Source organism: Ruegeria sp. CL3, assembly GCF_056536505.1.
Genome location: NZ_JBQFPT010000001.1, coordinates 279,349 through 335,650, shown reverse-complemented (window position 1 = coordinate 335,650; position 56,302 = coordinate 279,349). Strand labels below are relative to the sequence as shown.

Genomic DNA, 56,302 nt, shown 5'->3' with positions numbered 1-56,302 from the left:
TGCAGACGCATGATCGCTGCTGGCCGATCGCGGCGCGGCACGGACGAGATGTCGATCCACACCAGCTCGGTCGAGCCGCCGCCAATATCCACGACCAGCAATTGCTCGGTCTTGGTCGACACCAGCGGCGCGCAGGAGATGACGGCCAGACGGGCCTCTTCCTCGGGCTGGATGATCTCAAGGTTCAAGCCGGTTTCACGCCGTACTTGCCGGATGAAATCGCGTGAGTTCTTGGCGCGCCGACATGCCTCGGTTGCGACCAGACGCATCCGTTTGACCTTGTTGCGCTTCAGCTTTTGCTGGCAGATCCGCAGCGCCTGAACGGTGCGTGACATCGACGCCCGGGATAGCCGTCCCGTGCGTTCCAACCCCGCACCCAACTGCACGGATTTGGAGAAACTGTCGACCACATGGAACCCGCTCCCCTTGGGTTGGGCTATCAACATGCGGCAGCTATTTGTCCCCAGATCCAACGCCGCATAGAGTGCATCTGGATCGGGTCTTGCCGGCGCGGGGCTTTCGACCGCCTTCGGGAACGCGCCCGCACCTTTGGGACGCTTGGGCGCCATTCGTAACGCCCTCCGATTTTCGTGTTAAGTTGACCCTAGGCGGGGTCTCGCCGACGCGCAAGTGATTTCAATTTTGAATTTAACGTGAGTGTCACACAGCGTTCATACTGAAATGCAATTCCCGTGCCGATCCCCATTTCGGGATTCTCTACAAGCTTACAGCCAGATACGGAGACTGCCATGAAAGATGAGCGCACCCTGTCCTTCGATGAATTTGATGAAGTCGTAAATCCGCGCCCCGAGGAATGTGAATTCGACCGCGTGGTCGAGCGCGCCTTGTCGCGACGTGGCTTTCTGGGGGGCGTTTTGGCCATGGGCAGCTTTACCGCAGTAGGCGGCTCGCTTCTGCCCACAGGCGCGCGCGCGTCAGCTGATCGGTTCTCGTTCGAGGCGATTCCGGTCTCCACCGCCGATGAGGTGGTCGTGCCCGCAGGCTACAAGGCCGAAGTCATGGTACGCTGGGGCGATCCGTTGTGGTCCGACGCACCTGAATTCGATCCTGCGACTCGTGGCACCGCCGCCAGCCAGGAACGCGCCTTTGGCGACAACACCGACGGTCAGGACGTTTTCTTCCATGACGGTCACGTTCTGCTGGTCGTGAACAACGAATACACCAACCGTGACATTCTGTGGGGCAACAATCCGGACGCCAAGCCGGCCTCGGATGACGATGTCGCCAAGGGCATGATGGCCCATGGTGTGACGGTGGTCGAGATTGCCAATACCGACGGCAAATGGGGCATCGTCAAGGACAGCCCGTATAACCGCCGTATCACGCCGCAGACCGACATGACCATCACCGGACCGGCTGCGGGCCATGACCTGATGAAAACCGCCGCTGATCCAACCGGCACGACCTCTAAGGGGACGTGGAACAACTGCGGCAACGGCATGACGCCTTGGGGCACCTATCTGGCCTGTGAAGAGAACTTTAACGGCTACTTCTCGGCAGAAGACGAAGCGCACGAAGTCAGCGCCGAGCTGAAGCGCTATGGCGTCTCGTCCAAGGATTGGGGCTATGGCTGGGCCAAGATCGACGACCGCTTTGACGTCTCGAAGAACCCCAATGAACCGAACCGCGCCGGTTACGTGGTTGAGATTGACCCGACCGACCCAACCTCGACCCCGCGCAAGCTGACCGCTCTGGGACGTTTCAAGCATGAAAATGCCGAGTCTGTGGTCAATAATGACGGTCGCGTTGTCGTCTATATGGGCGATGATGAGCGCGGCGAGTTCCTGTACCGTTTCGTTTCGGACGGCGTTTATGCGGCGGGGGTCGATACCAACGCGCTGCTGGAAAACGGCACGCTGTCGGTTGCCAAGTTCAACGATGACGGTACCGGTGAATGGCTGGACCTGACGCCCGAGACAACCGGATTGGCCTCGCAGGCTGAGGTCAGCATCCACACCCGTCAGGGCGCGTCTGCTGTGGGCGCGACTACCATGGACCGCCCCGAATGGGTTGCTGCCAACCCGAACGTGGCCGAGGTTTATTGCTGTCTGACCAACAACAAGAACCGGGGCGTCAAGCCGAATGCCGGTGGGGATGACACCTCGGTCAACGGTCCGAACCCTCGCGAGGCCAACAACTATGGCCAGATCGTACGCTGGCGCCCCGAAGGTGGCGATCATACCGCGTCCGGTTTTGCCTGGGATCTCTATGTGCTGGCGGGCAACCCGAATGTCCATCAGGACACCTATGGCGGGTCGGACAACGTCAATGCCGAGAACATGTTCAACTCACCCGATGGTCTGAAATTCGACAGCAACGGCCTGCTGTGGATCCAGACCGACGGCAACTATGGCAACGAAGGTGATTTCGAAGGTCAGGGCAACAACCAGATGCTGGCAGGTGACCCGGTCACCGGTGAAATCCGCCGCTTCCTGGTCGGCCCGAATGAGTGCGAGATCACCGGCCTCAGCTGGTCGCCGGATCGCCGCACCATGTTCGTGGGCGTCCAGCACCCCGGTGAGGACGGCAACAGCCACTGGCCCGAAGGCGGCGATGCCGTGCCGCGCTCGGCCATCATCGCGGTCACGCGCGACGATGGTGGTTTGGTCGGCTAAGGCCGAAAACGCCCTTAAAAACAAGCCCCGGACGGTATTGCCGCCCGGGGTTTTTGCTTGTGTTGAGCCATCCTCATACAAGCGTTGAAAGTTTTGATATCTGGTTTTCTGTGAAACCCGGCTAAAACCACTGTACACCGTCATAGGCAAAAAGGTCGCTTGGAAGGCGCTGGGTGTCGAAAACCGACCTCCTTAGCCCAATATAGACGTTTAGAACCGCCCCATTGGTTAGGAGGAATCACAGCTATGCCTGACGTCACCATCGTGTACTGGCGCGACATTCCCGCTCAGGTCATCGTCGGCAAAGGCCGTCGTGGCGCAAAGCGGCAGTTGGAAGAACGGTTTGAACAGGCCATCGACCGCGCCGCAATGAAGGTGAATGCCAAGGACAGCGATGCCTACCTGGCCGAATGGCGCAAGGCCGAGCCTTTCGCGGTTGAGGGCGACCCGTCCGAGATTGCCGAAGCGCAGGCTGTGCGTCTGGAAACGGAATACGATCAGGACCGCATCAAGGCACTGATCGCGAATGACGGTTGGGCATGAGCCCGAAATCTATATGGGAGGCCGCAATGGCTTTGCTGAACTTCAAGAAACGTGATGCCGCCGAAAACGGCCCTGTAAATCCGACCGTCGAAGCCTTTCTGCAGGGCTACTCGATCGAGGTAATGCCGCGCACCGCCGAAAAGGTCGAAGATTTCCGCGCGTTGCTGCCCGAAGGCACCCGTGTCTACATCGCCCATATCGAGGGCACGCCGATCGAAGATATGGTGAAAACCGCCAAGCGCATCGCCGCCGAAGGTTACCCGGTCATGCCGCACTTCCCGGCACGCATCATCAAGGATGCCGCGACGCTGGAGAACTGGATCTCGATGTATCAGGGCGAAGCGGGCGTTGATCAGGCGCTACTGCTGGCCGGTGGTGTGGCGAAGCCGCATGGTGATTTCGACAGCTCGATGCAACTGTTGGAGTCCGGCCTGTTCGACAAAGCCGGTTTCAAGCGCCTGCACGTTGCCGGTCACCCCGAAGGCAACAAGGACATCGACCCGGACGGCTCGACCAAGAACGTTGACGACGCGCTGCGCTGGAAGCAGAAATTCAGCGAAACCACCGACGCCGAGATGGCGCTGGCCACTCAGTTTGCATTCGACGCAAAGCCGATCATCGAATGGGCGAACGGTCTGAAAGAGGCGGGGATCGATATCCCGGTTCATATCGGTATCGCAGGTCCTGCCAAGCTGCAGACCCTGATCAAGTTCGCCATCGCTTGTGGCGTTGGCCCGTCGCTGAAAGTTCTGCAAAAGCGCGCCATGGATGTCTCCAAGCTGCTGCTGCCTTATGAGCCGAATGATGTGATCACCGAGCTGGCCGAATACAAAGCGGCGAACCCGGATTTCAACATCACCAACGTACACTTCTTCCCCCTTGGCGGTATCAAGACCAACGCCAACTGGGCTATCAACAACGGCGGCGCTTCGGCGAAGCCGGTTAACGCTTAAGGAACGGACATGACCCGTACAGTCGTAGAATCAAAAACAAAAACCGCCGTTCTGGGCTTTGACGAACCGTTCTGCGTGATTGGTGAGCGGATCAACCCAACGGGCCGCAAAAAGCTGGCTGCTGAACTGGAAGCGGGCGACTTCTCGACCGTTGAAAAAGACGCGCTGGCGCAGGTCGCTGCAGGCGCGACCGTTCTGGATATCAACGCAGGCGTTGTCTACAACTCGAACCCCAACCCGAACGAGACCGAGCCGCCGCTGATGCGCCAGATCGTAGAGCTGGTTCAGGGCCTGGTTGACGTCCCTCTCTGCATTGACTCGTCGGTTCCCGGCGCGCTGGAGGCCGGTCTTGAGGCGGCTGAGGGCCGTCCGCTGCTGAATTCGGTTACCGGCGAAGAAGAGCGCCTGGAGCTGGTTCTGCCGCTGGTCAAGAAATACAACGTTCCGGTTGTTGCGATCTCGAACGACGATACCGGCATCTCGGAAGACCCCGATGTGCGGTTCGACGTGGCCAAGAAGATCGTTGAGCGCGCTGCCGATTTCGGCATTCCGGCGCATGACATCGTGGTTGACCCGCTGGTTATGCCGATCGGTGCGATGGCAACCGCTGGCCAGCAGGTCTTCGCTCTGGTCCGTCGTCTGCGCGAAGAGCTGGGCGTGAACACCACCTGTGGTGCGTCCAACATCTCGTTCGGTCTGCCGAACCGCCACGGCATCAACAACGCGTTCCTGCCGATGGCGATGGGTGCTGGCATGACCTCCGCGATCATGAACCCCGTTGCTCTGCCGACGACGCAGAAGAAAATCGCCGAGAAGAAAGAGGCCGTTGCCGCCGCCGGTATCATTCTGCCCGAAGGCATGGATGACGAGGCCTTCGTTCAGATGTTCGGTCTGGGCTCGACTCAGCCCCGTGCTGGCAAGGAAATGGAGGCCATCCGTGCCGCCAACCTGCTGACCAACAACGACCCGCACGGCGGCGCCTGGATCAAGTTCAACAAATCGCCTGAAGAAGCGGCTGCGGCCGGTGGAGCAGGCGGTCGTCGCGGCGGTGGCCGTCGCCGTCGCGCTTGATTTTCTGAACTATCAGATCAAAGGCCGGGCCCTGCGTCCGGCCTTATTCGTTTGACCCTGATCAATGCAGCAAGCTTGATATCGTAGAGACTGGGGCGGTCCTTTCCGCAACGATCAGGTGCTTTCATGTCCAAACATCACCCTCCAAAACTGGCCGACGCAGACCTGAGTGAGAAGTTGGGTAAGAAGGAATATTTCGACAAGCTGATCGATCTGCAGGCGAAACTGGCGCGTATTCAGCAAGCTTTTCTCTTCCATGGAACCAAGGGCGTAATCGTCTTTGAAGGCTGGGATGCCGCTGGCAAAGGTGGCACGATCCGCCGTATCAGCCAGGCGCTTGATCCGCGCAGTTTCAAAGTCTGGCCGATCGGCGCGCCGCGAAACTACTATCTCAACCGCCACTATCTGCTGCGGTTTTGGGAACGCTTGCCGCCAGAAGGTGCAATCTCGGCCTTTGACCGCAGTTGGTACGGGCGTGTTCTGGTGGAACGGATCGAGAAGTTCACACCTGAGAAACGGTGGCGCGCGGGATATCGAGAGATCAACGATTTCGAGCGTATGCTTGTTGATGACGGCACACGGATCGTAAAGCTGTTCTTTCATATCTCACAAGACGAACAGATGGCGCGTTTCACCGAACGCCTGCGCAACCCATTGAAGCGCTGGAAGCTGACTTATGAGGATTTCCGCAATCGCGAGCGTTGGGACGAGGCCGGGATCGCCGTCGATGAGATGCTGGCGCGTACATCAACGGAGATTGCCCCGTGGCACGTTATTCCAGCTAACAACAAAAAATCTTCGAGAATCAAAGCAATGCAAGCCATCGTTGACGCATTCTCAAAGGACATAGATCTAAACCCACAGCATTTGGACAAACGGACTTTGGACGCGGCGTGCGAGGCATTGGATGTTGACCAATCATTGATCGACTCTCTGCGGGCGAGGACAGAGTAATCCATAAACCTCACCGAAAGGCGCTTGCAGTTCCTCAGGTGGCGATGGTATCTCAAATTTCGCGGCGGGTATGATGTAATGGTAGCCTGTCAGCTTCCCAAGCTGAACGCGCGGGTTCGATTCCCGCTACCCGCTCCAACTTCAATGTCTATTGTGAACGGCGTGCTTGCAGCAGGTTAATAGCGGCCGGGACACGCGTTCCTTCCGAAGTGAGGTACTCCTCGAACTGTAGCACAACAGTATCGACGATCGCGCGCACATCCTCTTCGGTGCCGTTGAAATGCGCGATCACACGCGCAGCAGGTCCCACACGGGTGCAGAGCAGGGCTGCGTCTTCGACCGATAGTGGTCCATTTAGCACCAGCGAAACCGTCGTGACCTGAACATCAACCAGCCCCGCATCGCGCATCAGGCCAGCGACTCTGTCCTTGTCATGGAAGGCGAGCGGCCCAGGGGCATTCCGGTCAACTTTAGGCGGCTGACCCAACCGCGCTGTGGCAGCGATATGCGGGGTTTTGAACCAAGGGTTGTCAGACAGACCGCCCCAAGCGGCAAAGGTCATCTGCGCACGGGGCTTCAGGGCGCGAGCCATGTTGGCGAAGGCGACGGTCGGGTCGGCAAAGAACATGACGCCGAACCTTGAGATCATCGCGTCAATATCGCCCCGCGAAAGCTCTGTGGTCTGAGCGTCGGCGTATTGAAACGAAAGATTGCACAGACCAGCATTGCTGGCCCGCTGGCGCGCGCGCTCTAGAAACTGTTCCGATATGTCGATGCCGCGCACCGCACCCTCAGCCCCAACAAGCTGCGCAGCGGCCAACGCAGATGCGCCAGTGCCACAACCGATATCAAGAATCCGCATGCCCCGTGACAGGCCAGATCGTTTCAGGACCAGTTCCAGGACGGGCTGAAACAAGGTGTCCAGCTGATCTTCAAAGGTCAGCCAGCGGGCACCCATTTCAGACTTGCCCCAGAACTCTTCCTGATCACCGTTGATGTTCCGCATCGCAGCCCCCTTTTGAGGGGAACTATGACCTCCGGCGGCGACGGCGGCCAGTCTTTTCCTCATCGCCGCCACCGGTGTTGAAGGACGGTGCGGGCAGGGTGACGACCTGTGAGAGTTCCGGGAATGGGTCGGTTTTGTGCGGGATCGCGTTGGCGGCGACGAAGTGATCCTGGAACTTCGGCTCGATGGCGGTTTCGATCTTAGTGATCTCGCGCACGACACGCTCGATCTCGGCGCGCGATCCGATGTTACACAGTGCTATCCGGGCGCCGGTACCAGCCGCGTTGCCCGCGCTTGAGACCTTTTCGAGCGGCGCATCCGGGATCATGCCCAGAACCATCGCGTGCTTGGTCGAGATATGCGCACCGAAGGCCCCGGCCAGAACCACGCGATCCACGCGGTCGACCTCCATCTCGTCCATCAATAGGCGCGCACCCGCATAAAGTGCCGATTTCGCCAGCTGGATGGCCCGGATATCGCCTTGGGTGACCGTGATCCGAGGGCCACCTTCCGCGCTGGAATCATGGATCAGATAGGCGTGTGTGCGCCCTTCAGGAACGCAGCGGGGCGTGCCGGTTTGCTCGGCCGATCCGATCAGGCCGCTTTCGTCCAGCAGGCCAGCGATGCGCATCTCGGCCACCGCCTCGATGATGCCAGAGCCGCAGATGCCGGTGATGCCAGTGGTGGCGATGTCCTGATCAAAGCCATCCTCATCGGACCATTTCTCGGATCCGATCACGCGGAAGCGGGGTTCCTTGGTGACGGGGTCAATCTCGATCCGCTCAATCGCGCCGGGGGCAGCGCGTTGGCCGGAACTGATCTGCGCGCCTTCGAAGGCAGGGCCTGTGGGCGACGAGCAGGCCAGAACGCGGCTGGTGTTGCCCAGCAGGATTTCGGCATTGGTGCCCACGTCCACGATCAGCACCAGATCTTCGGATTTGCCGGGCTCTTCCGACAGGGCAACGGCGGCACAGTCGGCACCCACGTGACCGGCGATACAGGGCAGGATGTAGATCTGCGCGCGCGGGTTCATCGTGGTCAGGTCCATCTCACGCGCGGGCAGGGACATGCTCTCCGATGTCGCCAGCGCAAACGGAGCTTGCCCCAGTTCGACCGGGTCCAGACCCAGCAGCAGATGGTGCATGACCGGGTTACAAACGAACACCGTCTCAACGATCAGGCTGGCGTCAATGCCCGCTTCTTCAGCGATCGAGGTGGTCAGGTCATTGATCGCCTCACGCACGGCCTTGGTCATCTCCTGATCTCCGCCGGGGTTCATCATGGCGTAGGAAACGCGGCTCATGAGGTCTTCGCCGAAGCGGATCTGGGGGTTCATCAGGCCCGAGGATGCCTTGACCTCACCTGTCTCCAGATCGGTCAGATGCGCCGCAACCGTGGTCGAGCCGAGGTCGATGGCCAAACCATAGAGGCCCCCTTCGTGCAGGCCGGGCCAGATTTCGACGATGCGTGCCACCGGGTCCTTATGACCTTTGTGAACGGCGACAGTGACTTCCCATTTACCTTTGCGCAGAACCGGTTGCAGCTTCGACATCAGGGACAGATCTGCGGTGACGGCCTCGATCTTCCACTGCTCGCGCAGGGCACGTTCCAGACGCTCCAGATCGCCGGTGGGCGAGTGCATGTCGGGTTCCTCGACTACGACGAAATAAAGCCGCGTGGCCGGGTCCATGGTGATGGCGCGCGCCGCTGCGGCCTTTCGGACCACCTGACGGTGAACCTGGCTTTCGGGCGGCACGTCGATCACCACATCGCCCTGAACCGAAGCCTGACAGCCCAAACGACGGCCGGGCTTCAGGCCACGTTTGTCGTCATAGCGCTGCTCGACCGCGTTCCATTCGCTCAGCGCGTCTTCAGAGACGGTCACGCCGTGCTTGGGGAACTCGCCATAGCTGGGCGTAATCTGACATTTCGAGCAGATGCCGCGCCCACCGCAAACCGAATCCAGATCGACGCCCAGCTGTCGAGCGGCGGTCAGAATCGGGGTGCCAACGGGAAAGTGCCCGCGTTTGCCCGAGGGGGTAAAGACGACAAGGGGGTCGGTGGTCATGGTCGGCCTGCCTAAATTGTGTTCGCGCGTATGCCGGGGAAGATATGAGTTTATTCACAAAGGGAAAGCCCTGACTGCGGCACGTTTTGTACAACGAGCGTCGTTTTAGGACGTGCTATTCCCACCCAAGGGCAAACAACTTGGGTTCTGGGGCTTTTCCTTCGGGTCAATCCATGCAATAGGGTCACCGCCAAACGGGCTTTTGCATGGGGTTTGATGATGCAGATTCGTGAGGCACTTACCTTTGACGACGTACTTCTTGTTCCGGGCGCATCTTCAGTGCTGCCGGCAACGGCGGATACGACGACGCGCGTGACGCGGCAGATTTCTATGAACATCCCGCTGCTCAGCTCGGCCATGGACACTGTGACCGAGGCGCGTATGGCCATCGCCATGGCGCAGGCCGGTGGGATCGGTGTGATCCACAAGAACCTGTCGGTTGAGGAACAGGCCCGCGAGGTACGCCGGGTGAAACGGTTCGAGTCGGGCATCGTCTACAACCCGGTGACGTTGCGCGCCGATCAGACGCTTGCAGACGCGCAGGCGTTGGTGCAGCGTTACAACTTCACCGGCTTTCCGGTTGTGGATGAGAAGGGCCGCGTTGTCGGCATCGTGACCAACCGGGATATGCGCTTTGCCACGTCGGATGACACGCCGATCAAGGCCATGATGACCTCGGACAATTTGGCGATGCTGCAAGAGCCCGCCGATCTGGAAGAGGCCAAATCCCTGATGCGCGCCCGCCGGATCGAAAAACTGCTGGTCGTTGATGGCGAAGGCAAGCTGACCGGTCTTTTGACCCTGAAAGACACGGAACAAGCCGTTCTGAACCCGACAGCCTGCAAGGACCACCTTGGCCGTTTGCGCGTTGCCGCCGCGACCTCGGTCGGGGATGCAGGGTTTGAGCGTTCGGAACTACTGGTCGACTCCGGTGTCGATATCATCGTCGTCGATACCGCTCACGGCCATTCCGAAGGTGTTCTTGAGGCGGTCAAACGCGCCAAAACGCTGTCGAACGAAGTTCAGATCATTGCAGGTAACGTCGCAACGGCTGACGCCACCAAAGCGCTGATTGATGCGGGCGCGGATGCGATCAAGGTTGGCATTGGGCCGGGCTCGATCTGTACCACGCGGATGGTGGCCGGTGTCGGGGTGCCTCAGCTGACGGCGATCATGGACTGCGCCTCAGCCGCCGGAGATGTGCCGGTGATTGCCGATGGTGGTATCAAGTTCTCGGGTGATTTCGCCAAGGCCATCGCGGCGGGTGCGTCCTGCGCCATGGTCGGCTCGATGATCGCGGGTACGGATGAAAGCCCGGGTGAGGTGATCCTGTATCAGGGCCGCTCTTTCAAATCCTATCGCGGCATGGGCAGCTTGGGTGCAATGGCGCGCGGTTCGGCGGATCGCTATTTTCAGAAGGATGCCGCCAATGACAAGCTGGTGCCGGAGGGGATCGAAGGTCAGGTGCCCTATAAAGGCTCTGCAGGAGCGGTTGTTCACCAGCTGGTCGGCGGTTTGCGCGCGGCCATGGGCTATACCGGCTGTGCCACAGTCGAAGAGATGCGCAAGAACTGCAATTTCGTCAAAATCACCGGGGCTGGTCTGAAGGAAAGCCACGTGCATGACGTGCAGATCACGCGCGAAAGCCCGAACTACCGGATCATGTGATCTGGTGATCTGTTGTAGGCGGCGCCCCGACGCGGGCGCCGTTTTGCGTTCTTGGAAAACCCGACGGAGGGAAAGATGACCCCGGCAGCCCGTGTTCAGGCCTCAATCGAGATCCTTGACCAAATTCTGGACGGCGCGCCCGTTGAAAAAGCCCTGACTGGGTGGGCACGGCGCAACCGGTTCGCAGGTTCCAAGGATCGCGCAGCGGTGCGGGATCACGTTTTTACGGCCTTGCGCTGCAAGCGCTCATTCGCGGCACTTGGGGGTGCTGAGACCGGTCGGGGACTGATGATCGGAGCGCTGCGTGCTGCAGGGCAGGCGCCTGGCACTCTGTTCACCGGCGAACGCCACGCGCCTGTGCCAATTGAAGCGTCTGAGCAGGGTCGGGATTTCCTGTCACTGGCCGAGCAGTTTGATATTCCAGACTGGCTCTGGCCCCGGTTTTCCGTGTCTTTGGCGGATGCGGCGACTGAGGCCGCAGCGGCCCTGCAAAGCCGCGCTCCGGTGCATCTTCGGGTCAATTTGCTCAAAACAGACGTGGAAGGCGCGGCCCGTGCTTTGGCGGCTGACGGGGTTCAAACTGACCCCCATCCCGCCTGCGAGACGGCTCTGACCGTGGTTGAAGGCGCACGCAAGGTTGCGCAAAGTCAGGCTTACCTGGACGGTCTGGTCGAGCTACAGGATGCGGCCAGTCAGGCGGTTGTGGCAGCTTTGCCCCTCAAGCCTGGTTTGCGTGTACTTGACTATTGCGCCGGTGGTGGTGGGAAATCGCTGGCCCTTGCGGCTCATCAAGGAGTCGAGGTGTTTGCGTATGACATCAACCCGAAGCGCATGCAGGACCTGCCGAACCGCGCTGACCGCGCGGGCGTAAGAGTAAACTGCGTTGAGACCGCGGAACTAGCCGGTTTTGCGCCCTTTGACATCGTACTGGTCGATGCACCTTGCTCGGGCAGTGGCTCTTGGAGGCGCGCTCCGGCCGGAAAATGGGCCCTGACCGAAGAGCGTTTGATCGAATTGACCAAGCTGCAACGTGCGATTCTGGGTGAGGTCGCGCCACTGGTTCATCCCGAGGGCCTTCTCGCGTATGCAACCTGTTCGATGCTTCAGGACGAAAACGCGCGGGTTGTCGAAAGCTTTGTGTCGGAGAACCCCGAATGGACGGCGACGCTGCAACGGAATTGGCGTGTCACGGATGGCGTTGACGGGTTTTTCACTGCGCATCTGACAAAGTAGCCACTCAAAACAACCTAAGGTAGTTTTCGTAGCCCCTTAACTCTGTTAAGCGGGCATTAACCATTTTGGATCGTTATTGCTCTCAAAAAAGCTAGCCGGGTCGTTCATGTCCGATACTACATATTCGTTTTTCGATCGCCGCTCGCGTAGAACGCCGTCTGCTGCGCGTGTTTTGGCGCTGGTTGGACTGGCCGGGCTTTTATACGTGGCGCCATATACGGGCCGGGTGCCTGCGGACTGGACGCAGGGCATGATCGTCGTAGGAGTCTCGGTCCTGTTTGCGTCTCTCTGGATTCTGATCGGGGGCCTCTTTGCCGACAAAGCTGCTTATCAAACCCTTGATGTGCTGGCTGCTTTTGTAGATCACGACGATTGCGCAAGCGTTATTGCCGATGAAGAGGGCACTGTTCTGGTCGCCAACCCAACTGCGCGCGAACAGTTGAGAGCCAGCCCGGAGGCGACGCTGCCCGAGGTGCTGCGCTCAGTCTTCGCCAACCCGTCGAGCCTGCTTTTGAGACTGCAGACACTGGCCCAAGCAAATGGCTCAGCGGATGAGGACATCATCACCGTTGGCGAGAACGTCCCGGTTTCGGTTGTTCGATTGGGTGACCATCTGTTCTGCTGGCGGTTCAAACTTGGTCGCCAAGGGCAGTGGGATAAAATCACCCTTCCCGTACTGACCATCGGTCGGGGTGGGCGCCTATTACACCTCAATACCGCCGCAAGGGCCTTTTTCGGCACGGTACCGGGTTCGATTGACAATATCTTTCCGAACGAATTGCCACATGATGGTCAAATCTGCTCGGTCCCTGCTTATGAGGGGGAAACACGCGTCGCAGTCACTGGCGTATCGGCGTCGGGGGCTGAACGGCACCTTCTTTTGATGCCGGTTTCTCAACCTGTTCATCCGGAGCATGGATCCTCACTCGCAGAACTGCCCGTGCCGATCATTTGCATGACGCCCGAGGGGACCATACTGCAGGCAAACCAGATGGCGTTGGCTCTCTTGGGTGATCTCTGCCTAAACGAGACCAATATCGACCAGATCCTGCAGGGGCTGAACCATCCGATTCTGGAGTGGCTGGCGCAAACGGCATCGGGCGAAGAAGTTGCTCGATCTGAATTCCAGCGACTAACTCGCGATGACAAAGAGCTGTTCGTTCAGGTCACTCTGGACCGGGTTCAGATCGACGGGAAATCCCACCTTATCGCGGTTCTAAACGACGCCACGGAGTTAAAAACACTTGAGGCGCAATTTGTTCAGGGACAGAAGATGCAGGCTGTCGGCCAGTTGGCTGGAGGTATTGCACATGATTTCAATAACCTTCTGACCGCGATATCAGGTCATTGCGATCTGCTGCTGCTGCGTCATGATCAAAACGACCCTAACTATGGTGACCTGGTTCAGATTAATCAGAATGCCAATCGCGCGGCGGCTCTGGTCAGCCAGCTTCTGGCCTTTTCGCGCAAACAGACCTTACGGCCCGAAGTGCTGGACGTGCGCGACACCATCTCGGACCTCATCCATCTGCTGAACCGGTTGGTCGGTGAGAAAGTTCAATTGACGCTCAGCCATGATCCTGTCCTTAAGCCTGTGCGCGCGGACAAGCGGCAGTTGGAGCAGGTGTTGATGAATCTCGTCGTTAATGCGCGCGATGCAATGCCTGAAGGCGGTGAGATTCGCATCGAAACCGAGGTGTTGAGCCTGACCGAGCCCTTACGCCAAGACCGGGCCACGGTTCCGCCCGGCGACTACATGACCGTCAAGGTGATCGACAGTGGGGTCGGTATTCCCGCCGACAAACTGCAAAAAGTATTCGAGCCGTTCTACACGACCAAGCGCACGGGCGAGGGTACGGGGCTTGGCCTTTCCACTGTTTACGGGATCGTTAAACAAACGGGTGGCTTCATTTTCGTCGACAGCGCTGTCGGACGCGGCACCGAGTTTTCATTGCTCCTGCCGGTTTGTGTCAAAGCTAAACCCGTCGAAATCCAGCCCGAAGATGTGCCGGACTCTAAAACGGCGCGTCAGGGTGAGGGCGTCGTGCTTCTGGTCGAGGACGAAGCACCGGTACGCGCCTTCGCAACCCGTGCGTTGCGCCTGAAAGGCTATACGGTGCTCGAGGCCGAATCCGCCGAGGACGCCCTGACTTTGCTGGAAGATGCCGACCTGAACGTGGACGTGTTCGTAACGGATGTCGTCATGCCCGGAATGGACGGCCCGACCTGGGTTGCCAAGGCCATCGAGACAAGACCGGATGTCCGGGTCGTGTTCGTCTCGGGCTATACCGAGGGCGCGTTCGGCGACTCGGGTCCTCAGGTTCCGAACTCGACCTTTTTGCCAAAGCCCTTCTCTTTGACCCAACTGACCGAGGCGGTGTTTCAGCAGATGAATTGACGGCTATTGCGCCGCCTCATAGACCGCAAAATCGGCCTTTGAGTGTTTTCGGAGCGCTGCCTCGGTTTCAGAAGACAGAGTTGTTTCTGCGGGTGGTGAGACGTTCTCGCGCTGCAATGAGAATTCGTAGTTCAACCTGTTTTGCAGGAAGTCGACGATTCTGTCCTGATGGTCGTATTTGAAAACATGACTAGCCCCGACACCGTTGTTGCGGGTGCGGAAGAACTCGCTCTGACTGCCGACATCCGCAAATTCGGGCCGAGGGGTCTGCATATAGGCCTGCACAAACGCATCAAAGCTGAGATCCCGTGTCGAATGCGGATGCCCGATGCGATCCTCGCGCCGACGAAACCTGTACCAGCTGCCCAACCAGTCGATGGGTTCTCGGACAACGGCCATGATCTCCATCTCGGTGTCGTACATTTTGCGGAACATGTTTTGAATAAAACGGTCATATCGGCGTACCGGCGCGTGTTTCAGCTCGGGCGGGTGGGTGATCAAAAGGTCAGCGCGGGCCCGCAAGGCCGAGTGATATGCGGTGCTGCCGGTTTTGGGGACCGATAAAAACGCAAGACGTTCCTTATAGAAAACAAGCATTTAGTGGCCCCATGTCGTTCGTCGCTAAGATGGCAGATTGGCGTAAACGGATCTTTAACACAATTGCCCAAGAGTAAGTTCTGTAAGTTTTAGTTGAAATGTTCCCTTTTTGGTCCCATAAGGAACAAGAGGCGAACAAAGCAGCGATTGCCGCCCGGCAAAGGGTGTGACAAAAGGGAAGGCGACAGGACAATGGCGGATCTTCTGACGATGAGCGACAAGAAAAACGCGGACAAGCAAAAGGCGCTCGATAGCGCGCTGGCCCAGATCGAACGGCAGTTTGGCAAAGGCTCGATCATGAAGCTGGGCGAAGATGCCAAGCAGGATATCGAGGCGAGCTCGACCGGGTCTCTCGGTCTGGATATCGCGCTGGGAATCGGCGGTCTGCCGATGGGCCGGATTGTCGAGATTTATGGGCCTGAAAGCTCAGGTAAAACAACGCTGACTCTGCATTGTATTGCCGAACAGCAAAAGCGCGGCGGTGTCTGTGCGTTTGTCGACGCAGAACATGCGCTGGACCCGCAATATGCCCGAAAGCTGGGCGTTGATCTGGATGAGTTGCTGATCTCGCAGCCTGACACTGGCGAACAGGCGCTGGAAATCACCGACACGCTGGTCCGGTCTGGCGCGGTGAACATGGTCGTGGTCGACTCGGTGGCGGCGCTGACGCCGAAATCCGAATTGGAAGGCGACATGGGCGACAGCAACGTCGGCGTTCAGGCCCGTCTGATGAGTCAGGCGATGCGCAAACTGACCGGCTCGATCAGCCGTTCGAACTGCATGGTAATCTTCATCAACCAGATTCGGATGAAGATTGGCGTGATGTTTGGCAGCCCGGAAACTACAACGGGTGGTAACGCGCTGAAATTCTACAGCTCGGTTCGTCTGGACATTCGCCGTATCGGCGCGATCAAGGATCGGGATGAGGTGGTCGGCAACCAGACCCGTGTCAAAGTCGTTAAGAACAAGGTGGCCCCTCCGTTCAAACAGGTGGAATTCGACATTATGTATGGCGAAGGCATCTCGAAAATGGGAGAGCTGCTGGATCTGGGCGTCAAAGCCGGTGTGGTCGAGAAGTCGGGTTCGTGGTTCAGCTACGGGGATGAGCGGATCGGGCAGGGTCGTGAGAATGCAAAGCAGTATCTGCGCGATCACTCTCGGATCGCTTTGGATATCGAGGACAAGATCCGCGCGGCCCATGGTCTGGACTTCGACATGCCGCCCGGAGCGGCCGAGGATGACGATATCCTCGAGGCCTAAGGAACGCGCGAGAGGGAACACCAGAAATCTCCCGGCGCTCCGACAGTGCTGAGAATAACTTAAACAGGGCGGTCCATCGGGCCGCCTTGTTTCGTTTGGAAGGTCAATGCTGTGGACACTCTGCGGGCACGGCGATAAACCTGCGCAGACCATTCTGATTGCGCGCTGAGAGAGCCCCATGCCAACGTTGAACGACATCCGATCGACCTTTTTGAACTACTTTGACAAGCAGGGGCATGAAGTGGTGGCGTCCAGCCCTCTGGTGCCGCGCAATGATCCGACTTTGATGTTCGTGAACTCGGGCATGGTGCAGTTCAAGAACCTGTTCACCGGTGTGGAAACGCGCGACTATCAGCGCGCAACCACCGCGCAGAAATGTGTACGAGCGGGCGGCAAGCACAATGACCTCGACAATGTTGGCTATACCGCGCGCCACCATACTTTCTTTGAGATGCTGGGGAACTTCTCCTTCGGTGACTATTTCAAGCACGACGCGATTCCCTTCGCATGGGAGTTGATCACCAAGGAATTCGGCATCGACAAAAACCGTCTGCTGACCACGGTCTATCACACCGACGACGAAGCCTTTGAAATCTGGAAGAAAGTCGGCGTTCCCGAGGATCGCATCATCCGTATCGCGACCAGCGACAATTTCTGGCAGATGGGGCCGACCGGACCCTGCGGTCCCTGCACCGAGATTTTTTATGACCACGGCGATCACATCTGGGGCGGCCCTCCGGGATCGGCTGAGGAAGATGGCGACCGGTTCATCGAAATTTGGAACATCGTTTTCATGCAGAACGAGCAGTTCGAGGACGGCTCGATGGTGGAGCTTGACATGCAGTCGATCGACACTGGCATGGGGCTGGAGCGGATCGGCGCGCTGCTGCAAGGTAGCCATGACAACTACGACACCGACCTGTTCAAGACACTGATCGAGACTTCGGCGGAGGCGACCGGCGTTGATCCTTATGGCGATCAGAACGTTCACCACCGCGTGATCGCGGACCACCTGCGCTCAACCTCGTTCCTGATTGCTGACGGCGTGATGCCCAGCAATGACGGACGTGGCTATGTTCTGCGCCGAATCATGCGCCGCGCCATGCGTCACGCACACCTTTTGGGCGCCAAGGATCCGGTGATGCACCGGCTGGTGCCCTCGCTCGTACAACTGATGGGCGCGCAATACTCGGAACTGGGGCAGGCGCAGGCGTTGATCGAAGAGACTCTGCTGCTGGAAGAAACACGGTTCAAGCAAACGCTGGATCGCGGCCTGAAGCTGCTGGATGACGAGGTCGCGGGCCTGCCCGACGGTGCTGCTTTGTCCGGTGATGCGGCGTTCAAGCTCTATGACACCTATGGGTTCCCACTCGATTTGACCCAGGATGCCCTGCGGGAAAAAGGCCGGACCGTCGATACTGACGGGTTCGATGCGGCCATGGCAGAGCAGAAAGCCAAAGCCCGCGCGGCATGGGCCGGTTCCGGCGAGGCTGCGGATCAGGCGGTTTGGTTTGACGTGGCCGACAGCGCTGGCGCGACCGATTTCCTGGGCTATGACACCGAAAAAGCCGAGGCTCAGGTCGCGGCGCTGATCGTCGATGGCGCTCTGGTCGACAAGATCGAACAGGGTGGCAGTTGCTGGGTCGTCGTGAACCAAACCCCGTTCTATGGCGAGGCCGGTGGTCAGGTCGGCGACAGTGGTGAGCTGCGCCGCCTTGATGCGCGCGAAGATATTTCCCGCGTTGAAGACACCAAGAAATTCGCTGATGGCAAAGTCTATGCACACAAGGTGACCGTGGACCATGGCACCCTGTCCAAGGGAGACGCGGTTGAGCTGGAGGTGGATCATACGCGCCGTTCGGCCATTCGTGCCAACCACTCGGCCACACACCTTTTGCACGAAGCCCTGCGCGAAACGCTTGGCGACCACGTGGCGCAGCGGGGTTCGTTAAATGCCTCGGATCGTTTACGGTTCGATTTCAGCCATTCCAAAGCCTTGACGCTGGAGGAAATCCAAAAGGTCGAGCGTGAGGTGAATGACTTCATCCGCCAGAACTCGAGCGTTGAAACCCGGATCATGACGCCGGATGACGCGCGTAAGCTGGGCGCTCAGGCTTTGTTTGGTGAGAAATATGGCGACGAGGTTCGCGTTGTTTCGATGGGCAAGGCGCCGACTGGCAAGGGCCAGGATGGTGAGACCTGGTCCGTTGAACTTTGCGGTGGCACGCATGTCCGCCAGACCGGCGATATCGGAACGTTCGTTGTGCTGGGCGACAGTGCAAGCAGTGCGGGTGTCCGGCGAATTGAGGCGCTGACGGGCGATGAAGCCTTCCGCTATCTGTCCGCGCAGGATCACCGATTGGCACAGGTCGCGTTAGAGCTGAAAGCGCAGCCGGATGACGTTGTGTCCCGTGTGAAATCTCTGCTTGATGAGCGGAAAGCCTTGCAAAACGAAGTCGCGCAGCTGCGCCGGGATCTCGCTATGGCCGGAGGGGCTGGACAGGGCGGCGGCGCGGAAGCGACCGAGGTCAATGGCGTCAAGTTTCTGGCCCAGGCACTCAGCGGTGTGTCCGGCAAGGATCTTCCGGCCTTGATTGACGAGCACAAAAGCCGACTAGGATCTGGCGCGGTTCTGTTGATCGCGGATACAGGCGGCAAAGCGGCCGTCGCGGCTGGGGTCACGGCGGACCTGACAGACACGGTTTCTGCCGTTGATCTGGTCAAAGCCGCAGTGGTGGAACTGGGTGGCAAGGGCGGCGGTGGTCGCCCGGACATGGCTCAAGGTGGCGGCAAAGACGCGGCCAACGCAGATGCGGCGATCAAAGCCGCCGAACAGGTATTGGAGGGATAAATGGCTGCTCTTTGGATCGCACATGTCACGGTGACTGACACTGAGGCCTATGGAAAATACGCCGAGCTGGCGGGGCCCGCTATCGCTCAACATGGCGGAGAATTCATCGCGCGTGCCGCGCGTTATGTTCAGCTCGAGGGGAAGGAACGTCCGCGCAATGTGGTTGCACGTTTCCCTTCGGTTGAGGCCGCGGTCGAGTGCTATAACTCCGCCGCCTACCAAGAAGCGCTCGATCACGCCCGCGGGGCAAGTGAGCGCGAATTGGTCGTTGTTGAAATCACCGATTGAGAATCAGCTGTTTCAGCCGGGTCGAATTGACGGTTTCGGCGAAAACCAGCACATGAAATTCTGCGCGGCTTCCAGTTCTTTCTTGGAGGCCGTATTGCTTTCAAAAGCAGCATAAAAACAATTAGTTGCGGCGTTTCCGCATTCTGACCCAGTCATAAATGTGGCGGATTGCCCTCAATTCTTGCCCGAAATTGCCGCGGAATGTTACGAATTTCCGCCTTTTTTACCCCTGATCCTCAACATTGATTGCGTCACCAGAGCCACTTGCGGTTAAAGTCGGAAAACTTCGACACCCTGATTGGCCGGACTCACGCGGGCAACATGGATTGAGGAACGGGTATGAAATATTCGGCAGTAGGTTTTTCGGCGGGTCTTCGGTCGGTCGCCAGATTTTCAGGGCGCTCCGTTGGGATTTGCGCTTTGGTCCTGACGTCGTTTTTCACCGCCTCTGTGGCGCAGGCGTCAGAGGGCGCGTTCATCACTGCGATTTCAGCCTCTCCACCACCGTCCGGAGCGCAGCAGCTTTGCCGTCAGTACAGTTGGGCCTGTTCAGGCCAAAGAGCGGCCTCGTTGACGAGCAAGCAGGAAATGCAGATCGTCAAGAGAGTGAACTTGCAAGTCAACGCGTCCACCCGTGCAATTACAGACCAATCGCAATACAGACAGCGTGAGTTTTGGGCCTTGCCGACGACACGCGGCGGTGATTGCGAAGACTTTGCGTTGTTGAAAAAGCGGAACCTGATCAAAGCAGGAATTGATCCGAGCAAGCTTTTGATTGCGACTGTTCTGGATACGCGTCGGAACGCGCATGCTGTGTTGGTCTATCGATCAGCTCAGGGAGATCTGGTTCTGGACAACCTGACAAACAGCATCAAACCGTGGAAAGCGACCCGGTATCTGTTTCTGAGGATGCAAGACCCAAAGCGGCCGCGCCGTTGGGTTGGGGTTTACGGGAATAGTTGACCAAATCTACAGTCTGATGAGGTAAGGGCGCCTGCTTGGGCGCCCTTTTGGATTCTCGCAGTGCACAACAAACCTGCAGTTGGAATTGTGTTCTAAGCAGGATCAGAAACCTCAGAATTTGTTATGTGACGTCGCCACCTTTGCCGTCGTCGCCACCTTTGCCGTCGTCGCCACCTTTGCCGTCGTCGCCACCTTTGCCGTCGTCGCCACCTTTGCCGTCGTCGCCACCTTTGCCGTCGTCGCCGCCTTTGCCGTCGTCGCCACCTTTGCCGTCGTCGCCACCTTTGCCGTCGTCGCCACCCTTGCCGTCGTCGCCACCTTTGCCGTCGTCGCCGCCTTTGTCATCGGGACCGCCATCGTCACCCGGAGGATTTCCAGACGGACCACCCGTAGTACCGGGATTTCCATCAGGTTTGCCATCCCCGGATCTTTGATCAGCGAACCCTGTGGATGCGGTCGGCAAGTCCGAAAGCAGCGCGGCCAGTTGCGGGCATTCCGCGCCGGTACGGGCCAGGAAGTTGCCGAAATCGGCGCGACGCTGAATGTAGCGGATCATACCCGATGTGACGGCGTCACATTCGCAGAGGATCTCGGGCGAGCTTGCTGCCTGACGTGCCGTTGAGACGGTACATGCGGCTTGTGCGGCTGTAACGCCTACCATTTGAACGGCAACAGCTGCGGCGATTACTTTTAGTTTGCTGGAATGGATGCCCATGATGGAACTCCTCGGTACTCGTTAATCTCTGCGTCGAACTTATGCACCAAAACCAAATGGGCTTGTATGAACGACGTCACACTTTGAACAAGATTACACCTTTTTAAGGTCGAACTTGCAAGTTGGCGCCCACTTGGCGAGATTGCCAAAGGACCGAAAAAAACGCAAAAATCATGAAAAACCAACAAGAAAGGCCAGCCGAGGGCTGACCTTTCCTAGAATACCATTTTTCAGGATTGAGGAAATAATGTCACAAAAATGGCATTGTTTCCCAATCGAGAACGGCGTTTTATCCGGCTTTCGCCATCCGTTTCCGCTCATGCGGGTCAAGGAATCGCTTGCGAAGACGGATTGCGTTAGGCGTCACCTCGACCAGTTCGTCGTCATCAATATAGGCGATGGCTTCTTCAAGCGAGAACTGTATGTGGGGTGTCAGGCGCACCGCGTCGTCCGAGCCGCTGGCCCGCACGTTGGTCAGTTTCTTGCCTTTCAGCGGGTTCACTTCCAAATCGTTGTCGCGGGAATGTTCACCAATCACCATGCCCTGATAGACATCAGTCTGAGGGCCAACGAACATGCGGCCACGCTCTTCGAGGTTCCACAGGGCGTAAGCGACGGCCTGGCCATTCTCCATCGAGATCAAAACGCCAGCACGACGGCCCGGGATCTGCCCTTTATGCGCAGCCCAGCCATGGAACACGCGGTTCAGAACACCAGTGCCGCGGGTGTCCGTCAGGAACTCTCCGTGATAGCCGATCAGGCCACGGGACGGCACATGCGCTATGATCCGGGTTTTTCCGGCACCGGCAGGGCGCATCTCGACCAGTTCGCCCTTACGCGCACCGGTGATCTTTTCGATGACCGCACCGGAATATTCGTCATCCACGTCGATCGTGACTTCTTCGACAGGCTCCAGCCGTTGACCGTCTTCCTCGCGGAACAAAACCTGCGGACGAGAGATGCTGAGCTCGAACCCTTCGCGGCGCATGTTCTCGATCAGAACGCCCATCTGCAATTCGCCACGACCGGCCACTTCGAACGCCTCGCCGCCCGGGGTGTCGGTGATACGGATCGCAACGTTGGATTCCGCCTCTTTCATCAGACGGTCACGGATAACGCGAGATTGCACCTTTTTGCCGTCACGACCAGCCAGAGGCGAGTCGTTGATGCCAAAGGTCACGGTAATGGTCGGCGGGTCGATGGGCTGAGCGGGCAGGGCCTCTTCAACCTGCGGCGCCACTAGCGAGTCTGCGACGGTGGCTTTGCTCATACCTGCGATGGTCACGATGTCACCGGCCTCGGCCACATCGATCGGCTGTTGGGCCAGACCGCGGAAGGCCAGAATTTTCGACGCGCGGAAATTCTCGATCAGCGAGCCATCGCGGCTGAGTGCTTTGAGACTGTCGCCCGCTTTCAGAGTACCGCTTTCCACACGACCCGTAAGAATACGGCCGATGAACGGGTCGCTGCCCAAGGTGGTTGCCAGCATGCGGAACGGTTCGTCCTTCTTTTCGGCCTGTTTCGGCGCAGGCACGTGATCGACGACCAGATCAAAAAGCGCTGTCAGGTCCTTGCGCGGCCCATCCAGCTCCATATCCGCCCAGCCTGAACGGCCCGAGGCATACATGGCCGGGAAGTCCAGTTGATCATCATCTGCGCCGAGGTTGGCGAAGAGGTCGAAACACTCATCCAAAGCACGGTCGGGTTCAGCATCGGGTTTGTCGACCTTGTTCAGGACCACGATGGGGCGCAGGCCCAATGCCAGCGCTTTGGAAGTCACGAACTTGGTCTGAGGCATCGGGCCTTCAGCCGCATCAACCAATAGGACAACACCGTCCACCATGCTTAGGATGCGCTCAACCTCGCCGCCAAAATCGGCGTGGCCGGGGGTGTCGACGATATTGATGCGCGTGCCTTTCCATTCGACCGAGGTCGCCTTGGCCAGAATCGTAATGCCGCGCTCGCGTTCAAGATCGTTGCTGTCCATGGCGCGTTCCGCCACGGCCTGATTTTCCCGGAACGCGCCGGATTGTTTGAGCAGCTCATCCACCAGGGTCGTTTTACCGTGGTCCACGTGAGCGATGATTGCGATATTGCGCAGGTCCATGAGAGGTCAACCTTTGAACGGGAAGTTGCCCGGCGCATAGCGCGGCTTGACGCAATATACCAGCCCAAACCGGCGTTCAGTGGCCTGCGGTCTTTGAAAACAGATGAATGATCAGGATTCCGGCCAATATCAGGGTCAGCCCGAGAACCGCCCACAGGTCGAGCTTTTGCCCAAACACCACAAAGCCGATGATTGCGATGAAAAAAATCCCAAGCCCAGACCAGATCGCATAGACGATGCCCACTGGCATGTATTTCAACGTCAATCCCAACAGGTAAAACGCCAGCCCGTAAGCAACTACGACCAGAACCGAAGGCCAGAAGCGCGAGAATTGCTGACTGGCCTGTAAGGCCGTTGTGCCTACGGTTTCGGCAAAGACGGCCATCAGCAGGATAAGGTAGGCTTTGGGCATGATCTCAACCTCTTGCATTCAAATCACGCGCGAATTCTCAACATGAAAAAGGCTGCCCCGGCAAGCACATTCGGTTGCTGGGGTGCGTGACACCACAAGATAAAGGTCGGGTATACCTGACTACGATCTGATCACAATTTATGCAAATAACAGAACAGTATTTGTTGATTTGTTTTCGAGTTTTTCAATGACTGTGTTTATTAAATACGTCGTTTTTGCTTCGACTCTTATTGCGGCGCTAGGGTGGCTTGCAGACGGGGGGTCCGTCAGTTCTGATGCAACCCAATTGTTAGTTGGTTTCTTTGTTTTGTAGTTTTGGCGTTAATCAAGATCCAAGCAGGGAAAAGGGCCGTTTTTGGCCCTTTTTCTTTTGCCTAGCCCCTCGCTGAAACCGTGAAGTAATCTGCCAAATACGGTTGCAACCAATCCCAAAGACCGGGCGCACCGCGTTCGATGGCGGGCCGTACCCGCGCTTCGATCTGAGGGTAGGTCACGGCATAGTCCACCCACGAGCCGCCGCCCGTTTCAAGATTGGCAATTGGGGTCTGAAACCGATCAACAGCCTTGGCGAACCGCGCATCTGCCGAGTTGGCGCTCTCAAACTCATGCCAGAGATCCGAAAACGCCTGCATTTGATCATGGGGCAATAATCCGAAAAGGCGTCGCGCTGCGGCCTCTTCCTTTTCGGCTTGGGCGGCGTGATCGACCTGACTGTGGATTGGGTGATCTCCGGCGTCGATCTCGACAATATCGTGAAGCAGCAGCATTTGCAGGACGCGGACCAACTGGACCTCAGCATCGGAATGTTCGGCCAGAACCCACGCATACAGCAATATGTGCCACGAGTGCTCGGCCGAGTTTTCGAACCGATCAGTCGCCATGAGGCGCGATGCGCGCAGGACGGATTTCAACTGATCCGCCTCAACCAAAAACGCCAACCGTTGGGTAAAACTGTTTTCCTCGGTCGGCGCATCCGCCAACAGCGCAGCCGCGTGTTCATAGGCCTGAGGCAGCGCCTCACTCAGATAAGCCGCGCGCCCGGTCGCGAGGTTCTCGCGCGCAATCTCGATATGATCTGGCCGTTTAGGAGAGGCATACAACACCTGAAACAGGGGCTGACACCGGTCGAGCATCTTGGCGAACTTGGCGTCGGGCGTTTGATCGGCTTCGAATTCCGTCCAGAGGTCCAGAAAAATCCGGGTCTGGTCTGGCGGCAATAGACCAAACAAGTCCAGAGCCGCGGCGTGTTCGGCCTTGGCGACGCTCTGCCAGTCGGTCTCAAGATGGATTGGATGGTCGCCCACAATGATCTCGACTAGATCATGCAGCAACAACATGCGGATGACGCGATCAATTGACACGTCCGGCCCGGCCAGAGGCCCCATGACCAGCGCCCAAAGCGCAAGATGCCAGCTGTGTTCTGCAGAGTTTTCCGGGCGAGACTGATCCAGCAGGGTGTTTGCCCGATCCACCGTCTTCAACTTGTCCGCTTGTTTCAGAAACGCGATTTGCGCGGACAGTCGATCATTCATTGTTTTTCAATCGCTTTCAGCTTGGAGCGGTGATCTGTTAGGCGTTTGATCACGAATTGGCGGGCCTGACGTTCAGACAGGCGCACGCGGATCTCGGTCAGAAAGGCCTCTTCCAGAGATTGGGAGGAGGCTGCAAGCAGGTTGCCGACCTCCATGTAAAACCGGTCATCACCGGTTTCGTCCATGACCTTCAATGTATCCTCGGCCAGTTTGGCAGCGAGGGTATTGATGGTGTCTGTCATTAGCGCGTGTTCTCGGTCAGGCGGCGTTTCACATAGTCGCTGACATCGGTGATGAGCGTATCCATGTGCTGATCCTGGAAGAAATGATCCGCGCCTTCGACCTCATTATGAGTGATCGTGATGCCCTTCTGCTCATGCAACTTGTTGACAAGCGCAGTTGTATCCGCCGGAGGCGCCACGCGGTCGGACGAGCCATTGATGATCAGACCCGAAGACGGGCAGGGGGCGAGGAACGAAAAGTCGTACATATTCGCCGGGGGTGACACGCTGATGAAACCGGTGATTTCCGGGCGGCGCATCAACAACTGCATTCCGATCCAGGCACCGAAAGAGAAGCCAGCAACCCAGCAATGCTTGGAGTTGTTGTTCATCGACTGCAGATAATCTAGTGCCGAGGCGGCATCGCTCAACTCGCCCACACCCTGGTCATACTCGCCCTGGCTGCGGCCTACACCGCGGAAGTTGAAGCGCAACACGGTGAAGCCCATGTTGTAGAACGCGTAGTGCAGATTATAGACCACCTTGTTGTTCATGGTCCCGCCGAACTGAGGATGCGGGTGAAGCACGATGGCGATCGGTGCGTCTTTTTCCTTTTGCGGGTGGTAGCGGCCTTCCAGGCGGCCTTCGGGTCCGGGAAAAATCACCTCGGGCATGTGTGCTTTGGTCCTGTCTTTATCTTGGGCGCCGGGAAATACTTGACTGTATTCGTTGGGCACCTTAGAACGGTTCTAAATGTGATATCCTGCGCAACGCGCTGTCAGTCGGAGATACGCACTGGCGGCGGCGGCGTCAATGATTTCGCGTCCAACTTGCCGAAGGGAAATGACAATGAAGCTGTCGACAAAGGGCCGGTATGCCATGGTGGCGCTGGCGGACATTGCGCTGCAGCCCTCGGACAAGATCGTGACACTGGGTGAAATCTCGGAACGGCAGGATATCTCGCTGCCGTATCTGGAGCAGTTGTTCGTGAAACTGCGCCGGGCCGAGCTTGTGACATCTACGCGTGGACCGGGTGGGGGATATCGTCTTGCACGGCAGCCGTCGGAGATCCGCGTTGTCGAGATTCTGTCCGCCGTAGATGAGACGGTGGATGCAATGGCCAAGGGGGCCGGGGCCTCGGGCGCGTCCTCCGGCAGCCGGGCGCAATCCCTGACGAACCGTCTATGGGAAAGCCTCAGCGCACATGTCTATGTGTTCCTGCATCAGACCCGTCTGTCTGACGTGATCAAGAACGACCTCGCGCCCTGTCCGGCGGTTCCTAACCTGTTTGCTGTTGTGGACGAGTGATCCGTAGCCTCTGAGTACAAGTTTCAGAAATATCTGGGAAAATATGACTCCATGAATCGTGTTTATCTCGATCACAACGCCACCACGCCTTTGCGGCCCGAAGCGCGGGACGCAATGATCGCGGCAATGGATGTCTGCGGGAACCCATCGTCGGTCCATGCCGAGGGGCGCGCGGCGAAGGCTTTTATCGAACGCGCACGGGCGCAGGTGGCATCGGCTTTTGGGGCTGATGGTGCGGATATCGTATTTACCTCAGGTTCGACCGAAGGCGCCGCTTTGGCTTTGGCGGGTCGAAATCTGCACGGTGCATCAATTGAGCATGACGCGGTAAGAGCATGGATTGCCGAGGATATCTTGGTTTCTTCGGACGGGATGGCCACTGTGAACGAGCCAGCGAATGCGACGCTGCAAGTTGCGAACTCGGAAACGGGTATCGTGCAGACGCTACCGAAGGGGCTGGCGGTGACCGATGCGACCCAGGCATTTGGCAAACTGCCGATTGCGTTCAATTGGATGGACGTTCAGATAGCGCTAGTGTCTGCGCATAAACTGGGTGGGCCGAAAGGGATCGGAGCCGTCGTGATGAAACGCGGCACGGATCTGCCTGCTCAGATCAAGGGTGGCGGGCAAGAGATGGGGCGGCGCTCGGGCACCGAAAATGTCATTGGAATCGCGGGGTTCGGGGCCGCTGCTGAAGCAGCTGCCAAGGATCTTGCCAATGGTGTTTGGGAGCAGGTCGAAGAATTTAGAAATATTCTAGAAAACGCCCTTGAGGCTGGTGAAAGATCACCTATTTTTGTCGGGAAAGACCAGACGCGCCTGCCAAACACGTCATGTTTCGCATCGCCCGGTTGGAAGGGTGAAACGCAGGTCATGCAGATGGACCTGTCTGGTTTTGCGGTCAGTGCGGGCTCGGCCTGTTCAAGCGGAAAGGTCCGCGCAAGCGCTGTTCTGACTGCGATGGGATTTGATGAGGGGACGGCAGCCAGCGCAATCCGCGTGTCGCTGGGACCTCGGACTACCAAGGAAGATGTGCTGCGTTTCGCCGAAACGTGGCTTGAGAAAGAGAAAAAGCATCGCGCGCGGGCCGCGTGATCTGACGGAGGGTAAACAATGGCCGCTTTGGACCAGACCCAGGTAAAAGAGGGTGTCGATCAGGAAACCGTGGATGCGGTACGCGAGGTCAGCACTTATAAATACGGCTGGGAAACCGAGATCGAGATGGAGTACGCGCCCAAAGGCGTGAATCCAGATATCGTTCGGCTGATCTCGGAGAAGAACGAAGAGCCGGAATGGATGACCGAATGGCGTCTGTCGGCCTTCGAGCGCTGGACCAAGATGGAAGAGCCGAAATGGGCCATGGTCAACTACCCTGAGATCGACTTTCAGGACCAGTATTACTATGCCCGTCCGAAATCCATGGAAGAGAAGCCCAAATCCTTGGATGAGGTCGACCCCAAGCTTCTGGCCACTTACGAAAAGCTGGGTATCCCTCTGAAAGAACAGATGATTCTGGCAGGTGTCGAAGGCGCCGAGGATATGCCCGCAGAGGGTCGTAAAGTGGCCGTCGACGCCGTGTTTGACTCAGTTTCCGTTGGTACAACCTTCCAGGCCGAGTTGAAGAAGGCCGGCGTGATCTTCTGCTCGATCTCGGAAGCAATCAAAGAGCATCCTGAACTGGTGAAGAAATATCTGGGCACCGTGGTTCCGGTGTCGGACAACTTCTATGCCACGCTGAATTCGGCTGTGTTCTCGGATGGCTCGTTCGTCTACATCCCGCCGGGCGTCCGCTGCCCAATGGAGCTGAGCACCTATTTCCGTATCAACGCGGAAAACACCGGCCAGTTCGAGCGTACTTTGATCATCGCTGACAAAGGCTCCTATGTGTCTTACCTGGAAGGCTGCACCGCACCTCAGCGCGACACCGCGCAGTTGCATGCGGCTGTTGTCGAGATCATCGTCGAAGAAGATGCCGAGGTGAAATACTCGACCGTTCAGAACTGGTTCCCCGGCGACGAGAACGGCAAGGGCGGTATCTATAACTTCGTGACTAAGCGTGCCGATTGCCGTGGGGATCGCTCCAAGGTGATGTGGACTCAGGTCGAAACCGGTTCGGCCGTAACGTGGAAATACCCGTCCTGCATCCTGCGCGGTGAGGAAAGCCAGGGTGAGTTCTACTCGATCGCGATTGCCAACAATTATCAGCAGGCCGACACCGGCACCAAAATGGTTCACCTGGGCAAGAACACCAAATCGCGCATCGTCTCCAAAGGCATCAGCGCAGGTAAGGCGCAGAACACCTATCGTGGTCTGGTCTCGATGCACCCGAAAGCCAAAGACAGCCGCAACTACACCCAGTGTGACAGCTTGCTGATCGGCGACAAATGCGGTGCGCATACGGTTCCGTATATCGAGGTCAAGAACAACTCGAGCCGCGTTGAGCACGAGGCGACGACCTCAAAGGTGGACGACGATCAGCTTTTCTACTGCCGTCAACGTGGCATGGACGAGGAAGAGGCCGTGGCGCTGGTTGTCAACGGGTTCTGCAAGGACGTGCTGCAGGCGCTGCCGATGGAATTTGCGATGGAGGCCCAGCAGTTGGTGGCCATCAGTCTCGAAGGGTCTGTGGGTTAAATCCAAGCCTCTCTGAAATCAGAATTTACGCGGGGGCCGCACGCCCTCTTGCGATACGCAAAAGGACAAAACATGCTGGAAATCAAGAACCTGCACGTGCAGCTTGAAGAAGAAGACAAGCAAATTCTTAAGGGCGTCGACCTTACGGTCGAGGCTGGCAAGGTGCATGCGATCATGGGCCCGAACGGCTCGGGCAAATCGACGCTCAGCTATGTGCTGTCGGGGCGCGATGGCTATGAGGTCACCGAAGGCTCGGCCACTCTGGACGGCGAAGACCTGTTGGAGATGGAACCGGAAGAGCGTGCCGCAGCTGGTGTGTTCCTCGCGTTCCAATACCCGGTTGAGATCCCGGGCGTCGGCAACATGACCTTCCTGCGCACCGCTGTGAACGCGCAACGCAAAGCACGTGGCGAAGAGGAACTGTCGGCCGCTGACTTCCTGAAACTCGTTCGCGAAAAGGCGAAATCGCTGAAGATCGACGCGGACATGCTGAAGCGTCCGGTCAATGTCGGCTTCTCCGGCGGTGAGAAAAAGCGCAATGAAATCCTGCAGATGGCGATGCTGGAACCCAAAATGTGCATTCTGGACGAGACCGACTCGGGCCTCGACGTGGATGCGATGAAGCTGGTCTCCGAAGGTGTGAACGCGCTGCGGGATGAGGGACGTGGTTTCCTGGTCATCACCCACTACCAGCGCCTGCTGGACCACATCAAACCGGATGTCGTTCACATCATGGCCGATGGCCGCATCGTGAAATCGGGTGGTCCTGAGTTGGCGCTGGAAGTTGAAAACAACGGGTATGCCGACATTCTTGCCGAGGTGAACTGATGGCCTTACCGCAAGCAAAACAGACCGCAACCGAAGAGCGTCTGACCTCGCTGACGATGCCTGATCCCGGCTGTACCAAGGCCGCGCGCCAAGGGGCTTTGGCCCGGGTCCGTGAAATGGGTCTTCCAAGCCGTCGCGATGAATACTGGAAATACACGCGTCCGGATACGCTGGTCTCGGCCGATGCGCCCAAGGCCGCCGTTTTCGACTCGGGCGAGCCGATGGTGTTCAACGATGTCGATCGGCTGCAGATCGTGTTCGTCGATGGTGTGTTCGATGCCGAAGCCTCGGATGATCTGAGCCTCGAAGGTGTCAAGATCGACCGGCTGGAGGATATCTGCTGCAAGGATATCCACTGGGCCAAGGATCTTTACGGCAAGCTCGAGGAGCGGGGCCAAACCCCGGTTCAGCGTCCTCTGGCTGCTTTGAACACCGCATTCGCGACCGACGGCGTTGCCATCCATGTAACCGGCAAACCGTCGAAGCCGATCAATCTGGTGTACCGTCACGAGTCGGAAGACTCGGACGCGATCCTGCATCACGTGATCCGTGTTGAAAGCGATGCCGAGGCCACGATTCTCGAGAATGGTCCAGCCGCGTCGCGCTTCAATAAGTGCATGGAGATCGACATCGCCGACAACGGGACCTTGCACCACGTCCGCGCACAGGGCCGGGATCATGAACGCCGGGCCGCGACCCATATGTTCACCCGTCTGGGTCAGGAATCGACCTATAAGTCGTTTACTCTTACAGCCAATGGCGTGCTGACTCGTAACGAGCAGGTGGTAGAACTCACCGGTGACGATGCCGTGGCCCATGTGGCCGGTGCTTGCGTCGGGGACGGTGATTTTCACCACGACGACACCGTTTTTGTTACCCATGACGCGGTGAATTGCGAAAGCCGTCAGGTGTTCAAGAAGGTCCTGCGCAACGGCGCGACGGGCGTGTTCCAAGGCAAGATCCTTGTAAAGGAAGGCGCGCAGAAGACCGATGGCTACCAGATCAGCCAGTCGCTTTTGCTGGACGATGACAGCCAGTTCCTCGCCAAGCCCGAGCTTGAAATCTACGCCGATGACGTTGCTTGTTCGCACGGGTCTACCTCGGGCGCGATTGATGAGACGGCCTTGTTCTACCTGCGCTCGCGCGGGGTTCCGACGAAGGACGCCACCAACATGCTGACGCTGGCGTTCCTTGCCGAAGCGGTGGATGAGATCGAGGACGAGACACTGGCCGAAGAGATCGTGACCCGTCTGGAAGGCTGGCTTTCGCGTCACAGCTGATATGCCGGTCTCATCAGATATCGTCGCCACATACCGGGGGCCGGGGCGCGTTGTGCGCCGGCTTCTGGATATGGGGCCGCGCGAAGACAGGGCGCTGATCTTCGTCATGGCCTTTTGCGTGGTGGCGTTCATCGCGCAAATGCCCAGCTTAGCCCGCCGCGCGCATCTTGAGCAGGTCGAGTTGAACATGCTTCTGGGCGGAGCGCTTTTGGGCTCGGTCTTCATCCTGCCGCTGTTCTTTTACACGCTGGCCTTGGTATCACATTGGGCCGCGCGTCTGGTGGGCGGGCAGGGCAGTGCCTATGGTGCTAGACTGGCATTGTTTTGGGCGCTCTTGTCCTCAGCACCTTTGGTTTTGCTAAACGGACTGGTCGCCGGGTTCATCGGCCCCGGTCCGACACAAACTTTGGTCGGATTGATTTGGGTTGCCGTTTTTGTCTGGTTCTGGTTATCCGGATTGCGACAAGCACAAAGGTCGGCTGAATGACTATACCCCCCCTGGGCCCGCTGGCTAGCCTGACGCTCAGAAAACCTGCCGAAGCGGCGCGACAGATTTTGGCCCTCAACCCGGGGCGCGAGGTTTTGTGGCTGGCGTTCTTTCTAGCCGTTGTCCTCAATTGCATAGCGCAGATGGGCATAGATATGTCGATCGCCGCATCGGGTGGCCCGACTGTATCCCAGTCGATTCCGGTTGTGCTAATCCGATCTGCCGGAACCATGTTGTTCAGCATTCTGGCCTTTCGCTATGTCGGGCGTTTTCTGGGCGGAACGGGGCGTTTTGAAGATCTGATGATCCTGACGATCTGGCTCCAGTTTCTGCAAATTGCAGCACTGGTCGCGACCCTCGCGCTGAGCTTGATCGCGGTCGCTTTTATGGCCCCTCTGATCCTGGCAACGGCCATCTACAGCCTCTACATAACGCTTCATTTTCTGAATGAGGCGCACAAGTTTGGATCTCTGGGCAAGTCCTTTGGTGTCATTTTGTTGACGGCGTTGCTGGCGGTACCTTTTGTCCTATTTCTCAACCCGTTGGGTCCTGTCTAGAAAGATCTCTCATGTATGATGTGCAGAAAATCCGGTCTGATTTCCCGATCCTGTCGCGGCAGGTGAACGGCAAACCCCTGACATATCTGGACAATGGCGCGTCAGCGCAGAAACCTCAGGTCGTGATTGACGCTGTAACGCGCGCCTATGCCGAGGAATACTCCAACGTGCATCGCGGGCTTCACTACCTCTCGAACCTCGCGACCGAGAAATATGAGTCCGTGCGTGGCACGGTTGCGCGCTTTCTTGGTGTTGCGGATGAGGATGAGATTGTTCTGAACTCCGGCACGACCGAAGGGATCAATCTGGTCGCCTATGGCTGGGCCATGCCGCGACTTGAGGCCGGGGATGAGATCGTCCTCAGCGTGATGGAGCATCACGCCAACATCGTGCCCTGGCATTTCCTGCGTGAGCGTCAGGGCGTGGTGCTGAAATGGGTCGATGTCGATGCGGATGGCGGGCTTGATCCGCAAGCCGTGATTGACGCGATCGGCCCCAAAACCAAACTGGTCGCGGTCACGCAATGTTCGAACGTTTTGGGCACCGTGGTCGACGTGAAGGCCATCACCGAAGGCGCGCATGCCAAGGGCGTGCCGGTCTTGGTTGATGGTAGCCAGGGTGCGGTTCACATGCCGGTTAACGTGCAGGATATCGGCTGTGATTTCTATGCCATCACTGGGCACAAGCTCTATGGCCCCTCGGGTTCCGGTGCGATCTATATCAAATCCGAACGCATGGCCGAAATGCGCCCCTTCATCGGCGGCGGTGACATGATCAAAGAGGTCAGCAAGGATCAGGTCATCTACAATGATCCGCCAATGAAGTTTGAGGCCGGCACACCGGGCATCGTGCAAACCATCGGACTGGGCGTTGCGCTGGACTACATCATGGATCTGGGGATGGCGAATATCGCCAGTCACGAAGCGGGTCTGCGCGATTATGCCATGCAGCGTCTGACCGGTCTAAACTGGCTACAGGTTCAGGGCACACGGCCGGACAAGGCCGCGATCTTCAGCTTCACGCTGGATGGGGCGGGGCATGCGCATGATGTTTCGACGATTCTGGACAAGAAAGGCGTTGCGGTTCGCGCCGGTCACCATTGCGCCGGTCCTTTGATGGAACACCTTGGGGTGACGGCCACCTGCCGCGCCAGCTTTGGCCTCTATAACACCACGGATGAGGTCGACACCCTGATCGACGCACTTGAACTGGCGCATGATCTGTTTGCCTAAATCTCGACCGAGCCGGTCCGTTTTCCAGTTGCACCTGGCTCGGAACAAGGTTAGCTAACGGCCAAGGCACCTGTAGCTCAGCTGGATAGAGCGCTGCCCTCCGAAGGCAGAGGCCAGAGGTTCGAATCCTCTCAGGTGCGCCACTTCTCACATACTTGATGATTTGTTCAGCCCAACCGTAGTGGTCCTTGAAACCGCTAGATGTTTGATTTGGAAATATCTTTAGCCTGAACAAGCTAGAGAAACGTTGGGTGATTGGCGCTGCAACGAACAAAGGCCGCCAATTGCAGCAGCCCGTTCCAGCAAAATTCGAGTTTTGCAACAACACTCAGGCAGACCTAATGGCCTGCCAAGTCCATCTCATTAAACGACAGCGCGCTTAGCCGCGCCAACTGCGAACAACGCCGCAATCCATATGGACAAAGTTCGAACGGTAGTATTGTCCAACACCGCCTGCACGACAGGACATGGCCGCTTTGGCCATCTGCGACACCGAGCGGGATGCGAGGCGCAGGTCAGCCGCCTGTCCCTGCATATGGAGCGAGTTCCGCGCTACCCGGCGCGATTTGGACCGCAGCATGGCGTTGGTTTGTGGCGAGCGATACCCCGACAGGAGCATATAGGGCTCATCAGCATCCAAAAGGTTGTGAGACGCCGCCATGATGTCGATTGTGCGCAAATCCATCGCTTTCGACTGATCGGTGCGCCAATCGCGCATGAAGTGGTTCACTTCTTTAACGGCGTCTTTGATGTATTTGCCGTCAACCCAGTAAACCATATCAATCCGCTCACCCGTGCGACCGGAATACATGCGGATGCGGCGAATATCGCCACCACCACGAAGAAAACCTGCTGCGTTGGAATAGGTCGGTGCTGCCGCCACGGCCGTTGCCGCGAATGCGCCCAGAAGGGCACGACGGGTAATACCCGAAGTACTGCTCTTGGTCATTTTTGTTTCGTCCCGTACTGTTCCTGCCTGCGCACGATGTTACGCGCGCTGTATTAATATTTTCCCATCCCAGATGGCGAATGTATGGCACAGTTGGAATCGTCGGCCAAGAAGTCTTTGGAATGCACCTTTGTTAGGGGGAATTTTCGGCAGTTTTTTGCGCAGGTGATGCAAATGAGTCATTTTATTGAGCAACTGAGTGTTTTCGGCATCGGGTAGATGCAAACGCGCATCAGGATGCAAGAGAAGAAAAAAGGTAAGGTATTTGTGAATAGACAAGCCCAATGGCTGAAAACCATATATAAATAAAGCTCCGGCAGACATCGCATAAGTTATTGAAGAACCAAGGCCATCCCATGCTCTCAGTGTTACGGACCAGTACCAGCTTTGTTTTTACCGCCTGTTTTCTGGCGACGGCTTCTATGGCGAACGCGTCATCAGGCGAAGGTTCGAACACGGCATTTCGGATGGCGGTTGCCGAGAATACCTCTCCCTCTGATCAGATTGCTGAATTTTACCGCAGCAATGGCTTTGTCCCTCTGTGGGTCGGCGATACAGCAGAACACGCCAAACGCCGTACGGCGTTGATCAAAGCCCTATCCGAGATGGAGCGCCATGGATTGCCTGCAGCATTTGATGTGCAGGCCTTGGTTGATCAGATGGCTGAGGCGCGATCAGTTCGCGATTTGGGCACGGTCGAGGCTGAGCTGTCCCGTGTCTTCCTGACCTATGCAAATGACATCTATTCCGGCGCCTTGCGGCCAGCCAGTATTGATGATGGCCTGGTGCGCGAGGTTAAACGCCGTGATGCAAACCAGCATCTTGAGGCACTCAACGCCCAAGGTGCAGCGTATTTTGAAACTCTGATCCCAGAGACCGCCCAATATCGCGCCTTGATGAAGCAAAAGATCGCGTTGGAGAACCTGATCCGCCAGGGCGGGTGGGGGCCGACCGTTCCAGTGGCTAAACTGGAATACGGCGATACCGGTCCGAATGTGATCAAACTGCGCAATCGGCTTGTTGCGATGGGTTACCTTAAGCCCACGGCCAGTCCAGAATTTGATGACGACCTGCTTGCGGCCGTTCAGGCGTTCCAAACAGCACACGGACTGGAATCGGACGGTGTGGCCGGACAAGGCACCATCACCGAGCTGAACCGACCGGCTTCGGACCGGTTGAAAGCCGTCTATGTTGCCTTGGAGCGGGAACGTTGGCTGCCGCGCGATCGGGGTGAGCGGCATATTTTGGTCAATCAGGCCGACTTCTCGGCAAAGATCGTGGATGACGGGCTGGTCACGTTCGAGACCCGCGCCGTGATCGGTAAAAACGTACATGATCGCCGCAGCCCCGAATTCTCAGATGAGATGGAGCATATGGTGATCAATCCCAGCTGGTATGTGCCACGCTCGATCATCACCAAGGAATACCTGCCGAAACTGAAATCGAACCCGAACGCGGTGGGACATATCCAGATCACGGATCGCAGTGGTCGTCAGGTCAATCGAGGGGCCGTCGACTTCACCCAGTTTACCGCACGCAACTTCCCGTTCGCAATGCGTCAGCCGCCCAGCAAAAGCAATGCGCTTGGGCTGGTGAAGTTCATGTTCCCCAACAAGTACAACATCTACCTGCATGATACGCCTCAGAAATCTCTGTTTGCACGTGAGGTTCGGGCGTTCTCCCACGGGTGCATCCGCCTGGCGCAACCTTTTGAGTTCGCCTATGCGCTGCTGTCCAAACAGGAAGAGGACCCCAAGGCGTTCTTCCACCGTGTATTGAATACCGGCAAGGAAACGACAGTGAAGTTGGACAAGAAAGTGCCCGTCCACCTGATCTATCGCACCGCCTATATAGGCCCGAAAGGTGAAGTTCAGTATCGCCGCGACGTCTATAACCGCGATGCCAAAATTTGGGACGCGCTGCAAAAGGCAGGGGTGGCCCTGCCGGACGTTCAGGGGTAAGCACTCAGGGTAAATCCTGCCCAAGAGGACGCCCGCTATGCAGTTCACCATCCAACAGATCGCCGAAAGCCTTGGGGCCGAGTGTCAGGGTGAAACAGACCTGACAATTCTGCGGGCCGCTGAACCGGGTGATGCCGGACCAACCGATCTGGCGATGGCAATGTCCCCCAAATATGCCGAAACGCTTTCGGGCGGTGAGGCCCGCGCGGCAATGCTGTGGGAAGGCGCGGATTGGCAATCAATGGGCCTGCGCGCTGCGATCTTTGTTACGCGCCCCCGCATGGCGATGGCTGGTATCACGACAATGCTGGACCGGGGGCAGGGCGTTGAGCCAGGTGTTCACCCCTCGGCTGTGATCGACCCGACGGCTGAAATTGCTGAGGGTGTCTCGATCGGTCCGTTGGCCGTTATCGGCGCGCGGGCGAAGATTGGCGCGGGATCGGTGATCGGTCCGCACTGTACAATCGGAATGGACGTGGTGTTGGGTGAGCAAGCCCTGCTCCGCGAAATGGTCAGCATCGGTTCGCGTGTGCAAATCGGAGACCGCTTCATCGCCCAACCCGGCGCGCGTATCGGTGCCGACGGGTTCAGCTTTGTTACTCCTGAGATTTCAGGTGTTGAAAACGCGCGCAAGACGTTGGGCGATCAGGGCGATGCAAAAGCGCAAAGCTGGCTGCGCATCCATTCTCTGGGCGCAGTGGAAATCGGGGACGATGTCGAGGTCGGCGCTAACTGTACGATCGACAATGGTACGATCCGAAACACGCGAATTGGCGATGGTTCGAAGCTCGATAACCTTGTGCATGTGGGTCACAACACGCGCATCGGGCGCGATTGTCTGCTGTGCGGTCAAAGTGGATTGTCTGGCTCAGTCGATGTGGGAAACAACGTGGTTCTTGGCGGTCAAACCGGCGTGGCTGACAATATCTTCATTGGCGATGGCGTGATCGCGGGGGGCGCAACCAAGATCTTGTCCAACGTGCCCGCGGGTCGGGTGATCATGGGGTATCCAGGCGTCAAGATGGACACCCATACCGAGATCTACAAGGCTCAACGCCGCTTGCCGCGCATGGCTCGCGACGTCGAGGCATTGAAAAAGGCTGTTTTCAAACAGTCTCCGAGCGATTAAATCATCCTCAGATTGATAGCCAGGGGATCAACATGAGCATCAGCGACCGCGTCATCGCAATCATTGCAGAGCAGGCCGTTCTGGAGCCATCGGATGTCACACCCGAAAGCACACTTGCGGATTTGGGCATCGACAGCCTGGGGTTGGTCGAAAGCATCTTTGCCATTGAGGAAGAGTTCGACATATCGGTTCCCTTCAACGCCAATGAGCCCGAGGCGAATGATTTCGACATCTCGAACGTAGCCGCGATCATTGCGGGCATCGAACAGCTTGTGTCGGAAAAGGTCTGACCCGAAACAATGAAACGGGTTGTCATTACCGGGGCGGGCACCATCAACTCGCTGGGTCATTCGGTCCCCGACACGCTCGAGGCCATGCGCGAAGGGCGTTGTGGTATATCTGATCTGGAATTCCGCGATGTTGACCGTCTGGCAATCAAGATCGGAGGTCAGGTGCGGGGGTTCGAGGCGGAGGGTCGCTTTAACCGCCAGCAGATGTCTCTCTATGATCGGTTCACGCAGTTCACTCTGACAGCCGCGAAGGAAGCGATCGACCAGTCGGGCATTCAGTTCCACGGCGAGCTCGCGGCACGATCCGGTGTGGTTCTGGGTACGGCGGGTGGAGGCGTATCGACCTGGGATGACAATTACCGCTCGGTCTATGAGGACGGCAAGAACCGGGTGCATCCCTTTGTGGTGCCCAAGCTGATGAACAACGCGGCGGCCAGCCATGTCTCAATGGAGCATAACCTGAAAGGCCCCAGTTTTACGGTTTCGACGGCCTGCGCGTCGTCGAACCATGCCATGGCACAGGCGTTTCAGATGGTGCGCAGCGGGGCCGCGCCTGCCATGATCACCGGTGGATCTGAATCCATGCTGTGTTTCGGCGGTGTGAAGGCCTGGGAAGGTCTGCGTGTGATGTCCAAGGATGCCTGCCGACCCTTCAGCGCCAACCGCAACGGGATGGTGCAGGGCGAGGGTGCCGGTGCCTTTGTGTTCGAGGAATTCGAACATGCCCGCGCGCGCGGCGCAGATATCCTGTGCGAGGTTGTGGGATTCGCCATGTCCTCGGATGCCTCGGATATCGTGATGCCCAGCAAGCAGGGTGCCGCGCGAGCGATGGCGGGCGCGTTGGCAGATGCCAAACTGAACGCCAGCGATGTGTGTTATATCAATGCACATGGCACAGGTACTGCGGCAAATGACAAAACGGAGTGTGCCGCCGTAGCGGATGTGTTTGGACCGCATGCGGATGATCTGATGATCTCGTCGACCAAATCCATGCACGGTCACCTGATCGGAGGCACCGGAGCCGTGGAGCTTTTGGCCTGTATCATGGCACTGCGGGACGGAGTGATCGCGCCCACCATCGGTTATGAAGAACCCGACCCGGAATGCGCGCTGGACGTGGTGCCAAACGTCGCGCGGGAGGCCAAGGTCGACGTGGCGCTCAGCAATGCGTTTGCGTTTGGCGGGTTGAATGCGGTCTTGGCGCTCAAAAGCGTCTGAGATGCAAAGAAAACCGCCGCCACAAAGCTGCGGCGGCGATCTCTATTCGCAGATGACTTAGTTGACGTTAACGGCCAGCCCATCAAAGCCCGAAGTGAAGCCCGACAGGGACATATCCATTGTTATAACCTGATCGGGGAAGCGCGCGGGAACCAGCGAGAAGGTCGCTTTGCTGCCCGCTTTCATCGCGTCAATGTCACCCTGGCTGAGGCCCAACTGCGCGACACAGCCAACAGGCAGACAATGGTGGTAGTTGTAGAGCTTGCGCGGTGCGCCGTCGATCGACAGGGCCAGTTGCGCTTGTAGCAGGGTCTCCAACGGTACGATCACATTGGCCCATGCAACAGCCGCTCCGCCTTCGGGCAACTTGCCGATGGACACTTCTGCAATCGGATCACCCTGAGGGCCGTTCAGAACCTGAACGATCGCACAGGGATCTTCGCCTTCCGGCGCCTTGATGCATGAGACATCCCAATCGCCGGATTCTTCTTTGACAAATTGCTCACCTACACGAGGACCGGATTGGCCCAAATCGAGGCCCGCGCCCGCATCGGCCCCAGTGCCTTCAGTGGTCGTGCCTTCGGAAGTCGTTTCCTGCGCGCTAACCGCTCCACATATCAGAACGGCTGCCAGAGTATTAAACGAGAGGAGTTTCTTGAACATGAATGCCTCGGTTTGCTGTTTGTTTTGCCTCATCTAGCATCCTTCGCCGCGGCTGTCAGTCGTTAACCGAATGGCTGAAATCAATGTGAGCGTTTTCTTGGGCCAAACCCCGCTCAAGGACCAATACAGGCAAAAGAAAAGAGGGCTGGTGGAGCAGCCCTCTTCCCAAAATTTTTCTCCCCGTCGGACTGGCCGACTTAGTTATGCGCAGACGTTACGAAAGGGGGGAGCAAGGGTCAACCGCTAACAGAAAAATTTAATGCACTAATCAGCACAGGTTTATTCGCCCACTTCAGTGAAAAAAGCCGTGCCCGAAGGCACGGCCAGTCGACAGGGAGGAAGTGTCCCCTTCGCAACCCGAGGCCACAAAGGGAACGAATAGACTATGGCAGCCAAAGGTTAAGTTTGTATGCTGGTTGCGGATCAGTGAAAAAAGGCTGCAATTACATGGGTAAAGAGATTTTTCTGGGCGGTGCGGGCGGGGGATACGCAACTCCGCAAGGTCTGACGCTGAAATATGCAAACCGCCACGGGCTGATCGCAGGGGCCACGGGGACCGGCAAGACTGTCACTCTGCAAATCCTGGCAGAAGGATTTTCGCAAGCGGGCGTGCCTGTTTTCCTGTCGGACGTCAAAGGCGACTTGTCTGGCCTGGCCTTGGCAGGCAGCGAAACCCATAAGTTGCATCAAGCGTTTACCGAGCGCGCCGAACGGATTGGCTTTTCTGATTTCTCCTACGCCGCATGTCCGGTCACGTTCTGGGACCTGTTCGGTGAACAGGGGCACCCGGTCCGTACCACCGTGACCGAAATGGGACCTCTGCTGTTGTCGCGCCTTATGGAACTGAGCGAAGCGCAGGAGGGGATTCTCAACATCGCGTTCCGGGTCGCCGATGAAGAGGGTATGCCGTTGCTGGATCTCAAGGACCTTCAGGCGCTTCTGGTGTGGATTGGTGAGAACAGGGCGCAGCTGTCTCTGCGCTATGGCAATGTCTCAACGGCCTCTATCGGAGCCATTCAACGCCGTCTTTTGGTGTTGGAAAACCAAGGCGGCACTAAATTGTTTGGAGAACCCGCTCTGGATCTGGCCGATCTGATGCGAACGGATGAAAACGGGCAGGGGATGGTGAACATACTGGCCTCGGACAAGCTGATGGGGGCGCCTCGGCTTTATGCCACGTTCCTGTTGTGGCTGCTGAGTGAGCTGTTCGAGGAACTGCCCGAGGTCGGAGATCCGGAAAAGCCCAAGCTGGTGTTCTTTTTCGACGAAGCGCACCTTCTGTTTGATGATGCGCCCAAGGTACTGGTCGACAAGGTCGAGCAGGTCGCGCGCCTCATCCGCTCCAAGGGTGTTGGGGTGTATTTCATCACGCAGAACCCCGCTGACATTCCCGAGGATATTCTGGGGCAGTTGGGCAACCGGGTACAGCATGCGCTGCGCGCCTTCACCGCGCGGGACCGCAAGAACCTTCGTATGGCGGCGGAAACCTACCGCGAGAATCCTGCCTTCGATACCGAGGCCGCGATCCGAGAGGTTGGGGTTGGTGAGGCCGTAACCTCAATGCTGCAGAAAAAAGGCGTGCCGGGAATTGTCGAGCGGACTTTGATTCGCCCACCGGGATCGCAGCTTGGCCCAATTTCGGGATCTGAGCGTCAGGGTATTCTGCAAGCCTCACCGATGGCGGCGAAATATGACACGCTGGTCGATCGCAAATCGGCCTTTGAAATCCTGCAAGCCCGTGCGGAGGCTGCCGCCAAAGAGGCCGAGGCCGCGGAGGCAGAAGAGATCATCGAACAACAAACCCCGATAGAGCGCGAATATAGCTCGGCGCGCCGGTATTCAGGTAGCCGGGTTGGGCGTTCAACGTCTCGGGTAGTGCGTAAGAAAGACACTTTTGCAACGGCGATGAGTGAGGCCGTCATCAAAGAGCTGAAGGGAACAACCGGCCGTCGCATCGTGCGGGGTATTCTGGGCGGGTTGTTCCGAAATCGCTGATCGGAGGCGCCCAGCACAGGGCGCCAACCGGCTTACTTCAGGCGGCGCTGCCCTTCCTGACGGCAATATGCATCGGCCTGTTTTACCGACATCTTGGTGGCCGGGAAGTCAATCGCACGGTCCCATGTCACACGATCATGACGGTAAAGCTGACAGGTCACGACGCCCTGCGGAGTGTTGACCTGAACAGGTGTGGTCTCAAGGTCTTCGGGAGACGGAATACAGGCCGTCAGCGCGGCCAGAACCGGCAGCATCACAACGGCTTTGGTGATCAGTGTTTTCTGGGTCAAGTCGGGTACTCTCATAGTGCATATGATCGCAAAGATCGGTCGGGTTTATTCTGAGCATAGGCCGGACCCTTTGGTTCCGGACAATGAGCGGTAGTCCCGTGTACTCAGAAACCTCTTTAAAAATCAAGAAGCCGCGCCGGTTGAGGGGCGCGGCTTCCGTATTGTGATCGTGTTGCGTCTATTTCTCGGGGATCAGCCCTCGGGGGCTGAATCTGAGAACAATCAGCAAAACCAGACCCATCGTAAACAACCGCATATGCGCAGCACTTTCTATCAGATGCGCCTTCAGCGCACTTCCATCTGGCATGCCCGAGGTAATCAGGTTCATCAGCCACAGGCCCATCGGCTCGACCTGCACCCACAGGAACCAGATCAGGAACGCACCCAGCACGGCGCCGAAATTGTTGCCCGACCCACCGACGATCACCATCACCCAGACAAGGAAGGTGAACCGCAGGGGGTTGTAAGTGCCCGGCGTCAGCTGGCCGTCCAGCGTGGTCATCATTGCGCCCGCGATACCGCAAATGGCAGAGCCAAGCACAAAGATCTGCAGGTGGCGGCGGGTGACATCTTTACCCATCGCCTCAGCCGCGACCTCATTGTCACGAATGGCGCGCATCATCCGGCCCCACGGGCTTTTCAGCGCCATCTGCGCCATCCACAGCAGCACCAGCAGAACGATCAGGAATAGTAGCGAATAGCCCAGCTTGACTGAAAGGGTCGAGGCGATCACCGGATCAAGCCCCAGCCAATCGGCCCGTGCAAGGAATGAAGGGTCTTGCTGCAGTTCCACCTCATAGCCGACCACGGGTGAGGGGCGCGGGATGCCGTAGACGTTCTTGACGCCGCGGGCCAGCCAGTCCTCGTTCTTCATGACGGCAATAATAATCTCGGCAATACCAAGGGTCGCAATCGCCAGATAGTCCGAGCGCAAACCCAGAGCAGTCTTGCCGATCAGCCATGCGGCCCCTGCGGCCAGTAACCCTCCGGCAGGCCAGGCAAGCAAGACCGGCAGGTTCAGACCGCCGATATTGCCGGCAACGGCCGGATCAATTGCCTCGATCGCGGCGACGTTCGGATCAAAGATCGCACGATACACAAAGAATCCGACGACGAGGATACCGACGATAGACAGCGTCCGCGCGCGCCCTTTGGGCATCTTCTGCGCGACCATGACGGTCGCGACAACGGTCGCGGCCCCCAGAAGCAGCGCCAGAATGACGCCGTAACCGCCCTCGGACCATGCGCCGGGAGTTGGCGGTGTGGACACAAGGACAACGGCCAGCCCGCCCAAAGCCACAAAGCCCATGACGCCGACGTTAAATAGGCCGGCAAAACCCCATTGCAGGTTCACACCGATCGACATGATGGCCGAAATCAACCCCATGTTCAGGATCAGGATCGCGGCGTTCCAGCTTTGCGTGAACCCGGTCAAAAGGATCAGCGCGCCAACTGTGACGAAAAGCAGGGTGTTCTTGGTAACCTCGCTCATACCGATTTTCCTTTGAACAGGCCCGTGGGCTTAAACAGAAGTACGATCAGCAGGATGGCAAAGCTGACGGCAAATTTGTAATCGGTAGAGAGGAACTGAACCAATCCCGACGGCTCCAGATTTTCCGGAGCGAGATAGGTCAGCACCTTCTTCCAGGCGTATGTGATGGTCACCTCGGAAAACGCGATGATGAAGCCACCCGCGATGGCGCCCAGAGGGTTGCCCAAACCTCCAACAATGGCCGAGGCAAAGATCGGCAGCAGAAGCTGGAAATAGACGAAGGGCTTGAAGCTCTTGTCGAGGCCATAAAGCACGCCCGCCGTAGTCGCCAGTGCAGCCACGATGATCCAGGTGATCATCACCACACGCTCGGGGTTGATGCCGGACAGCAGCGCCAGATCCTCGTTATCCGAATAGGCACGCATCGACTTGCCGGTGCGGGTTTTGTTCAAAAACCAGAACAGGGCGGCCACGGCGATCACCGCCACTACGACCGTGATGGCCTGTGAGGTCTTGATCGCAAGCCCTTCGTTCAGCCCGGTCCACGCCTTGAAGTCCCGCGCCTTGATCAGGAAACGCGCGCCGTCCGAGAACCGCTGATCATCTGGCCCGATAATGAAGCGGACGATACCGTTCATAATGAACATCACGCCCATGGACACGATCACCAGAATAACCGGTTTTGCCTTTTGTTCGCGGTAGAAGCGATAGACCAGCCGGTCGGTGATCAGCACCAGAACGATACAGCCCAGAATGGCAAAGGGCAGGGCAAGCAGAGCCGTTGGCAACGGCCCGAAACTGACCCCTGCGGCTTGTAAGCCCCACGTGACCAGAACTGCGATCATCGCGCCAAAGGCCATGGTGTCTCCATGAGCAAAGTTCGAGAACCGCAGTATGCCGTAGATCAGCGTCACCCCCAAAGCACCCAGCGCCAACTGGCTGCCATAGGCGATTGCGGGAACAAGAACGAAGTTGGATAGCGCCACAAGGGCGTTGAGGAAGTCCATTAAAACACCTGCTCGCAATCGCCTTCAAATACGCGACGCGCATTGAAGGTCTCAGAGTATTCGACGTATTGCTGTGGAACGACAACGAGTGTAGCCGTCAGCGTTGTTGGTGGTGTTCGTACGAAGTACACGATCGAGTTGCTATTCTCTCTCTTTTGAGACGCAATCATCAATGAGTTGTGAGATGTAACAACATACTCTGTCCCAGTCGAAAGGCGAAACTTGGAAGTCGTTTCACCGGCCGCGGAGGTGCCATCAATTGTAAATTCCCCGAAATTACTTCGAACTTGATTGGGCGGATTGCCGACGAACTCGATATCGAGTGTTGACCCAACACACTCTTCTTCGCGTTCACAGACTTCACTTAGAAAGCATCCTTCGGCATCAGCAGCGCCAGTTAGCGAGGTCATAATCAGTGGTACAGATATCTTCACGCTATCCCCCCAAGAAACTCTTACGCACTTCGGGATCGGCCAGAAGTTCCTTGCCCGTACCGGTATAGGCGTTCCGCCCCTGAACCAGCACATATCCCTTGTCCGCGATCTCCAAGGCCTGGCGGGCGTTCTGTTCGACCATCAGGATCGGCAAACCGGTGCGCGAGACCTCGATGATCCGGTCAAACAACTCATCCATCACGATGGGCGAGACACCGGCGGTCGGCTCGTCCAGCATAAGTACTTTCGGCTGAGTCATCAGCGCGCGGCCCACGGCGACCTGTTGGCGCTGGCCACCCGACAGCTCTCCGGCCGCCTGATGGCGTTTGTCGCGTAGGATCGGGAACAGCTCATAGACCTGCTCCATCGTATCCGAGAAATCATCCCGGCGGATAAAGGCACCCATCTCAAGGTTCTCTTCCACCGTCATCGAGGTAAAGATGTTCGAGGTCTGCGGGACAAAACCCATCCCACGCATTACCCGATCCTGCGGCGTAAGCGCGGTGATATCCTCGCCGTCCAACCGAACCGCGCCCGAGCGCACATCCAGCATGCCGAATACGGCCTTCATCGCAGTAGACTTGCCCGCACCATTGGGCCCGACGATGACGGCAATCTCGCCCCGGTCGACGGCGATGGTGCAGTCGTGCAGAATGTCCGGCCCCTTGCCGTAACCACCTGTCATCGTGTCGCCGATCAGAAACGGCCCACCATCGACCTTTTGTGTCGCGCCGCTTTTGCGATGGGCCGGGGTCATGGTACCGACGCCGTGCGTGTTCGTGATCGACGCGTCCTTGTTGCCCTTGTCGTCGTGATAAGGATTGTCGCTCACGCCCCGGCCTCCAGCTTGTCTTTGTTCTTCAGGCCGGTGCCCAGATAGGCCTCGATCACGTGCTCATTGGCCTTGATCTCGTCCAATGTCCCCTCGGCCAGCACCTTGCCCTCGGCCATGCAAATGACGGGATCACAAATCTTGCCGATAAAATCCATGTCATGCTCGATGACGACGAAGGTATAGCCACGTTCTTTGTTCAGACGCAGGATCGTGTCGCCAATGGTCATCAACAGTGTGCGGTTCACACCCGCGCCGACCTCGTCCAGAAACACGATCTTCGCGTCGACCATCATGGTGCGACCAAGCTCCAGCAACTTCTTCTGTCCGCCCGAGACCTGACCCGCCTTGTGATCGGCCAGGTGTTCGATGGTCAGGAACTCCAGCACCTCATCAGCCTTGGCCCTAAGCGCGCGTTCCTCATCAGCAATCCGTTTGCGACCGAACCATGTGTTCCATAGCGATTCCCCGGATTGCGCACCGGGCACCATCATCAGGTTCTCGCGGCAGGTCATTGACGAGAACTCATGCGCGATCTGGAAGGTGCGTAGCAGGCCCTTGTGAAACAGCTCATGCGGGGGCAGGCCGGTGATATCCTCACCATCCATCACCACCTTGCCGCTGGTCGGCGGCAAGACACCCGCGATCACGTTGAACAAAGTGGTTTTTCCGGCCCCGTTCGGTCCGATCAGACCGGTGATCGAGCCCTTTTGGATTTCCAGCGATGCCCCGTCCACCGCATGAAACCCGCCGAAATGCTTATGCACGTCTTCGACGACGATCATCTTTTCCCCTAGCCGCCGTTTTCCGGCGTTGTTGCCACATCCCTGTACGAATGGTGCGGGCTTTTGTCATTGAAACAGCCCGGACACAAGGCCCGGGCTGCTTGTTTTTATGACTGTTAACCTTGGATCAACGGAAGTTGACGGTTTTGTTCTCGCCGTCGGTGACTTCGATCTCACGGTAAGAACCCGCGCTTTCACCGGGGCCGATCAGCTCAACACCGGAGGCACCGACATAGTCGATCTCCTGACCAGCAGCGAGCAGTTCCAGACCCTTGGCCAGTTCACCCGGGTAGATCTTCTCACCAGGTTCGTTGGCGACGTCCATGATCTTGGAACCATAGTCCGCTGGGTTGGCCGAACCTGCGGCCTGCATGGCCAGCATGAACAAGGCAGCAGCGTCATAGGATTCAGGCGAGTAGGGCGACGAGCCGTCGAAACCCGCCGCTTCGGCCATGGCAAAGTACTTCTCAGCACCCTCACCACCCGAGCCAGCGATCTGACCGAACGAACCGTTCAGGTCCGGACCGACATTGGCAGGCAGCGAGTCACCAATCATGCCGCCGGGCAGACCGAAGGTATCAAACGCGCCGCTGTCCAGAGCCGACTGGATGATGCCCAGACCACCTTGGTCCAGATAGCCCGCAACGACCAGAATGTCGCCACCGGCCGAGGCCAGCGCGCCAACTTCAGCCGAGTAGTCGGCCTTGCCGTCTTCGTGTGCTGCGACGATGGTGACTTCGCCACCCGACGCCTCGAACGAGGACTGGATCGCGTCCGCAAGACCCTTGCCGTAGTCGTTGTTGGTGTAGGTCAGAGCGATCGAGCTAATGCCACGATCGTTCAGGATGTCAGCCATCACCTGACCTTCACGCGCATCCGACGGCGCGGTGCGGAAGAACAGGCCGTTGTCTTCCATGGTCGACAGACCGGGCGACGTGGCCGATGGCGAGATCATCACCATGCCATTCGGAATCGCGACGTTCTGCAGGATCGCGCCGGTTACGCCCGAACAGTCACCGCCGATGATGCCAGCAACGCCGTCAGCGATCATACGCTCGCCGTTCGACGTGGACAGGCCGTTGTCGATACAACCGGTATCTGCGCGTGTTGCGGTTACGGTTGCTCCGTCCAGCAGCTTGCCGGATTCGGTGACTTCAGCCATCGCCATCTCGGCGCCCGAACCCATGGCAGGTGCCAGCGATTCAATCGGGCCGGTGAAGCCGAACAGAACGCCGAGCTTGACGTCTTCGGCCATTGCGGTACCCGCCAGCAGAGCGGAGGCTGCAGTTGCAGTCAGCAGCTTTTTCATATGGTTACTCCCTATTGTGAACGTATTCGTTCTGCGCATGACCCTAGGCAAGCAATCCGGAAAAGAAAAGTCCTAACGCAATCGTGTTTTTACGCTCCATAATCCTATTTGTTCTCATGGTGATAACGCTGTCAGTCCGAAAGGAAGTCCCATGACGCCCAGACCCTTTGCGATTCTTGCCTTGATGATCAGCGCAGGTCTCGCCTCCGCTGAGGAGCTTGAGACATCCCAAGGTCCGGTTCGGATCGAGCCGATGATCGAGGGACTGGATGCGCCTTGGGCCGTCGGCATCCTGCCCGATGGATCGTTTCTGGTGACCGAACGGGATGGCGATGTGCTCTATGTGTCTGACGGGAAATCTCAAAAAGTGAAGGGGGTTCCGAAAGTGGCCGCCAGAGGGCAGGGCGGCTTGCTTGACGTGACCATCGCGAGAGATTTCCCACAGACGCGTGAGGTCTTCCTGACCTTCTCGAAACCTCAGAGCACTGGGGCTGGCACCGCGCTGGCCGTCGCGCGACTGTCGGAGAACGGCAAACGCCTGACCAACACGCGCATCCTGTTCGAGGCCACGCCCGGAGGCTCGGGCGGGCGTCACTTTGGCTCTCGGGTGGTTGAGGCAGAGGACGGCAGTTTGTTTGTCACCATCGGGGATCGGGGGGATCGACCGGAGGCTCAGAACCGCTCAAACCCTATCGGGTCGATTATCCGCATCAACCGCGATGGCTCGGTTCCTGCAGACAACCCGTTTGTCGGGCAGGCGGATATTCGGCCCGAGATCTGGTCCTACGGGCACCGCAACCCTCAGGGTGCCGATCTGGACGCGCAGGGGCGTCTTTGGACATCCGAGCATGGCGCGCGCGGAGGGGACGAGGTTAACCTCGTGCAACCGGGGCTAAACTACGGGTGGCCCGTCATTTCCTATGGCAAGCACTACTCGGGCAAGACGATAGGCGAAGGCACTTCCAAAGATGGGATGGAGCAGCCACGCCACTATTGGGACCCTTCAATCGCGCCGTCGGGGTTGATGGTCTATTCAGGTGCGCTCTGGCCGGAATGGAAAGGCGACATCTTCGTGGGATCGCTCAAGTTTGATTACATCGCCCGGCTGGACGGCAACCCACTGCGCGAGGTCGAACAGATCAGAGGCCCCGAAACAGAGCGGGTCCGGGATATCGTTGAGGCCCCGGATGGGTCGATCTGGTTCATTTCCGTAGGCAATGGGGCAGTTTTCCGGCTTTCCCCGGATAGATAGATCAGTGCTCGCCCTCCTTGACTGTTGCCGAGTAACCGAGCTTGATCCTGTATCAAGAAACCATCTGAGGGTACGGTCCATTGCGCGACTTTTCGATTGAAATGTGTGACACGCTGCCAGATCAGGATGAGTTGAACGGCATCCTGTCCCAATATTATGCGTTGATCGTTGAGCGCATGACGGCCATGGGGTTTGAAATCGATCCGGCTGCGCCGCAAAGCGCGCTGGCTGAGTTTTGGGCACACTCAGAAGACTATCTGCCGCCAAACGGGTGCCTGGTTCTGGCACGAGACAGCGCGGCTAAGATCATCGGCTGTGGCATGATGAAACGGCTGGATCAGGACACTGGCGAATTGAAACGCGTGTTCGTGACCGAAGCCGCGCGCGGCACGGGTGCGGGGCGAGCCATGATACAAGCCCGAGAGGAGGCGGCCCGCGTACTGGGGTTAAAGCGCCTTGTGGCCGATACGCTTACGCCAAATGTCGAAATGCGGGACCTCTATCCGAAACTGGGATTTGTCGAACTGTCCGAACCCATTGAGACGACGACTTATCTGGATCAGCCGATGCTGAGACCCCATCTGCACTATTTTGAAAAGACCCTTTAGTCCGCGTCAGACGGACAGCCGCCCCGACTGTGCCCCACGCTCTCGATAGGGCGTCGTGTTGTAGTGCGCGCGGTAGCATTTCGAAAAATGGCTGGGCGAGGCAAAGCCACAGGCCAGAGCCACGTTGATTACGCTCATATCCGTTTGCATCAGCAGGTTGCGGGCTTTGTGCAGTCGCAATTCCATATAATAGCGCTTGGGGGAACGGCTTAGGTAACGGCGGAACAGACGCTCCAGCTGTCGGGTCGACATGCCGACATCCTTGGCCAGAATCGAAGGCGAGATCGGCTCTTCGATGTTCTTTTCCATCATCAGGATGACCTGGCTCAGCTTCGGATGTCGGACCCCAATCCGAGTGGGCGTCGACAAGCGCTGCGTGTCCTGATCCGTGCGGATTGAAGAATAGATCATCTGATCTGCCACTGCGCTGGCCAGACCCTCGCCATAGTCATTCGCGATCAGTTTCAGCATCAGATCAATGGATGAGGTGCCCCCCGCGGTCGTCATCCGGTTGCCGTCGACCTGAAACACGGATTTGGTCAATTCCACATTGTCGAACTCTTCAATGAAGCTGTCCGAGTTTTCCCAGTGGATGGTCGCTCGCTTACCCTCCAGCAGCCCCGCTTTGGCAAGCGAATAGGCTGCTGTACACAAGCCACCGATCCGAAGCCCTTTGCGGGCCTCGCGCCGCATCCAGTTCAGGATCTTCTTGGTGGTTGCGGTTTTTACCTCGACCCCGCCGCAGATCAGTACGATGTCATCACGCTGCAGCTCGATCAGGTCCTGATCCAGCTTGAACGTCGTGCCCGCGGAACACGATATCATGTCACCACCTTCACCGATCAGGGACCATGTATAGACGGGCCTATCAGCCATACGATTGGCAATGCGCAGGCTGTCCAGAGCCGACGCAAAAGACAAAAGCGAAAATCCATCTAGTAAGACGAATACAAAATTAATCGGCTTGTCGACGTTACCGTCGACTTTGACAACTTGGCGTTGTTCTTGCATGGGTTTTTGTCCTTGATTCGGTGGCCGATGCGCCTTGGGCGCGCATGATTTGACAGATACCATGATCAAAGCTTGTTTACGACGTCAAGAGCCGCAAATCGGATATGGTCTCTCTTCCCGGCTTTTTGTATAGAGACCACCTGAATACTATCAGCGGAGATCAAGGCTATGACCGAATGGCAAAAATCGAACTGGCGCAACAAGCCCCGGGTTCAGATGCCAGACTATACCGACGCGGCAGCACTTGCCAAAGTCGAGGCGCAGCTTTCGCAGTATCCCCCGCTGGTCTTTGCCGGTGAGGCGCGGCGTCTCAAGCAACATTTGGGTGCCGCCGGTCGCGGCGAGGCTTTCCTGTTGCAGGGCGGGGATTGTGCTGAAAGCTTTGAACAATTCAGCGCGGATGCGATCCGTGACACGTTCAAAGTGATGCTGCAAATGGCGATGGTTCTGACCTATGGCGCCAAGGTGCCGGTGGTCAAAGTGGGCCGTATGGCTGGGCAGTTTGCCAAACCGCGTAGCGCACCGACCGAGGTTGTGGATGGCGTTGAGCTGCCCAGCTACCGTGGCGACATCATCAACGAGCTGGATTTCACGCCCGAGGCGCGGATTCCGAATCCGTCCAAGATGCTGCAGGCCTACACACAGGCCGCCGCCACGCTGAACCTGCTGCGCGCGTTCTCGACCGGTGGTTTCGCCGACATGAGCCGCGTGCATTCCTGGACGCTGGGCTTCACGGATGAACAGGACGTTCAGAAATACTCCGAGATTGCCGACCGCATTCAGGACACGATCGACTTCATGGGTGCTGCGGGCATCACCGCCGAGACGACGCATGAGTTCTCGACCGTTGAGTTCTACACCAGCCACGAAGGTCTGTTGCTGGAATATGAAGAGGCGTTGACCCGTCTGGATTCGACTTCGGGCAACTGGCTGGCAGGTTCCGGTCACATGATCTGGATCGGCGACCGCACCCGTCAGCCCGACGGCGCGCATGTGGAATTCTGCCGTGGCGTTCAGAACCCGATCGGTCTGAAATGTGGCCCGACCACAACGGCCGAGGACCTCAAGGTGCTGATGTCCAAGCTGAACCCCGAAAACGAAGAGGGTCGTCTGACCCTGATCGCCCGCTTCGGTGCAGGCAAGGCGGGCGAGCATTTGCCGCGTCTGGTCAAAGCGGTCAAGGAAGAGGGTGCCAAGGTCACTTGGGTCTGCGACCCGATGCACGGCAACACGATCAAATCGGCCACTGGGTACAAAACCCGCCCGTTCGATTCGGTCTTGCGCGAAGTGCGCGACTTCTTTGGCGTGCATCAGGCCGAAGGTACTATCCCCGGCGGTGTACATTTCGAGATGACTGGTCTGGATGTCACTGAATGCACCGGCGGCGTGCGTGCCGTGACCGAAGAGGACCTCTCGGACCGGTATCACACCGCATGCGACCCGCGTTTGAACGCGTCGCAATCACTGGAACTGGCCTTCTTGGTCGCCGAAGAACTGACCAACCTGCGCCGCGACCGCACCAAGCGCGAAGCAAGCTAAGGTCCGAACAATCAAAGAAAACGGCGGGTCCTTGGCCCGCCGTTTTTCTTTGGATCAATCGTCGCGCGATGCAACCAGCCTGAGGTGCCCCTTGGGGCGTTTGAACTCTGCCTTGCCCTCGGCAAAGCCCTCAGCAAAACCCTCTGTGACCTCCAGCTTTGGCTTGGCCGGGGCCTGAACCTCGCTCACGGGTTTGATCCGGGTGTCTTGGATTGAGAAGCGGCGCGGTGTCGCTCCGATCGCGCCGTCACTGACCATGACGCCCATGACGCGGCTGACATCCCCCAGATCGCTTTTTAGCGGCAAAAGCAGCATCCGCGCCTGCATCCGGGCGCGTCCGAATGCACCGCTCGACACCATATCCCATTCGGCAATGGCGGGGTTGGCAAAGACCTGCTCCAGAGCATTCGTGGCTGTCTTGCGCGCCTCGGGATCGAAAAACGCGGTCAGAGGCATGCCGCGCACCTCCATCCCGGCCAGCTTGTTCAGGTGGCTACCCGCAAGGCGAAACCGGGCCAGACCGGGGGCAATCCGCTCGAGAATGAAGGTGTATTCCAGAATATTCTCAAGCCCGCGCGGATCAATCTGCGACCGCATAGGCACCCCATTGCCGTCAAGCAAGGCGGTCCAGTAGGCCTCGGCCTGACGGATCGGTGAGAGGCTGCGCCCGCTGTCAAAGCGATCCATTGCGACAATCTTTCCAAGTTTGGACTTCGAGCCAGTCCTAAAAAAGGTTTTCATTTTCATCACCCTAGCGCCTAATCACCGTCATTTTCATAAAATGCAACATATCGGAGGCATTTTCGGCCAAACGACCGAGCTAGAGACATGATTGACACGGGTTGAGTAAATTTTGGAGTAATTCTTTAACGAATGGTTAACTTCTGTCGGACAGAGGCGGTCTCAGCAAACTCTTGCCCTGCACCGGGCAATGGCATTAGGTGCGGCAGACACGAAGACTGACAGCGATGGAAAGGGCAGTGATGATCAAATCCATGACCGGGTTCGCCTCGGGCAAGGGAGAGTTCGGCCCCCATAGCTGGACATGGGAACTGCGCAGCGTGAACGGCAAGGGGCTGGACATGCGCATTCGCGTCCCCGACTGGCTGACGGGCCTTGAGGCCGCGTTGCGGGCCGTTCTGTCCAAATCGCTGAGCCGAGGCAATGTGACCCTGTCGTTGCGGATCAGCCGGGACGAATCCCAGCCGGATCTGGCCTTGAATATGGTTGCCATGACGGCGGCCTTGGATGCCTTGCAACAGACACAGGCCATGGCCGAGGCAAGGGGGATTGCACTTGCCCCCTCCAAGGCGAGTGATCTGCTGACCCTCAAAGGAATGCTGGATGCAGGGGCCGAGGCCGACGATCCGGCCCCGCTGGTCGCGCAGATGACCACCGAATTCACTCCACTTTTGGCGGCGTTTCTCGACATGCGTCAGACCGAAGGCGAGGCTCTAGCAGCGATCTTGGCGTCTCAGCTGGATCAGGTTGCGGAGTTGACCGCGAAGGCCACCGAACTGGCCGAACAGCGCAAGGACAAGATGGCCGATGCGCTGCGCGAAAACCTCGCCCGCGTGCTGGACAACGCCCAAGGGGTCGAACCTGAGAGAGTTGCACAAGAACTCGCCCTGATCGCCGTCAAGGCCGACATCACCGAAGAGATCGACCGTCTCAGCGCCCATGTCACCGCTGCGCGAGACCTTCTGGCGCAGGATGGTGCGGTTGGCCGCAAGCTGGATTTCCTGATGCAGGAGTTCAACCGCGAGGCCAACACCCTCTGCTCCAAGGCGCAAAGCGCCGATCTGACCTCGGTCGGGTTGGAGTTGAAAGCGGTGATCGATCAGATGCGCGAGCAGGTACAAAACGTTGAATAACAGTAGGAAGAACTGACATGGCAGATCGCCGCGGCCTCCTTATCATCCTGTCATCCCCCTCGGGCGCCGGCAAATCCACCTTGGCCCGCAGACTGATGGCCTGGGATACCGACCTCGAATTCTCGATCTCGGCCACAACCCGCGAACCGCGTCCGGGTGAAGAACACGGTCGCGAGTACTACTTCTTGTCCGAAGACGAGTTCAAACAGCAGGTGGCCGATGGGCAAATGCTGGAACATGCGCATGTGTTCGGCAACTTCTATGGCTCACCCGCCGGACCGGTACGCGAGTCCATCGAATCCGGCAAGGATGTGCTGTTCGACGTGGACTGGCAGGGCGAGGTGCAGATCCGAAACTCAGATCTGGGCAAACACGCGCTGTCGATCTTCATCCTGCCGCCCTCGATCCCCGAACTACGCCGCCGGTTGGAAAGCCGGGCTCAGGACAGCGCCGATGTGATCGGCAAGCGCATGCTGAAAAGCTGGGATGAGATCAGCCACTGGGGCTACTACGACTATGTATTGGTGAATGACGATCTGGATTCGACAGAGGAAAAGCTGAAGACCATCGTCAGCGCCGAACGGATGCGTCGCATACAGCAACCGAAACTGCAAAACCACGTCCGCACCCTGCAGATGGAATTCGAGGAGCAGTCATGACGATCTACGCGCTAGGAGATCACACGCCCCAAATCCACGAAGACACCTGGGTTGCGCCGGACGCCAATCTGATCGGCAAGGTGGTGCTGGAAGAGGGCGCCTCGGTCTGGTTTGGCTGCACGATCCGGGCGGAACACGAAGAAATCCGCGTCGGCGCGGGTAGCAATGTACAAGAACACTGCGTCATGCATGTCGACCCTGGTTTTCCGCTGACCATCAAGGCGAACTGCACAATCGGGCACAAGGTCATGCTGCATGGCTGCACGATCGGTGAGAACTCTCTCATCGGGATGGGGGCGATCATTCTGAACGGGGCGAAGATCGGCAAGAACTGCCTGATCGGGGCAGGGGCACTGATCACGGAAAACAAAGAGATCCCTGACAACTCGCTGGTCATGGGGTCTCCGGGCAAGGTGGTGCGGCAGCTGGATGAGGCCGCAGCCCAGCGGAACACGCTCAGCGCGCTGCACTATCAACAGAACATGCGCAAATTCAGGGAAACCCTGAAACCGTTGGCTTAAGCGGCAGGAAATCAATCGGACATGGCTGAAAACCTTCTGGAAGAATATGTATCGGCCATTCCGATGCCCGCGCTTCTGGTCGACCAGACCGAACGGATCATCGCCGCCAATACCGACGCCAAAACCCTGCTTAGCCAGAACATCACGGGCCGTCATTTTGCGACGATCCTCAGGCAGCCTCAGGTCATTGAAGCGATTGAACAAAGCCTGCGCAGCAAGAGTCCGGCCAAAACGCGGCACCTTTCAAATGATGGCGCGCAGGATACGACCTTCGAGGTGATTTGCCGCTATATGAACGGGATCGGCGCGGTGTCGGGCGGAGCGGTGCTGACGATCTTTCAGGACATCACGCATCTAGAACAAGCCAGCCAGATGCGCCGGGATTTCGTCGCCAATGTCAGCCATGAGCTCCGCACCCCTCTGACAGCCTTGATGGGCTTCATAGAAACCCTGCGCGGCCCGGCGCGAGATGACGACGCCGCGCGTGAGCGATTTCTGCAGATCATGACGGATGAGGCAAACCGCATGAATCGCCTTGTCGGCGATCTGCTGTCTCTCAACCGGGTCGAAAGCGAGGAACGCGTACGCCCGAAAGAGGAAGTGGAACTGACGGGCCTGCTCCAATCCACCCTGAACTCTTTGCGCCCTCTGGCCGATGATGCCGAGGTGGTGCTGACGCTTG

At 58.0% G+C, this 56,302-nt stretch carries 53 protein-coding genes and 2 tRNA genes (2 of these 55 running past the window's edge); 34 read left to right on the top strand and 21 right to left on the bottom strand.

What is annotated here, in order from left to right; genetic code table 11:
• Positions 1 to 569, bottom strand: the 5' portion of a protein-coding gene (locus tag ACR0NO_RS01710; protein WP_170373666.1) for a Ppx/GppA phosphatase family protein. The gene continues 544 nt to the left of window position 1, outside the view; only the first 569 of its 1,113 coding nucleotides appear in the window; it begins with the start codon at positions 567 to 569; its stop codon lies off the left edge, out of view.
• A 180-nt stretch (positions 570 to 749) separates the two neighbouring features.
• Between ACR0NO_RS01710 and ACR0NO_RS01705 the strand changes: the two genes are divergently transcribed.
• The 6 genes from ACR0NO_RS01705 (at position 750) to ACR0NO_RS01680 (ending at position 6,295) form a co-directional block, all read left to right on the top strand.
• Positions 750 to 2,636: a PhoX family protein gene (locus ACR0NO_RS01705; protein WP_480722758.1), complete on the top strand. Its 1,887-nt coding sequence runs from the start codon at positions 750 to 752 to the stop codon at positions 2,634 to 2,636.
• Positions 2,637 to 2,882: 246 nt separating this feature from the next.
• Positions 2,883 to 3,179, top strand: a complete 297-nt coding sequence (locus ACR0NO_RS01700; RefSeq protein WP_170373668.1) for a virulence factor — start codon at positions 2,883 to 2,885, stop codon at positions 3,177 to 3,179.
• Between the two features lie 26 nt (positions 3,180 to 3,205).
• Positions 3,206 to 4,132, top strand: a complete 927-nt coding sequence (locus tag ACR0NO_RS01695; protein WP_170459269.1) for a methylenetetrahydrofolate reductase — start codon at positions 3,206 to 3,208, stop codon at positions 4,130 to 4,132.
• 9 nt (positions 4,133 to 4,141) lie between these two features.
• Positions 4,142 to 5,203, top strand: a complete 1,062-nt coding sequence (locus ACR0NO_RS01690) for a methyltetrahydrofolate cobalamin methyltransferase (protein WP_170373670.1) — start codon at positions 4,142 to 4,144, stop codon at positions 5,201 to 5,203.
• Between the two features lie 126 nt (positions 5,204 to 5,329).
• Positions 5,330 to 6,157 carry a polyphosphate kinase 2 family protein gene (locus tag ACR0NO_RS01685; RefSeq protein ID WP_480722757.1) on the top strand — a complete coding sequence of 276 codons (828 nt, stop codon included), beginning with the start codon at positions 5,330 to 5,332 and terminating at the stop codon, positions 6,155 to 6,157.
• A 64-nt stretch (positions 6,158 to 6,221) separates the two neighbouring features.
• Positions 6,222 to 6,295 (top strand) — tRNA-Gly (locus tag ACR0NO_RS01680).
• Positions 6,296 to 6,305: 10 nt separating this feature from the next.
• On the opposite strand, the gene ACR0NO_RS01675 is transcribed toward ACR0NO_RS01680, so the two are convergent.
• Together ACR0NO_RS01675 and ACR0NO_RS01670 are read right to left on the bottom strand one after the other, a co-directional pair.
• Entirely contained in the window at positions 6,306 to 7,163 is an 858-nt protein-coding gene (locus tag ACR0NO_RS01675; RefSeq protein WP_480722756.1) for a class I SAM-dependent methyltransferase, read from the bottom strand.
• 22 nt (positions 7,164 to 7,185) lie between these two features.
• Positions 7,186 to 9,231, bottom strand: coding sequence for an ASKHA domain-containing protein (locus ACR0NO_RS01670; RefSeq protein WP_480722755.1), 2,046 nt, complete (start codon positions 9,229 to 9,231; stop codon positions 7,186 to 7,188).
• A gap of 219 nt (positions 9,232 to 9,450) precedes the next feature.
• Between ACR0NO_RS01670 and guaB the strand changes: the two genes are divergently transcribed.
• From guaB to ACR0NO_RS01655, 3 genes are all read left to right on the top strand, one after another.
• Positions 9,451 to 10,899: an IMP dehydrogenase gene (guaB, locus tag ACR0NO_RS01665; RefSeq protein WP_480722834.1), complete on the top strand. Its 1,449-nt coding sequence runs from the start codon at positions 9,451 to 9,453 to the stop codon at positions 10,897 to 10,899.
• 75 nt (positions 10,900 to 10,974) lie between these two features.
• Complete coding sequence (locus tag ACR0NO_RS01660) at positions 10,975 to 12,132, top strand: RsmB/NOP family class I SAM-dependent RNA methyltransferase (protein WP_480722754.1); 1,158 nt, start codon at positions 10,975 to 10,977, stop codon at positions 12,130 to 12,132.
• Between the two features lie 106 nt (positions 12,133 to 12,238).
• Complete coding sequence (locus tag ACR0NO_RS01655) at positions 12,239 to 14,530, top strand: ATP-binding protein (protein ID WP_480722753.1); 2,292 nt, start codon at positions 12,239 to 12,241, stop codon at positions 14,528 to 14,530.
• A 3-nt stretch (positions 14,531 to 14,533) separates the two neighbouring features.
• Here ACR0NO_RS01655 and ACR0NO_RS01650 read toward each other — a convergent pair whose 3' ends face one another.
• Positions 14,534 to 15,127 carry a sulfotransferase family 2 domain-containing protein gene (locus tag ACR0NO_RS01650; RefSeq protein ID WP_480722752.1) on the bottom strand — a complete coding sequence of 198 codons (594 nt, stop codon included), beginning with the start codon at positions 15,125 to 15,127 and terminating at the stop codon, positions 14,534 to 14,536.
• A gap of 192 nt (positions 15,128 to 15,319) precedes the next feature.
• On the opposite strand from ACR0NO_RS01650, the gene recA reads away from it, so the two are divergent.
• The 4 genes from recA (at position 15,320) to ACR0NO_RS01630 (ending at position 20,489) form a co-directional block, all read left to right on the top strand.
• Positions 15,320 to 16,387, top strand: coding sequence for a recombinase RecA (recA, locus tag ACR0NO_RS01645; RefSeq protein WP_170373677.1), 1,068 nt, complete (start codon positions 15,320 to 15,322; stop codon positions 16,385 to 16,387).
• A gap of 178 nt (positions 16,388 to 16,565) precedes the next feature.
• Positions 16,566 to 19,238: an alanine--tRNA ligase gene (gene alaS / locus ACR0NO_RS01640; protein ID WP_480722751.1), complete on the top strand. Its 2,673-nt coding sequence runs from the start codon at positions 16,566 to 16,568 to the stop codon at positions 19,236 to 19,238.
• Positions 19,239 to 19,526, top strand: coding sequence for a DUF1330 domain-containing protein (locus ACR0NO_RS01635; RefSeq protein ID WP_170638730.1), 288 nt, complete (start codon positions 19,239 to 19,241; stop codon positions 19,524 to 19,526).
• Positions 19,527 to 19,865: 339 nt separating this feature from the next.
• Positions 19,866 to 20,489: a transglutaminase-like cysteine peptidase gene (locus ACR0NO_RS01630; protein WP_170638729.1), complete on the top strand. Its 624-nt coding sequence runs from the start codon at positions 19,866 to 19,868 to the stop codon at positions 20,487 to 20,489.
• A 121-nt stretch (positions 20,490 to 20,610) separates the two neighbouring features.
• Here the strand turns inward: ACR0NO_RS01630 and ACR0NO_RS01625 are convergent, their stop codons facing one another.
• The 6 genes from ACR0NO_RS01625 to ACR0NO_RS01600 all read right to left on the bottom strand — a co-directional run bounded on the left by ACR0NO_RS01625 (position 20,611) and on the right by ACR0NO_RS01600 (position 26,150).
• On the bottom strand, positions 20,611 to 21,204 hold the full coding sequence (locus tag ACR0NO_RS01625; RefSeq protein ID WP_480722750.1) for a hypothetical protein: 594 nt from the start codon (positions 21,202 to 21,204) through the stop codon (positions 20,611 to 20,613).
• A 289-nt stretch (positions 21,205 to 21,493) separates the two neighbouring features.
• The gene (typA, locus tag ACR0NO_RS01620) at positions 21,494 to 23,311 is read right to left on the bottom strand and encodes a translational GTPase TypA (RefSeq protein WP_170373681.1); all 1,818 of its coding nucleotides are present in this window, start codon (positions 23,309 to 23,311) and stop codon (positions 21,494 to 21,496) included.
• A gap of 76 nt (positions 23,312 to 23,387) precedes the next feature.
• On the bottom strand, positions 23,388 to 23,723 hold the full coding sequence (locus ACR0NO_RS01615; protein ID WP_170458169.1) for an SMR family transporter: 336 nt from the start codon (positions 23,721 to 23,723) through the stop codon (positions 23,388 to 23,390).
• A gap of 374 nt (positions 23,724 to 24,097) precedes the next feature.
• Positions 24,098 to 25,255, bottom strand: a complete 1,158-nt coding sequence (locus ACR0NO_RS01610) for an HD domain-containing protein (protein WP_480722749.1) — start codon at positions 25,253 to 25,255, stop codon at positions 24,098 to 24,100.
• Positions 25,252 to 25,497 carry a hypothetical protein gene (locus ACR0NO_RS01605; RefSeq protein ID WP_170373684.1) on the bottom strand — a complete coding sequence of 82 codons (246 nt, stop codon included), beginning with the start codon at positions 25,495 to 25,497 and terminating at the stop codon, positions 25,252 to 25,254. The genes ACR0NO_RS01610 and ACR0NO_RS01605 overlap by 4 nt, the downstream gene beginning before the upstream one ends.
• Positions 25,497 to 26,150 carry an alpha/beta hydrolase gene (locus ACR0NO_RS01600; RefSeq protein WP_170373685.1) on the bottom strand — a complete coding sequence of 218 codons (654 nt, stop codon included), beginning with the start codon at positions 26,148 to 26,150 and terminating at the stop codon, positions 25,497 to 25,499. Before ACR0NO_RS01600 ends, ACR0NO_RS01605 begins: the two co-directional genes overlap by 1 nt.
• 175 nt (positions 26,151 to 26,325) lie before the next feature.
• Here ACR0NO_RS01600 and iscR point away from each other — a divergent pair, with 175 nt between their 5' ends.
• The 9 genes from iscR to ACR0NO_RS01555 all read left to right on the top strand — a co-directional run bounded on the left by iscR (position 26,326) and on the right by ACR0NO_RS01555 (position 33,945).
• Complete coding sequence (iscR, locus tag ACR0NO_RS01595) at positions 26,326 to 26,784, top strand: Fe-S cluster assembly transcriptional regulator IscR (protein WP_170373686.1); 459 nt, start codon at positions 26,326 to 26,328, stop codon at positions 26,782 to 26,784.
• Between the two features lie 51 nt (positions 26,785 to 26,835).
• Positions 26,836 to 27,879 (top strand): cysteine desulfurase family protein, encoded by a 1,044-nt coding sequence (locus tag ACR0NO_RS01590; RefSeq protein ID WP_480722748.1) that lies wholly within the window; start codon positions 26,836 to 26,838, stop codon positions 27,877 to 27,879.
• An 18-nt stretch (positions 27,880 to 27,897) separates the two neighbouring features.
• A complete protein-coding gene (gene sufB / locus ACR0NO_RS01585) occupies positions 27,898 to 29,418 on the top strand; it encodes a Fe-S cluster assembly protein SufB (RefSeq protein ID WP_170373688.1) in 1,521 nt (506 codons plus the stop codon).
• Between the two features lie 72 nt (positions 29,419 to 29,490).
• Positions 29,491 to 30,246 carry a Fe-S cluster assembly ATPase SufC gene (sufC, locus tag ACR0NO_RS01580; protein ID WP_480722747.1) on the top strand — a complete coding sequence of 252 codons (756 nt, stop codon included), beginning with the start codon at positions 29,491 to 29,493 and terminating at the stop codon, positions 30,244 to 30,246.
• Positions 30,246 to 31,526, top strand: a complete 1,281-nt coding sequence (sufD, locus tag ACR0NO_RS01575; protein ID WP_480722746.1) for a Fe-S cluster assembly protein SufD — start codon at positions 30,246 to 30,248, stop codon at positions 31,524 to 31,526. Before sufC ends, sufD begins: the two co-directional genes overlap by 1 nt.
• Position 31,527: 1 nt before the next feature.
• Positions 31,528 to 32,013, top strand: a complete 486-nt coding sequence (locus ACR0NO_RS01570) for a YIP1 family protein (RefSeq protein WP_170373691.1) — start codon at positions 31,528 to 31,530, stop codon at positions 32,011 to 32,013.
• Positions 32,010 to 32,570, top strand: a complete 561-nt coding sequence (locus ACR0NO_RS01565) for a YIP1 family protein (RefSeq protein WP_480722745.1) — start codon at positions 32,010 to 32,012, stop codon at positions 32,568 to 32,570. Before ACR0NO_RS01570 ends, ACR0NO_RS01565 begins: the two co-directional genes overlap by 4 nt.
• A gap of 11 nt (positions 32,571 to 32,581) precedes the next feature.
• Positions 32,582 to 33,802 (top strand): cysteine desulfurase, encoded by a 1,221-nt coding sequence (locus ACR0NO_RS01560; RefSeq protein ID WP_480722744.1) that lies wholly within the window; start codon positions 32,582 to 32,584, stop codon positions 33,800 to 33,802.
• A 66-nt stretch (positions 33,803 to 33,868) separates the two neighbouring features.
• Positions 33,869 to 33,945: transfer RNA gene (locus tag ACR0NO_RS01555), tRNA-Arg, on the top strand.
• A 236-nt stretch (positions 33,946 to 34,181) separates the two neighbouring features.
• Here ACR0NO_RS01555 and mepK read toward each other — a convergent pair.
• Positions 34,182 to 34,751 (bottom strand): peptidoglycan L,D-endopeptidase MepK, encoded by a 570-nt coding sequence (gene mepK / locus ACR0NO_RS01550; RefSeq protein ID WP_170373694.1) that lies wholly within the window; start codon positions 34,749 to 34,751, stop codon positions 34,182 to 34,184.
• Between the two features lie 356 nt (positions 34,752 to 35,107).
• Between mepK and ACR0NO_RS01545 the strand changes: the two genes are divergently transcribed.
• From ACR0NO_RS01545 to ACR0NO_RS01530, 4 genes are read left to right on the top strand one after another with little or no spacing between them, the layout of a single operon-like run.
• On the top strand, positions 35,108 to 36,712 hold the full coding sequence (locus ACR0NO_RS01545) for a L,D-transpeptidase family protein (protein WP_480722743.1): 1,605 nt from the start codon (positions 35,108 to 35,110) through the stop codon (positions 36,710 to 36,712).
• 37 nt (positions 36,713 to 36,749) lie between these two features.
• Positions 36,750 to 37,841 (top strand): UDP-3-O-(3-hydroxymyristoyl)glucosamine N-acyltransferase, encoded by a 1,092-nt coding sequence (gene lpxD, locus ACR0NO_RS01540; protein ID WP_480722742.1) that lies wholly within the window; start codon positions 36,750 to 36,752, stop codon positions 37,839 to 37,841.
• Between the two features lie 32 nt (positions 37,842 to 37,873).
• A complete protein-coding gene (locus tag ACR0NO_RS01535) occupies positions 37,874 to 38,131 on the top strand; it encodes an acyl carrier protein (RefSeq protein ID WP_170641583.1) in 258 nt (85 codons plus the stop codon).
• 9 nt (positions 38,132 to 38,140) lie between these two features.
• Positions 38,141 to 39,349, top strand: coding sequence for a beta-ketoacyl-[acyl-carrier-protein] synthase family protein (locus ACR0NO_RS01530; protein WP_480722741.1), 1,209 nt, complete (start codon positions 38,141 to 38,143; stop codon positions 39,347 to 39,349).
• 57 nt (positions 39,350 to 39,406) lie between these two features.
• Here the strand turns inward: ACR0NO_RS01530 and ACR0NO_RS01525 are convergent, their stop codons facing one another.
• Positions 39,407 to 40,012, bottom strand: a complete 606-nt coding sequence (locus ACR0NO_RS01525; protein WP_480722740.1) for an invasion associated locus B family protein — start codon at positions 40,010 to 40,012, stop codon at positions 39,407 to 39,409.
• Positions 40,013 to 40,459: 447 nt separating this feature from the next.
• Here ACR0NO_RS01525 and ACR0NO_RS01520 point away from each other — a divergent pair, with 447 nt between their 5' ends.
• A complete protein-coding gene (locus ACR0NO_RS01520) occupies positions 40,460 to 42,007 on the top strand; it encodes a helicase HerA-like domain-containing protein (RefSeq protein ID WP_480722739.1) in 1,548 nt (515 codons plus the stop codon).
• 32 nt (positions 42,008 to 42,039) lie between these two features.
• Here the strand turns inward: ACR0NO_RS01520 and ACR0NO_RS01515 are convergent, their stop codons facing one another.
• The 7 genes from ACR0NO_RS01515 to ACR0NO_RS01485 all read right to left on the bottom strand — a co-directional run bounded on the left by ACR0NO_RS01515 (position 42,040) and on the right by ACR0NO_RS01485 (position 48,156).
• On the bottom strand, positions 42,040 to 42,297 hold the full coding sequence (locus tag ACR0NO_RS01515; protein WP_480722738.1) for a hypothetical protein: 258 nt from the start codon (positions 42,295 to 42,297) through the stop codon (positions 42,040 to 42,042).
• Positions 42,298 to 42,475: 178 nt separating this feature from the next.
• On the bottom strand, positions 42,476 to 43,789 hold the full coding sequence (locus tag ACR0NO_RS01510) for a branched-chain amino acid ABC transporter permease (protein WP_170764275.1): 1,314 nt from the start codon (positions 43,787 to 43,789) through the stop codon (positions 42,476 to 42,478).
• Complete coding sequence (locus ACR0NO_RS01505; protein ID WP_170458185.1) at positions 43,786 to 44,796, bottom strand: branched-chain amino acid ABC transporter permease; 1,011 nt, start codon at positions 44,794 to 44,796, stop codon at positions 43,786 to 43,788. The genes ACR0NO_RS01510 and ACR0NO_RS01505 overlap by 4 nt, the downstream gene beginning before the upstream one ends.
• Positions 44,796 to 45,230 (bottom strand): hypothetical protein, encoded by a 435-nt coding sequence (locus ACR0NO_RS01500; RefSeq protein WP_480722737.1) that lies wholly within the window; start codon positions 45,228 to 45,230, stop codon positions 44,796 to 44,798. The genes ACR0NO_RS01505 and ACR0NO_RS01500 overlap by 1 nt, the downstream gene beginning before the upstream one ends.
• Position 45,231: 1 nt before the next feature.
• The gene (locus tag ACR0NO_RS01495; protein ID WP_170466965.1) at positions 45,232 to 46,062 is read right to left on the bottom strand and encodes an ABC transporter ATP-binding protein; all 831 of its coding nucleotides are present in this window, start codon (positions 46,060 to 46,062) and stop codon (positions 45,232 to 45,234) included.
• Positions 46,059 to 46,847 carry an ABC transporter ATP-binding protein gene (locus tag ACR0NO_RS01490; protein ID WP_170458187.1) on the bottom strand — a complete coding sequence of 263 codons (789 nt, stop codon included), beginning with the start codon at positions 46,845 to 46,847 and terminating at the stop codon, positions 46,059 to 46,061. Before ACR0NO_RS01490 ends, ACR0NO_RS01495 begins: the two co-directional genes overlap by 4 nt.
• A 127-nt stretch (positions 46,848 to 46,974) precedes the next feature.
• Entirely contained in the window at positions 46,975 to 48,156 is a 1,182-nt protein-coding gene (locus ACR0NO_RS01485; RefSeq protein ID WP_480722736.1) for an ABC transporter substrate-binding protein, read from the bottom strand.
• Positions 48,157 to 48,307: 151 nt separating this feature from the next.
• On the opposite strand from ACR0NO_RS01485, the gene ACR0NO_RS01480 reads away from it, so the two are divergent.
• Positions 48,308 to 49,408, top strand: coding sequence for a PQQ-dependent sugar dehydrogenase (locus ACR0NO_RS01480; RefSeq protein ID WP_480722735.1), 1,101 nt, complete (start codon positions 48,308 to 48,310; stop codon positions 49,406 to 49,408).
• Positions 49,409 to 49,488: 80 nt separating this feature from the next.
• The gene (locus tag ACR0NO_RS01475) at positions 49,489 to 50,016 is read left to right on the top strand and encodes a GNAT family N-acetyltransferase (RefSeq protein WP_170665134.1); all 528 of its coding nucleotides are present in this window, start codon (positions 49,489 to 49,491) and stop codon (positions 50,014 to 50,016) included.
• Between the two features lie 6 nt (positions 50,017 to 50,022).
• On the opposite strand, the gene ACR0NO_RS01470 is transcribed toward ACR0NO_RS01475, so the two are convergent.
• Positions 50,023 to 51,027 carry a GlxA family transcriptional regulator gene (locus ACR0NO_RS01470; RefSeq protein ID WP_170373709.1) on the bottom strand — a complete coding sequence of 335 codons (1,005 nt, stop codon included), beginning with the start codon at positions 51,025 to 51,027 and terminating at the stop codon, positions 50,023 to 50,025.
• A 168-nt stretch (positions 51,028 to 51,195) separates the two neighbouring features.
• Here ACR0NO_RS01470 and ACR0NO_RS01465 point away from each other — a divergent pair, with 168 nt between their 5' ends.
• Positions 51,196 to 52,566: a class II 3-deoxy-7-phosphoheptulonate synthase gene (locus tag ACR0NO_RS01465; RefSeq protein WP_170373710.1), complete on the top strand. Its 1,371-nt coding sequence runs from the start codon at positions 51,196 to 51,198 to the stop codon at positions 52,564 to 52,566.
• Positions 52,567 to 52,620: 54 nt separating this feature from the next.
• On the opposite strand, the gene ACR0NO_RS01460 is transcribed toward ACR0NO_RS01465, so the two are convergent.
• A complete protein-coding gene (locus ACR0NO_RS01460) occupies positions 52,621 to 53,253 on the bottom strand; it encodes a PAS domain-containing protein (RefSeq protein ID WP_480670877.1) in 633 nt (210 codons plus the stop codon).
• A 296-nt stretch (positions 53,254 to 53,549) separates the two neighbouring features.
• Between ACR0NO_RS01460 and ACR0NO_RS01455 the strand changes: the two genes are divergently transcribed.
• The 4 genes in view from ACR0NO_RS01455 to ACR0NO_RS01440 are tightly spaced (at most 21 nt apart) and all read left to right on the top strand, a layout consistent with a single transcriptional unit that may run on beyond the window.
• Positions 53,550 to 54,440: a YicC/YloC family endoribonuclease gene (locus ACR0NO_RS01455; RefSeq protein ID WP_480722734.1), complete on the top strand. Its 891-nt coding sequence runs from the start codon at positions 53,550 to 53,552 to the stop codon at positions 54,438 to 54,440.
• 17 nt (positions 54,441 to 54,457) lie between these two features.
• Positions 54,458 to 55,099 (top strand): guanylate kinase, encoded by a 642-nt coding sequence (gene gmk / locus ACR0NO_RS01450; RefSeq protein WP_170487126.1) that lies wholly within the window; start codon positions 54,458 to 54,460, stop codon positions 55,097 to 55,099.
• Complete coding sequence (locus ACR0NO_RS01445) at positions 55,096 to 55,620, top strand: gamma carbonic anhydrase family protein (protein WP_480722733.1); 525 nt, start codon at positions 55,096 to 55,098, stop codon at positions 55,618 to 55,620. Before gmk ends, ACR0NO_RS01445 begins: the two co-directional genes overlap by 4 nt.
• Positions 55,621 to 55,641: 21 nt before the next feature.
• Positions 55,642 to 56,302 carry the 5' portion of a sensor histidine kinase gene (locus ACR0NO_RS01440; protein WP_480722732.1) on the top strand. It continues 386 nt past the right edge of the window, so the window shows 661 of its 1,047 coding nt (coding positions 1-661); it begins with the start codon at positions 55,642 to 55,644; the stop codon falls past the right edge of the window.

Bases quoted from the DNA above. Each gene is read 5' to 3' on its own strand.
- ACR0NO_RS01705 (WP_480722758.1), top strand. From the start codon at position 750: ATGAAAGATGAGCGCACCCTGTCCTTCGATGAATTTGATGAAGTCGTA.
- ACR0NO_RS01700 (WP_170373668.1), top strand. From the start codon at position 2,883: ATGCCTGACGTCACCATCGTGTACTGGCGCGACATTCCCGCTCAGGTC.
- ACR0NO_RS01695 (WP_170459269.1), top strand. From the start codon at position 3,206: ATGGCTTTGCTGAACTTCAAGAAACGTGATGCCGCCGAAAACGGCCCT.
- ACR0NO_RS01690 (WP_170373670.1), top strand. From the start codon at position 4,142: ATGACCCGTACAGTCGTAGAATCAAAAACAAAAACCGCCGTTCTGGGC.
- ACR0NO_RS01685 (WP_480722757.1), top strand. From the start codon at position 5,330: ATGTCCAAACATCACCCTCCAAAACTGGCCGACGCAGACCTGAGTGAG.
- ACR0NO_RS01675 (WP_480722756.1), bottom strand. From the start codon at position 7,163: ATGCGGAACATCAACGGTGATCAGGAAGAGTTCTGGGGCAAGTCTGAA.
- ACR0NO_RS01670 (WP_480722755.1), bottom strand. From the start codon at position 9,231: ATGACCACCGACCCCCTTGTCGTCTTTACCCCCTCGGGCAAACGCGGG.
- guaB (WP_480722834.1), top strand. From the start codon at position 9,451: ATGCAGATTCGTGAGGCACTTACCTTTGACGACGTACTTCTTGTTCCG.
- ACR0NO_RS01660 (WP_480722754.1), top strand. From the start codon at position 10,975: ATGACCCCGGCAGCCCGTGTTCAGGCCTCAATCGAGATCCTTGACCAA.
- ACR0NO_RS01655 (WP_480722753.1), top strand. From the start codon at position 12,239: ATGTCCGATACTACATATTCGTTTTTCGATCGCCGCTCGCGTAGAACG.
- ACR0NO_RS01650 (WP_480722752.1), bottom strand. From the start codon at position 15,127: ATGCTTGTTTTCTATAAGGAACGTCTTGCGTTTTTATCGGTCCCCAAA.
- recA (WP_170373677.1), top strand. From the start codon at position 15,320: ATGGCGGATCTTCTGACGATGAGCGACAAGAAAAACGCGGACAAGCAA.
- alaS (WP_480722751.1), top strand. From the start codon at position 16,566: ATGCCAACGTTGAACGACATCCGATCGACCTTTTTGAACTACTTTGAC.
- ACR0NO_RS01635 (WP_170638730.1), top strand. From the start codon at position 19,239: ATGGCTGCTCTTTGGATCGCACATGTCACGGTGACTGACACTGAGGCC.
- ACR0NO_RS01630 (WP_170638729.1), top strand. From the start codon at position 19,866: ATGAAATATTCGGCAGTAGGTTTTTCGGCGGGTCTTCGGTCGGTCGCC.
- ACR0NO_RS01625 (WP_480722750.1), bottom strand. From the start codon at position 21,204: ATGGGCATCCATTCCAGCAAACTAAAAGTAATCGCCGCAGCTGTTGCC.
- typA (WP_170373681.1), bottom strand. From the start codon at position 23,311: ATGGACCTGCGCAATATCGCAATCATCGCTCACGTGGACCACGGTAAA.
- ACR0NO_RS01615 (WP_170458169.1), bottom strand. From the start codon at position 23,723: ATGCCCAAAGCCTACCTTATCCTGCTGATGGCCGTCTTTGCCGAAACC.
- ACR0NO_RS01610 (WP_480722749.1), bottom strand. From the start codon at position 25,255: ATGAATGATCGACTGTCCGCGCAAATCGCGTTTCTGAAACAAGCGGAC.
- ACR0NO_RS01605 (WP_170373684.1), bottom strand. From the start codon at position 25,497: ATGACAGACACCATCAATACCCTCGCTGCCAAACTGGCCGAGGATACA.
- ACR0NO_RS01600 (WP_170373685.1), bottom strand. From the start codon at position 26,150: ATGCCCGAGGTGATTTTTCCCGGACCCGAAGGCCGCCTGGAAGGCCGC.
- iscR (WP_170373686.1), top strand. From the start codon at position 26,326: ATGAAGCTGTCGACAAAGGGCCGGTATGCCATGGTGGCGCTGGCGGAC.
- ACR0NO_RS01590 (WP_480722748.1), top strand. From the start codon at position 26,836: ATGAATCGTGTTTATCTCGATCACAACGCCACCACGCCTTTGCGGCCC.
- sufB (WP_170373688.1), top strand. From the start codon at position 27,898: ATGGCCGCTTTGGACCAGACCCAGGTAAAAGAGGGTGTCGATCAGGAA.
- sufC (WP_480722747.1), top strand. From the start codon at position 29,491: ATGCTGGAAATCAAGAACCTGCACGTGCAGCTTGAAGAAGAAGACAAG.
- sufD (WP_480722746.1), top strand. From the start codon at position 30,246: ATGGCCTTACCGCAAGCAAAACAGACCGCAACCGAAGAGCGTCTGACC.
- ACR0NO_RS01570 (WP_170373691.1), top strand. From the start codon at position 31,528: ATGCCGGTCTCATCAGATATCGTCGCCACATACCGGGGGCCGGGGCGC.
- ACR0NO_RS01565 (WP_480722745.1), top strand. From the start codon at position 32,010: ATGACTATACCCCCCCTGGGCCCGCTGGCTAGCCTGACGCTCAGAAAA.
- ACR0NO_RS01560 (WP_480722744.1), top strand. From the start codon at position 32,582: ATGTATGATGTGCAGAAAATCCGGTCTGATTTCCCGATCCTGTCGCGG.
- mepK (WP_170373694.1), bottom strand. From the start codon at position 34,751: ATGACCAAGAGCAGTACTTCGGGTATTACCCGTCGTGCCCTTCTGGGC.
- ACR0NO_RS01545 (WP_480722743.1), top strand. From the start codon at position 35,108: ATGCTCTCAGTGTTACGGACCAGTACCAGCTTTGTTTTTACCGCCTGT.
- lpxD (WP_480722742.1), top strand. From the start codon at position 36,750: ATGCAGTTCACCATCCAACAGATCGCCGAAAGCCTTGGGGCCGAGTGT.
- ACR0NO_RS01535 (WP_170641583.1), top strand. From the start codon at position 37,874: ATGAGCATCAGCGACCGCGTCATCGCAATCATTGCAGAGCAGGCCGTT.
- ACR0NO_RS01530 (WP_480722741.1), top strand. From the start codon at position 38,141: ATGAAACGGGTTGTCATTACCGGGGCGGGCACCATCAACTCGCTGGGT.
- ACR0NO_RS01525 (WP_480722740.1), bottom strand. From the start codon at position 40,012: ATGTTCAAGAAACTCCTCTCGTTTAATACTCTGGCAGCCGTTCTGATA.
- ACR0NO_RS01520 (WP_480722739.1), top strand. From the start codon at position 40,460: ATGGGTAAAGAGATTTTTCTGGGCGGTGCGGGCGGGGGATACGCAACT.
- ACR0NO_RS01510 (WP_170764275.1), bottom strand. From the start codon at position 43,789: ATGAGCGAGGTTACCAAGAACACCCTGCTTTTCGTCACAGTTGGCGCG.
- ACR0NO_RS01505 (WP_170458185.1), bottom strand. From the start codon at position 44,796: ATGGACTTCCTCAACGCCCTTGTGGCGCTATCCAACTTCGTTCTTGTT.
- ACR0NO_RS01490 (WP_170458187.1), bottom strand. From the start codon at position 46,847: ATGATCGTCGTCGAAGACGTGCATAAGCATTTCGGCGGGTTTCATGCG.
- ACR0NO_RS01485 (WP_480722736.1), bottom strand. From the start codon at position 48,156: ATGAAAAAGCTGCTGACTGCAACTGCAGCCTCCGCTCTGCTGGCGGGT.
- ACR0NO_RS01480 (WP_480722735.1), top strand. From the start codon at position 48,308: ATGACGCCCAGACCCTTTGCGATTCTTGCCTTGATGATCAGCGCAGGT.
- ACR0NO_RS01470 (WP_170373709.1), bottom strand. From the start codon at position 51,027: ATGCAAGAACAACGCCAAGTTGTCAAAGTCGACGGTAACGTCGACAAG.
- ACR0NO_RS01465 (WP_170373710.1), top strand. From the start codon at position 51,196: ATGACCGAATGGCAAAAATCGAACTGGCGCAACAAGCCCCGGGTTCAG.
- ACR0NO_RS01460 (WP_480670877.1), bottom strand. From the start codon at position 53,253: ATGGATCGCTTTGACAGCGGGCGCAGCCTCTCACCGATCCGTCAGGCC.
- ACR0NO_RS01455 (WP_480722734.1), top strand. From the start codon at position 53,550: ATGATCAAATCCATGACCGGGTTCGCCTCGGGCAAGGGAGAGTTCGGC.
- gmk (WP_170487126.1), top strand. From the start codon at position 54,458: ATGGCAGATCGCCGCGGCCTCCTTATCATCCTGTCATCCCCCTCGGGC.
- ACR0NO_RS01445 (WP_480722733.1), top strand. From the start codon at position 55,096: ATGACGATCTACGCGCTAGGAGATCACACGCCCCAAATCCACGAAGAC.